Source organism: Fibrobacter sp. UWB3 (assembly GCF_002210405.1).
GTDB lineage: Bacteria > Fibrobacterota > Fibrobacteria > Fibrobacterales > Fibrobacteraceae > Fibrobacter.
On the sequence record NZ_MWQJ01000003.1, the window covers coordinates 288,357 to 332,480 of the forward strand.

The 44,124-nt window shown below is 50.1% G+C and carries 32 protein-coding genes and 2 tRNA genes (1 of these 34 cut by a window edge); 13 read left to right on the forward strand and 21 right to left on the reverse strand.

The annotated features are described in order from the left end of the window. Positions 1–391, forward strand: the final stretch of a protein-coding gene (locus tag B7991_RS05510) for an FISUMP domain-containing protein (RefSeq protein ID WP_088629955.1). The gene continues 1,409 nt to the left of window position 1, outside the view; 391 of the gene's 1,800 nt are visible here — the last part of the coding sequence; its start codon lies off the left edge, out of view; it ends in the stop codon at positions 389–391. A gap of 35 nt (positions 392–426) precedes the next feature. Then, positions 427–2,250: a fibrobacter succinogenes major paralogous domain-containing protein gene (locus tag B7991_RS05515; RefSeq protein ID WP_088629956.1), complete on the forward strand. Its 1,824-nt coding sequence runs from the start codon at positions 427–429 to the stop codon at positions 2,248–2,250. A 110-nt stretch (positions 2,251–2,360) separates the two neighbouring features. Here the strand turns inward: B7991_RS05515 and B7991_RS05520 are convergent, their stop codons facing one another. The 12 genes from B7991_RS05520 to B7991_RS05575 are packed head-to-tail and all read right to left on the reverse strand — an operon-like array spanning position 2,361 to position 15,291. Next, entirely contained in the window at positions 2,361–3,803 is a 1,443-nt protein-coding gene (locus B7991_RS05520; protein WP_088629957.1) for an NADH-quinone oxidoreductase subunit N, read from the reverse strand. 11 nt (positions 3,804–3,814) lie between these two features. After that, positions 3,815–5,329 carry a NuoM family protein gene (locus B7991_RS05525; RefSeq protein ID WP_014546969.1) on the reverse strand — a complete coding sequence of 505 codons (1,515 nt, stop codon included), beginning with the start codon at positions 5,327–5,329 and terminating at the stop codon, positions 3,815–3,817. 9 nt (positions 5,330–5,338) lie between these two features. After that, the gene (gene nuoL / locus B7991_RS05530) at positions 5,339–7,294 is read right to left on the reverse strand and encodes an NADH-quinone oxidoreductase subunit L (RefSeq protein WP_088629958.1); all 1,956 of its coding nucleotides are present in this window, start codon (positions 7,292–7,294) and stop codon (positions 5,339–5,341) included. Next, positions 7,287–7,592: an NADH-quinone oxidoreductase subunit NuoK gene (nuoK, locus tag B7991_RS05535; protein ID WP_014546971.1), complete on the reverse strand. Its 306-nt coding sequence runs from the start codon at positions 7,590–7,592 to the stop codon at positions 7,287–7,289. Before nuoK ends, nuoL begins: the two co-directional genes overlap by 8 nt. Further along, positions 7,589–8,161: an NADH-quinone oxidoreductase subunit J gene (locus B7991_RS05540; RefSeq protein WP_088629959.1), complete on the reverse strand. Its 573-nt coding sequence runs from the start codon at positions 8,159–8,161 to the stop codon at positions 7,589–7,591. The genes nuoK and B7991_RS05540 overlap by 4 nt, the downstream gene beginning before the upstream one ends. Then, the gene (locus B7991_RS05545) at positions 8,161–8,634 is read right to left on the reverse strand and encodes an NADH-quinone oxidoreductase subunit I (protein WP_088629960.1); all 474 of its coding nucleotides are present in this window, start codon (positions 8,632–8,634) and stop codon (positions 8,161–8,163) included. Before B7991_RS05545 ends, B7991_RS05540 begins: the two co-directional genes overlap by 1 nt. Position 8,635: 1 nt before the next feature. After that, on the reverse strand, positions 8,636–9,757 hold the full coding sequence (locus B7991_RS05550; RefSeq protein ID WP_014546974.1) for a complex I subunit 1 family protein: 1,122 nt from the start codon (positions 9,755–9,757) through the stop codon (positions 8,636–8,638). Between the two features lie 3 nt (positions 9,758–9,760). Beyond that, positions 9,761–10,900, reverse strand: a complete 1,140-nt coding sequence (locus B7991_RS05555) for an NADH-quinone oxidoreductase subunit D (RefSeq protein ID WP_088629961.1) — start codon at positions 10,898–10,900, stop codon at positions 9,761–9,763. Beyond that, positions 10,897–12,156 (reverse strand): NADH-quinone oxidoreductase subunit NuoB, encoded by a 1,260-nt coding sequence (gene nuoB, locus B7991_RS05560; protein ID WP_088629962.1) that lies wholly within the window; start codon positions 12,154–12,156, stop codon positions 10,897–10,899. Before nuoB ends, B7991_RS05555 begins: the two co-directional genes overlap by 4 nt. Then, positions 12,147–12,527, reverse strand: coding sequence for an NADH-quinone oxidoreductase subunit A (locus B7991_RS05565; protein ID WP_014546976.1), 381 nt, complete (start codon positions 12,525–12,527; stop codon positions 12,147–12,149). The genes nuoB and B7991_RS05565 overlap by 10 nt, the downstream gene beginning before the upstream one ends. A gap of 26 nt (positions 12,528–12,553) precedes the next feature. Further along, positions 12,554–13,147 (reverse strand): hypothetical protein, encoded by a 594-nt coding sequence (locus tag B7991_RS05570; protein WP_088629963.1) that lies wholly within the window; start codon positions 13,145–13,147, stop codon positions 12,554–12,556. Continuing rightward, the gene (locus B7991_RS05575; RefSeq protein ID WP_088629964.1) at positions 13,144–15,291 is read right to left on the reverse strand and encodes a bifunctional (p)ppGpp synthetase/guanosine-3',5'-bis(diphosphate) 3'-pyrophosphohydrolase; all 2,148 of its coding nucleotides are present in this window, start codon (positions 15,289–15,291) and stop codon (positions 13,144–13,146) included. The genes B7991_RS05570 and B7991_RS05575 overlap by 4 nt, the downstream gene beginning before the upstream one ends. A 280-nt stretch (positions 15,292–15,571) precedes the next feature. Between B7991_RS05575 and B7991_RS05580 the strand changes: the two genes are divergently transcribed. Continuing rightward, complete coding sequence (locus B7991_RS05580) at positions 15,572–17,161, forward strand: hypothetical protein (protein ID WP_254917858.1); 1,590 nt, start codon at positions 15,572–15,574, stop codon at positions 17,159–17,161. 70 nt (positions 17,162–17,231) lie between these two features. On the opposite strand, the gene thrH is transcribed toward B7991_RS05580, so the two are convergent. After that, on the reverse strand, positions 17,232–17,849 hold the full coding sequence (thrH, locus tag B7991_RS05585; protein WP_088629966.1) for a bifunctional phosphoserine phosphatase/homoserine phosphotransferase ThrH: 618 nt from the start codon (positions 17,847–17,849) through the stop codon (positions 17,232–17,234). Between the two features lie 146 nt (positions 17,850–17,995). Next, positions 17,996–18,883: an Hsp33 family molecular chaperone HslO gene (locus B7991_RS05590; protein WP_088629967.1), complete on the reverse strand. Its 888-nt coding sequence runs from the start codon at positions 18,881–18,883 to the stop codon at positions 17,996–17,998. An 85-nt stretch (positions 18,884–18,968) separates the two neighbouring features. On the opposite strand from B7991_RS05590, the gene B7991_RS05595 reads away from it, so the two are divergent. Beyond that, positions 18,969–19,514: a DJ-1 family glyoxalase III gene (locus B7991_RS05595; protein WP_088629968.1), complete on the forward strand. Its 546-nt coding sequence runs from the start codon at positions 18,969–18,971 to the stop codon at positions 19,512–19,514. A gap of 339 nt (positions 19,515–19,853) precedes the next feature. On the opposite strand, the gene sufB is transcribed toward B7991_RS05595, so the two are convergent. Continuing rightward, entirely contained in the window at positions 19,854–21,269 is a 1,416-nt protein-coding gene (gene sufB, locus B7991_RS05600) for a Fe-S cluster assembly protein SufB (protein WP_088629969.1), read from the reverse strand. Between the two features lie 354 nt (positions 21,270–21,623). Between sufB and B7991_RS05605 the strand changes: the two genes are divergently transcribed. Further along, on the forward strand, positions 21,624–22,163 hold the full coding sequence (locus tag B7991_RS05605; RefSeq protein WP_254917859.1) for a hypothetical protein: 540 nt from the start codon (positions 21,624–21,626) through the stop codon (positions 22,161–22,163). A 174-nt stretch (positions 22,164–22,337) separates the two neighbouring features. Continuing rightward, a complete protein-coding gene (locus B7991_RS05610; RefSeq protein ID WP_088629971.1) occupies positions 22,338–24,917 on the forward strand; it encodes an InlB B-repeat-containing protein in 2,580 nt (859 codons plus the stop codon). 39 nt (positions 24,918–24,956) lie between these two features. Here B7991_RS05610 and B7991_RS05615 read toward each other — a convergent pair whose 3' ends face one another. Then, positions 24,957–28,250: a type IA DNA topoisomerase gene (locus B7991_RS05615; protein ID WP_088629972.1), complete on the reverse strand. Its 3,294-nt coding sequence runs from the start codon at positions 28,248–28,250 to the stop codon at positions 24,957–24,959. A gap of 70 nt (positions 28,251–28,320) precedes the next feature. Next, positions 28,321–28,494 (reverse strand): hypothetical protein, encoded by a 174-nt coding sequence (locus B7991_RS14815; RefSeq protein ID WP_173475433.1) that lies wholly within the window; start codon positions 28,492–28,494, stop codon positions 28,321–28,323. A 390-nt stretch (positions 28,495–28,884) separates the two neighbouring features. Here B7991_RS14815 and leuA2 point away from each other — a divergent pair, with 390 nt between their 5' ends. The 4 genes from leuA2 (at position 28,885) to B7991_RS05640 (ending at position 33,097) form a co-directional block, all read left to right on the forward strand. After that, a complete protein-coding gene (gene leuA2 / locus B7991_RS05625) occupies positions 28,885–30,441 on the forward strand; it encodes a 2-isopropylmalate synthase LeuA2 (RefSeq protein WP_088629974.1) in 1,557 nt (518 codons plus the stop codon). Positions 30,442–30,517: 76 nt separating this feature from the next. Then, positions 30,518–30,868 carry a hypothetical protein gene (locus tag B7991_RS05630; protein ID WP_088629975.1) on the forward strand — a complete coding sequence of 117 codons (351 nt, stop codon included), beginning with the start codon at positions 30,518–30,520 and terminating at the stop codon, positions 30,866–30,868. Positions 30,869–30,899: 31 nt separating this feature from the next. Beyond that, positions 30,900–31,709, forward strand: a complete 810-nt coding sequence (locus B7991_RS05635; protein ID WP_141099842.1) for a fibrobacter succinogenes major paralogous domain-containing protein — start codon at positions 30,900–30,902, stop codon at positions 31,707–31,709. 86 nt (positions 31,710–31,795) lie between these two features. Further along, a complete protein-coding gene (locus B7991_RS05640; protein WP_088629977.1) occupies positions 31,796–33,097 on the forward strand; it encodes a pyridoxal phosphate-dependent aminotransferase in 1,302 nt (433 codons plus the stop codon). Between the two features lie 57 nt (positions 33,098–33,154). On the opposite strand, the gene B7991_RS05645 is transcribed toward B7991_RS05640, so the two are convergent. Further along, positions 33,155–34,975, reverse strand: coding sequence for a glycoside hydrolase family 9 protein (locus B7991_RS05645; RefSeq protein WP_176421762.1), 1,821 nt, complete (start codon positions 34,973–34,975; stop codon positions 33,155–33,157). Between the two features lie 226 nt (positions 34,976–35,201). Here B7991_RS05645 and B7991_RS05650 point away from each other — a divergent pair, with 226 nt between their 5' ends. Beyond that, entirely contained in the window at positions 35,202–37,271 is a 2,070-nt protein-coding gene (locus B7991_RS05650; RefSeq protein WP_088629979.1) for a pectate lyase, read from the forward strand. A 200-nt stretch (positions 37,272–37,471) separates the two neighbouring features. After that, entirely contained in the window at positions 37,472–40,198 is a 2,727-nt protein-coding gene (locus tag B7991_RS05655; RefSeq protein WP_254917860.1) for a cellulase family glycosylhydrolase, read from the forward strand. Positions 40,199–40,355: 157 nt separating this feature from the next. Here B7991_RS05655 and tgt read toward each other — a convergent pair whose 3' ends face one another. Then, positions 40,356–41,495 (reverse strand): tRNA guanosine(34) transglycosylase Tgt, encoded by a 1,140-nt coding sequence (tgt, locus tag B7991_RS05660; protein WP_014546993.1) that lies wholly within the window; start codon positions 41,493–41,495, stop codon positions 40,356–40,358. An 84-nt stretch (positions 41,496–41,579) separates the two neighbouring features. Then, positions 41,580–41,663: transfer RNA gene (locus tag B7991_RS05665), tRNA-Leu, on the reverse strand. A 274-nt stretch (positions 41,664–41,937) separates the two neighbouring features. On the opposite strand from B7991_RS05665, the gene B7991_RS05670 reads away from it, so the two are divergent. Then, positions 41,938–43,896: a glycoside hydrolase family 5 protein gene (locus B7991_RS05670; protein ID WP_176421763.1), complete on the forward strand. Its 1,959-nt coding sequence runs from the start codon at positions 41,938–41,940 to the stop codon at positions 43,894–43,896. Between the two features lie 126 nt (positions 43,897–44,022). On the opposite strand, the gene B7991_RS05675 is transcribed toward B7991_RS05670, so the two are convergent. Next, a tRNA-Leu gene (locus B7991_RS05675) sits at positions 44,023–44,106 on the reverse strand. Between the last annotated feature and the right edge of the window lie 18 nt (positions 44,107–44,124).

Here is a 44,124-nt window from a genome sequence, read left to right on the forward strand (position 1 = left end):
TGATGAATCTTGCGACTTGGGTTCGGGCTACGTGCAGGGTGCATGCCCCGATGGCTGGCATCTGCCGGATGCGGATGAGTTTAAGACTCTTGCTTCTAGCGTGGATCCGACTTTTACAGATTGGAGGGAAGATAACGAAGTCTGTAAGAATCTTAAGTCAAGCGAAGGCGGGGTGACTTATTTGTTCTCGGCTTTGCCTGCTGGCGCAAGAACCGACTTGGGGCGTTATGTAAACGAAGATGACGGCGCATACTTTTGGAGTACTTTAGAGTCCGGTTTTGGCAGCTATGTGCACTTTTTCAGTTTGTTCTCTGGATCTGACAAGGGTTCACTTGATGAATTGATCAAGAGTTATGCTATTTCGGTTCGCTGCTTGAAGGATGAACCGTAGGTTTTTACCGCAATCTCTCATAAAGGAATGATATTATGAATACGAAAACTAAAAAGTTGTTCATCTCGCTTGCAGGTACATTATCTGCAACGGCTCTTTTGACCGCTTGCGGTGAAGAACTTGACCAACTTACAAATGCCGATTTAAATACGGTTGCATCGTTTAAAGACCTGGGCGATTGCAATTCCAAGAACAAAGGCCGCATGGTTTATGTCGATAGTTCCGATGCTATTTACTTCTGTGCCGACAGCGTCTGGAAAGAGGTGAATCTCTCTGAAGTCAAAGGTTCTGACGGTAAGGATGGAGCCAATGGCAAGGATGGCAAAAATGGTGCTGATGGCAAAGACGGTAAGGATGGAACATCCTGTACTGTAGAGGCGCTGAAAGACGGTTCCGGGTATGACGTGCTATGCGGTGGCAAAAAGGTCGGGACTCTCTTGAATGGTAAGGACGGTGCTAAAGGAGCCGATGGTAAAAACGGAACCAATGGCTCGAATGGCTCAAACGGCAAGTCTGCTTACGAAATTGCAAAGGAAAACGGTTTCAAGGGAACTGAAGCCGAGTGGCTTGCTTCGCTGGCGGGCGCACAGGGTTCAAGTTGCTCCATCAAAGTCAATGAACAAAAGAACGGCTACGACTTGACTTGCGGTGATAAAACCGTTACGATTACGAATGGAAAAGACGGCGAAAGCGTTACCGGCCCTGCGGGCGAAAGCTGCTCGACCAAGTCGGTCGAAGGCGGCGTTGAAATAACCTGTGGCAAATCCGAACCGGTCGTCATCAAGGACGGCTCAAATGGAAAAGATGCCAGTGACGATGCTTGCAGGGTTGTTGGCGACAAGGCTGGTGTCGTTACGCTTGAGTGCGGCAAGGGTGAGAATGTCCAGATTGAAAAGTTCTACAAGGCAACGTGCAACAACGAGCCTTTTGATCCGGAAACCCACTTCTGCAATTTCAATGAAAAAGAAGGAGTCTTTGCTGTTCTTGAACTGTGTGGCGGAAAGGCCTATAATCCGAGCGAAGTCATCTGTAAGGACGGAAAACGACTGAAGTCGTGCCCTTCGGAATGCAATTCTGAAGATTGCGAAGATAGTCTCTATGACATGGATGCTCAGTTCTGTTATGCTAAGGTTGTGTATGACCTGTGCAATGGCAAGGATTACAATCCGATGAAGTTTGAATGCGTAGAAAACGAATTACAGAAATTTACTTGCGGTGAAAGTGAATATGACCGTGGAACGCAGTTCTGTGCAAAGCGAGGCGATGTTGTGGAACGAGTCTACAAGAAGGTGAAAATCGGCGAACAGATTTGGATGGCTGAAAACCTGAACTATGAAATTGAAGACAGCTGGTGCGGTGGCAATCGCAAAAGTGGTGATTTTGATGGAGGCGACTGCGACACCTACGGTCGCTTGTACACCTGGGCCACTGCCATGGGCAAGCCTGAGAACGAGTGCGGTAGCAATCATGACTGCGACCTTGGCACGGGCTACGTTCAGGGCATTTGCCCGGACGGCTGGCATGTGCCGAGCGATGTGGAATGGGATACCCTGATCGACGCTGTGGGCGGGATTTCCACGGCGGGTCAGAAACTCAAGGCCCAGACTCTTTGGAAAGCGGTTGATGGCATCGAGAACGAGGATGCGTACGGTTTCTCGGCGCTCCCTGCAGGCTTTAAGTATGTCAATTTTGCCTTCACCACTGATGGCAACCACGCAGGCTTCTGGGGTGCCAAACAGTGGGATGAAAATAGGAGTTACGGCTACACCAGGACTATGAAATCCAGCAGCAACAGCGTGAACAATGGTGGCTACTTCCAAAAGGACTATGCCTACTCTATACGTTGCTTGCAGGACTAAGCCTAAAATTCTAGTAACAATAAACTAAAAATAAAAAACGCCTCCGACTTAGTCGGAGGCGAAATTGTAATGTCATTCTCCGTTAGGAGAATCAAGGCGTTTCCCCTTGTTTAATTCATAAACCCGGCAAAGATGTTGTTGCTCAGGAAAGGAACAAAGCCGAGGAGGATTACCGCGATGCTCAGCAAAATGATGACTTCGCGCTGGCGCTTGGTGAGGCGGAGCGGGTTCAAATGTCCGTCAGGTTCATCGACCCAGGCGGCCTTGATGAGCTGCAAGTAGTAGAAGAGCGCAATGACGTTGTTCAAAACGGCGAATGCCACGAGCGCGTAATGGCCTGTTGAAGCTCCGCTGAAGAACAGGTGGAACTTGCCAAAGAAACCGGCGAGAGGCGGAATGCCTGCCAAGCTGAACATCGAAATCGCAAGGGCGATGGCGAGGCTCGGGTTCTGTTTTGAAAGCCCGCGGAGCGACTGGAAAGTCTCTTCGCGGTGATGCCCGATGATGCCGAATACGAAGAAGGCGAGGTAGTTCGAAACGGCATAGACAAAGAGGTAATAGATGATAGCAGTCTTTGCTGTTGTTGCAGGGCCAAGCAATGCGATCATGATGTAGCCTGCCTGAGCGATAGAGCTGTAAGCCATGAAACGGCGGAGGCGGCTTTGCTTGAGTGCGCCGAGGTTTCCGACAAAGAGCGTGACGCCTGCGAGGAGCGCAATGAGCGGTGCCATCTTGTCTTGAATCGGGGAGAGTGGGCCATAGACGAGCACGACGAGGAACGCGATTGCTGTTGCCTTCGAGGTGACAGAAAGCACTGCTGTCACAGGCGTCGGTGCGCCTTCGTAAACGTCCGGAGCCCAGGTGTAGAACGGGAACAGCGTGAGCTTGAATCCGATTCCGCAGAAGAGGAACAGCACGGCAATCCACAAGAGCGGGCTAGAACCGCTTGCGACGGCGGCCTGGATCTCGTTGAAGTGGAGGCTTCCGGAGAAACCATAGAGGTAGCTGAAGCCGAACAGTTCAAATGCCGTTGCAACGGAGCCCATCAAGATGTACTTGGTAGCGGCTTCAGAGCCGTATTGGTCGCGCTTGTTCCAGGCGGCGAGTGCATACATCGGGATGGTCGCAATTTCGAGGCCGAGGAAGAACGTGAGCAAGTCGCAAGCGCTCACGACCGTGAATCCACCGAACGTTGCAAATGCGATGGCGCCAATAAATTCGGCAATCTGGTGCATGGGCGGTTTCTTGTCGGCGCCGTGTTCGAAGTAATCTTTGGAAAGCCACATGCCAAGCAGAGCGCTCACCATGAGCACTTCGCGCATGAGCACGCCGAAGTCGTCCACTTTCCAGTTGCAGATAAAGAACTTGCCGTTGCCGCTCGCGAGCGGGATGAAGTTCAGCAAGAAGAAGATGGCGATAAAGCCGATGTTTGCCATACGCCAAGGGACTTTGGATTGTGTAGTCACGAAAAGGCGTATCCCAATCACGACGAATGGGAAAATCAGCAGCAAAACGTCAGGTAGAATGAAGTTTGGAATTGCAAAATTTGTCATAATTAAACCTACTATAAACCTGCCGATGAAATCTTTTCAAAGATAGGTGCTATGCTCTGGTCCAGAAGTTCCGAAATCCAGCCGGGGCAAACACCGATGAACAACAAGCAGGCAACGAGAACGACAATGACCAACTTTTCGCGGAAGCATCCATCCGTGAGACTTTCGTACTTCTGCGGGAGCGGACCATGAAGCATGCGGTTCGCAGTTTGCAGAATGTAGACGGCTGTCGTCGTGATGGAGAGAATGGCGAGAATCGTCACGATGCGTGTGAGCGTGGAATCTTGCTGGAATGCGCCAATGAAGATGGTGCTTTCGGCAATGAATCCGCTAAAGCCCGGGAGGCCAAGCCCTGCAAAACCGGCAAGCACAAAGCCAACGCCGAGGAAGGGCATTTTGCGCATGATGCCGCCCATTTCCGTGATGTCACGGGTGTGGGTGCGTTCGTAAATCATGCCGATGGTCGCGAAGAAGAGTCCGGTCAAGAATCCGTGAGAAATCATCTGGAGGCTGGCGCCACGAAGTCCTATCGGCGTGAGGGCTGCAAGTCCGAGGAAGATGAGGCCCAAGTGGCTGATGGAGCTGTAAGCGGTGATGTACTTGAGGTCTTTGTGGCGAATGGCAATGAACGGGCCAAGTACCACATTGAAAATCAAGAGCGCAACAACATACGGGAGCCAAATCTTGGCGGCTTCGGGCATGAGGAACATGGCAACGCGGAGGCATCCGTAGGCACCCATTTTCATCATCACACCGGCGGCGAGCATCGAAACGGCGGTCGGTGCGGCGGAGTGACCGTCCGGGCTCCAGAAGTGGAACGGGAAGAGCGAACTCGAAACGGCGAATCCCATGAACATGAGCGGGAAAGCCCACATCTGGAAATCCATCGGGAGCGTCGTCTTTGCAATTTCAATGAGGTTCCAGCTTGTAGCGCCACTTTCGAAGTAAAGTCCGAAGAGCGTTGCTAGAATCATCGAAGAACCGAACGCGAGCGTCAACGTGAGCTTTTTACCACCGTAGTCGCGTTTGCCACTGCCGTAGCAGGCAATCATGAGGTACATGCAGAGCGCTTCCATTTCGTAGAACACGAAGAAAAGCACCAAGTCAAAGCTCATGTACACGCCGTAAACGCTTGTTGCCAAGAGCTGAATAAGCGCAAAGAAAATCTTCTGATTCCCTTTGATCTTGAGGCTTACAAGTACGCCTGCCCAGACGATAAACGCCGTGAGTGCAAGCAACAGCATGTTGAGACCGTCCGCGCCGACAATGTAGTGGGCATTGAACATCGAAAGCCACGGGATGTCCGTGAAGAATCGGAGCGCAAGCGGTGCAGCTGCCGGATCTGTCGGAGTTCCCGAGAGGGCGTAGATGGCGTAAGTCAAGTAGCAGACAATTGCAAGGACAATTGTTGCCGACGTGACGTGGATGGTTCGGAGCGTCTTTTCGTACGTGGCGGGAATCAGTACGCAGGCGAGAACCGTTAAGAGGGGGAGGACCCAAATGGAGTTAAAAAGTATTGTATTCATGGGTGCGCCTTACAGGGGAAGCTGGCCGAAGAATCGCCAAAGGAGAACGCCAACAATCAAAGTACCCAAGTAGAACGGCAGGTAGCCGGCCTGGGCAAAACGGACCAAGTCACCGAGCTTGTGGACAAACCAAACCGTAAAGGCGAGGAGTCCTTCAATCACGTAATCGTTGAATGCGCGAGCGACACGTGCGATACCGCCAAAGATAAACTGGCGGACGACGGCGTAGTACATTTCATCGAAGTAGAACTTGTGATAAATGACTTTGTAAATGCCGCTGCGGTTGGATTCGTCGAGGGCACGCTGGACTTTTGCCCACGGGCTTGCGTAAAGCACCCAGGCAATCACGAGAGCGACAACGGCAATGCCAACGGCGACAAACGGGAGCCATTCAGCATGTTCGAGCTTGACGAGCTGCGGAACATTCAACTGGCCCGGAACAAAGAACTTTTCAAAAATGCCCTTGCCGAGGATACCGCTCAAAAGTGCGGGAATTGCAAGGATGGCTATTGGGAGTGTCATCGCGAAATCTTCGTGCACATGGCCCGCCTTGACGCCTTCGTGACGCGGAGCGCCATGGAAAGCAAGGAAGAACAGACGGAACATGTAGAATGTCGTAAGTCCGCTCGTGAGGAGTGCAAGCCCAAAGACGACGTAATGATGTCCCTGGAATGCGGCGAGAATGATTTCGTCCTTGGAGAAGAATCCGGAGAACGGCGGAATGCCCGAAATGGCGAGTATCGAAATGAGCGTGCAAGCGTAAGTGAGCTTCATCTTCTTGCCGAGACCGCCCATCGCATCGAGATCGTTCGTGCCGACCTGATGGATTAAGCTACCGGCGATGAGGAACAAGCTGCACTTGAAGAAAGCGTGCGTGAAGATGTGGAATGTCGAAGCGGTCCAACCGGTAACGGCGACGACTTGACCTATTTTGCAAGCGCCAAGCGCAAACATCATGTAACCGAGCTGCGAAAGCGTGGAGTAGGCGAGAATGCGCTTGATGTCCTTTTGCGTGCAGGCGATGACGGCTGCAAAGACCATCGTGAATGCGCCGACCCACATGATGAGCGTGAGGGCGTTATCGCAAATGGCAAAGAACGGGAAGAGTCGAGCGACAAGGTAAACGCCTGCAACGACCATTGTTGCACTGTGAATGATAGAGCTGACCGGTGTAGGACCTTCCATCGCGTTCGGGAGCCAGATATGCATCGGGAACATGGCGGACTTGCCCCAGCCACCGGTGAAAATCAAGATGGAACCGAGAACGAGTGCTTCGGACTTCGGAACAGTCACAAGGCCGAGGTTGATGAACTGCTTCTGGAAATCGACCAGGCTAAGCGAATTGAGCGTCGAAAAGTCGAAACTGCCGACGACGTAGCTCACGAGCACAATGCCGAGCAAGAAGAAGCTATCGGCAAAGCGGGTGAGGATGAACGCCTGCTTGGATGCGCTCACAGCGCTTGGCTTGTGGTACCAGAAACCGATGAGCAAGTAACTCGATACGCCGACGAGTTCCCAGAAGATGAACATTTGGAAAAGGTTTGTCGCAATGACGAGGCCAAGCATGCTAAAGCTGAACAACGAGAGGAGTGCAAAGAAACGCCCGGCGGCGCGGTCTTCGCGCATGTAGCCGATGCTGTAGATGTTCACCATGAAGCTGATAAACGTGACGACCACGAGCATCATCACGGAGAGCGGGTCTACGAGCATACCTATTCTTGCGACCAGGTCCCCGATGAACGGGATAAACGTATGGTCGAACAGAATTGCCTTTTGCGGTGCAAAGTCCGAGCTGAAGTAGTGGAATGCGAGTGTGCCAGCAGCGGCAAAGGCAAGGCCGTTGCAAATGACAGCGAAAATCGCTGCGGCTTTTGCGCACTTGTTTCCGAGGAAAAGCCCGTTCACGACGAACGTGATGAGCGGGAATAATAGAATCAAATAGCCGAGAGTGATATCATCAATCATGGAGGTCCCTCAACTGGTCAACGTCAAGACTCTTATGGCGGCGGTACATGGTCACGATAATCGCAAGGGCGATGGCCATTTCGCAAGCCGTCACGGCAATGACAAAGATACTGAACAGAGCGCCTGCAGTCGCATCGTGTGCGGTGAAGTAGGCGAAACTGATAAAGTTGATGTTTGCTGCATTCAGCATGAGCTCAATGGAAATGAGCATACCGATGAGATGGCGGCGGCGCATCAGGCCCCAGACGCCAATCCCGAACAGCAAAAATGCGAGAATCAAGCAATTCAGAAGGTTCATTTGCTAGCCTCCTCTTCGGCATCTTCCTTGGTGCGGCGGGCGACCGTGATAGCGCAAATAAGCGTCATCAAGAGGAGCACGCTCACGATTTCAAACGGGATGATGAATCCGTTCGGATCGTTACCGAGCAAGCGCAAGGCGAAGTTTTGGAGTGAAGAATAATCGGCAGGGGAGTTCACGATGCCACTTGCCAGGTCCGGAGTCGGCAGCACGCATTTGACCATCACGAACACAAATGCGATGGATAGCGCAAACGCGGTGAAAATTCGCGGCATCTTTGTCGTGAAAGCGTCTTCTCCCAAATGGCTTGTGAGAAGAATCGTAAACACCACGAAAATCACGACACCGCCCACGTAAACCATCACCTGGGCAAGCGCAATGAATTCTGCGTGCATGAGCATGTAGAGGATGGCGGTCGTGACAAAGCTAAAGATGAGGAACACGGCGCTTTGCAGGATGTTTTTCACGGCAACGCAACAAACCGCCGTCATTAAAATCACGAATGCGACGACATAGAACGCAATGTCCATGCCTCCCATCGGGAATGATAAAGGCAAATCCGGGAACATTAACCTTGTCCCTCCTTCTTATTTAAAATCATTTCGAGATCGTTCGGGTCGGTTGTCGCGACTTCGAATGCGGGACTCATGCGGATGGCTCCAAACGGGCAGGCTTCTACGCAGAGGCCACACTGGGTGCAACTGGCGAAGTGGTACACGTAACGTCCGAGAACCTTCTTGCCTGCAATGTTCTTTGTGGCAAGCACGTTGATGGAGGCGTTCGGGCAGGCGCGTTCGCACATGCCGCAAGCGGTGCAGCGGTTGTTGCCGTCTGCATCTTCGATCATCTCAAGGCGGCCGCGGTAGCGGTCGTGCATTTTGAGCGTCTTGCGATTTTCGGGGTACTGTTCCGTAACGATGCGCTTAGGATTGAAAAAATACTTGAGCGTTACGGACAATCCGCAAATAAGGCTCCACGGACCCGTAATGCAACGCTTCAGGTAGCGTTTAATGTATTGAAGAGTTGAAATATTTTCGTTCATACTAACCACCAATTGCGATAAAGGCTGCGCCAGCGACGAGCAACACTAGGTTTACCGGCAAAAGGAATTTCCATTCAAAGTCCATGAGCTGGTCGACACGCGGGCGCACAAACGTCCAGCGGACCATCATGTAGCACCAGACCATAAAGTAAATCTTCGCGAAGAACCATACGACGCCAGGTACCATGTTCAAAACGTTGTCCACAGCAGCAATGCCGATGCACGGCGGGAAGAATCCACCGAGGAAGCATGTGGTCGCAAGTGCGGAGTTCGTGATGAGGGCGATGTATTCGGCAAGGTAGAACATGGCAAACGGGGTGCCATTGTATTCCGTGTGGTAACCGCCCGTAAGTTCTTGTTCTGCTTCGGCAATGTCGAAGGGAGCGCGGTTCATTTCGGCGGTACTAGAAATAAAGAAGAGGATGAACGCGATGAAACCGAGGACTGGAATCTTGAAAATCCACCAGTCAAAAATGGTTCCTTCCTGGCCCATCGTAATGCTCATGAGGTTCGTAGAACCCGAAATCATGACGACGAACAGGAGAATCATTGCAAACGAGATTTCGTAGCTGATCATCTGGGCGCCACTGCGGAGCGCACCGAGCAAGGAATACTTGTTGTTACTGCTCCAGCCGCCAAGCAAAATGCCGAGCACGCCAAAGCCGTTTACCGCGATGATGAGCGGGATGCCCATCGAGACATCGGCGACCACGAGATTCTTGTCGAACGGAATCAAGGCGCAGACGATGAACGGTGCAATCAAGACGATTAGCGGAGCCAAGTAGAACATGAGCTTGTCAGCGCCACTCGGAGCGTACACTTCCTTGAAGAGCATTTTGATCACGTCCGCGATGGTCTGGAGCGTTCCGTGCCAGCCAAGGCGCATCGGTCCCAAACGGCATTGCACGTGAGCGCAAACCTTGCGTTCCATGTAAATGAGAATCGGGGCAGAGCCGATGTTCACCACGCAGACGGCGATAATGCAAATCACAGCGTTGATGAGGAAGGCGACGACGCTGTTGAGGTCTTCGGACTGGATGTTTGCGGGCAGATATTCTGCCAAGCGCGGAACCCATTCACGGACAAAGTCGCCAATAGGATGTGTTACTGAAGGTACAAACATATATTACCTGTCAATTTCTGGAATCACGGGGTCAAGGGTTGCCATGATGGTCACGAGGTCCGAAATCTTGTGACCTTGAGCCATCTTGTTAATCGCTCCAATATGCGGGAAGCTTGGACCGCGTGTGTGGATGCGGTACGGCTTTTCACCGGTCGTTGCTGCGACAACGTATGTTGCGTAAAGACCCTTTGCGGTTTCAATTTCGCTGTAGTAGCGGCCCACGGGGAGTCGCACTGGCTTTTCCTTGCTGCGCCACGGACCTTCGGTAGGAAACTTTTCGACGCACTGGCGCAGAATCTTGAGCGATTGATGAATTTCTGCAATGCGGATTTTGTAGCGGTCGTAGCAGTCGCCGTTATGGAACACGGGCACGTCAAAGTCGAGCTGGTCGTAAATGCTATACGGGTTTGCACGGCGCACGTCAAAGTTCACACCGCTAGCGCGGAGCACAGGGCCTGAGCAACCGTAAGCGATCGCGTCTTCTTTGCTCAAAACTCCAATGCCGATGCTGCGTTCCAACACGATGATGTTTTTCGAAAGGAATCTTTCGTAGTCCTTCATCGTATCTTCCATGTGGTCGAGGAATGCTTTTACGCGCGGGATAAACGTATCCGGCACGTCATAGCGGCTGCCGCCTGGTCTAAAGAAGTTTGTCGTGAGGCGGGAGCCTGTGACTTCTTCGAGGATGTCGTGAATCATTTCACGTTCCTTGAAACCGAACAAGAGGCAGGTCTGTCCGCCAAGGTCACCGCCAAAGCAACCGTAGAACACCAAGTGCGAGGCAATGCGGCCAAGTTCTTGGAGCATCACGCGGATGTATTCGCCACGGAGCGGAACGCCCACGTTCATGCCCTTTTCAAGAGCAATCACGACGCCCAAGTTATTCTGGATGGCGGTCAAATAGTCCTGACGGTCCGACATCGCGATGTACTGCAAGTAGCTCATCGATTCCGCTTGCTTTTCCATACCGCGGTGGATATAGCCAAAGTGCGGGACAACTTCTACAATGGTCTCACCGTCCATGCGGAGCGTGAGTCGCAAAGCACCGTGAGTACTCGGGTGCTGCGGACCCATGTTGATAAAAAATTCTTCAGTATTCGATTTGCGTTCGAGGCGAAATCCCGGAGGTAACTGATGACTCATATAGGCCTCCTAATCATTTCCGGGTGAGTAAAGTCTTTACGGAGCGGGTAACCCACGAAGTCCTTGTCCAAGAAGATGCGGCGAAGGTCGGGGTGGTTTTCAAACTTGATGCCGAACATGTCGTAAACTTCGCGTTCCTTGATTTCTGCACCGGGGTAGAGGTGCGAGATTGTTGGGACGCTAGCGAGGAGCGATGTTGGGCGTTTTTCTTCGTCAATCGAGAAGTCTTTCTTGAGTTGCACGCAAAGGAAAATCTTGTGGCCGATTTCAAGGCTTCTGAGCATTGTCACCATGTCGAAGTGGTCGTCGTAGTCAATGGCGGTCACGTCAATTAGGTAATCCATCTTGAATTCAGGATCGTTCTTGACAAATTCAACGACGTTCAGGTAGTCTTCCTTTTCGAGCATGACTTCGAGCGGGCAGTCCGCAGGCATCTTGGCGACGACATCTTCTGGAGTGTCTTCACCACGTGTATGCACTGTCACGTTCGGGAATTTGGCGCGGAGCTTTGCAAAAAGTTCTTGCTGCGTAAGGCCCAAGCGCTTGAACGGCACACGTTCCACTTCCGGGAAATCCGGCTTCTTGACGCGAATCGGCTTGAAGGCGCTCTTGTAGTCCGGATTTTCTTCCTTGAACTTCGCGCGGGCTTCTGCCATTTGCTCGTCTTTCATTTCTTCGAGAGCGGCCCAGGTTTTTGCGGCTTCGCGATAGCGATCCATCGTCGAAACGTCTTTCGGTTCGCCTTCGTGCCATGGGTTGCGGCAAGTTTCCTTGAGGATCTTCTCGCGGAGCGTCAAAAGTCCGTGGAAGAGTGCTTCGGGGCGCGGCGGACAGCCAGGAACGAACACGTCAACCGGAATCAAGTTCTGTGCGCCACGAACAACGGAATAGTTGTCGTAGATGAACGGGCCGCCGCTAATCGTGCAGGCGCCCATGGCGATTACGTACTTGGGTCCTGGAATTTGTTCCCAAAGCATCTGGATGGCGGGGGCCATGCGACGGGTAATCGTTCCTGCCAAAATAAACAAGTCCGCTTGTCGCGGGGACGAGCGGAACACTTCAGAGCCAAAACGGGCAATGTCATAACGAGCCATAGAACTCGACATCATTTCGATGGCGCAGCAGCTAGTACCGTATGTCAGTGGCCAAATGGAGTTTGCACGGGCCCAGTTCACAACATAGTCGATGGCGTTTACAACGTACTTTCCACCGGGAATCGGGTCAAGAATCTTCGGAGCTAAATTAATTATTCCCATTTGAGAATTCCTTTCTTCCAGGCATAGGCGAGACCTGAAACGAGAATCGCAATGAAGATGATAAGGTCGATAACGACGACTGATGGCGGGAGCGCCGTGTGGCCTGCCATGATTTCCTTGAAGTTCATCATGACGGGGAAGAGAAACAGCGCTTCGATATCAAACACGAGGAAGAGCAAGGCGAACAAGTAGTAGCCCACCTTGAACTGAATTCTTGCGTTGCCGATGGTTTCCATACCGCATTCGTACGGTGCCATCTTGTTCTTTGTATTCTTGGTGCGGTAGCCTAGCAATAGGCCTGTGACGGTTGCCGCCGCCGCGATAAACGCGCCCAAGAAAAGGAAGATTGATAGAATGATATATTCTGACATAGTCGTTAGTTTTTAGTCAATGGTCATTAGTAGAAATTCTGCAAATCCTGAACGGTTCCGAATAGCGTATTGCCAATCTGGAAACGGTCCAGAACGTGTTTCAACAAGTCCTTAAATTCATCGATGGTGCCTGCGTTCATGGTATTCAATTTGCCTTGAATATCACTCACGAAACCGTAAACGACAGGGCTTGATTTCATGCCCTGCATTTCCCCACTCCATTGCTGCAACACTTTATCCGTATCAATTCTTGCGATAACGTATCGCGTCGTCGAAAGAAGCTCCTGCAAAAAGTGCACGAGGAAAATTTCTTCTTGCAAAATACCCCAGCGCTTGTCCTTGGAGTAAAGCGAAGAATTTTCGGCCTTGCCGTAAAAGATGGCTGCCTGCGCATATTCGAGGCATGTCATCAAGAGACGTTCGTAACGCTTGATGTCCTTGCTCAAATGCTGGTACCAGGCGTTGTTCTCTTCGGGTGTAGATTCCTTGGCTTCGGCGATTTCGTTCGGGAACAGCGCACGGAATGCGTAATACACTTCTTCGTAATAGCGGTTCCTCATGCGGCAGTTGAACGCACGGTTTTTTTGTGTGTAGTCGCAATGGTGTAGGGATGTTATCATGCTTTTTCAACCCCTCTGACGCCCTCGACTTGCCTTATCTTGGTCACAATGGCATCGACCTGGTCCTTGCGGAACGCCTTGAATTCCATACGGATGCGTCCCGTGTACTGGGCACTGGCGATACTCATTCTATCCAACGACAAGTTCTCGTCTTTCAGAACCATCAGGATGCTTAAAGGCAAGTTCCTGCGGTTGTCTGTTTCAATTGTGAGGTGCGTTGTAAATGGCTTCGAAACATCGGCGCTCCAATCGACGGGGAGGCGCTGGTCGTTCGGCAAGTCCTTGAGACAAGGGCAGTCGCTCTTGTGGACTTCGATACCGATTTGCGGGCGCATCACGCCGACAATCTTATCGCCCGGGACAGGGCCGCAGCAGCTCGCGAAATGGATGAGGAGACTGGTTTCGTGACCAATCATCAATGGCATTTCATCGGTGAGCGTGTTGTCCATGTCCTTGCCGAATTTTGGGTAGAAGCGGATGGCTGCGGTTTCCTTGGATATATCGTTTCCGCCGTTCAAGAAACGGTGGATGTCCTGGAGCGGCAGTTCGCCCTGACCAATCTTTTCGAAAAATTCGTTGAGGCTCGTCATGCCGAAGTTTTTGAGGATGTCCTCTTCCTTCGGGCGTTTGTCCTTTTCAATTTTCAGGAGGCGCAGTTCGCGAGTCCAGATTTCTTTACCGAGGCTGCGGGACTGGATGATGATGCTTGTCTTCATCCACTTGCGGAGTTCCTGCTTTGCCTTGATGGTCTTGACCATTTCAAGCCATTCCGGGCTCGGTTCCTGGTTCGGGCTCTTTAAAATCTGGATGGTGGCACCGTGCGGTACCGGTTCATCGAGACTCACAACCTTGTCGTTAATGCGTGCGCCGATGCAGTGCAGGCCAAGCTCCGTGTGTACTGCAAATGCAAAGTCCAAAACGATGGCGCCTTCGGGGAGTTCAACGGATGCTCCCTTCGGGGTGAACACCGTCATGCCTTCGGGCTTCAAGTCCACCTTCAAGAAGTCGAGGTATTCCTTGGAGTCAGAGATTTCGGATTGCAGCTTGACCATGTGATCGAGCCAGGCGAGTTCTTCACCTTCGTGCTGCGTTTCCATCTTGTAGGCCCAGTGGGCGGCAAATCCCTTTTCGGCGGTTAAGTCCATGTCCTTTGTGCGGATCTGGACTTCGACCATCTTGTTTTCGGGACCGATGACGGTTGTATGGATACTCTGGTAAAGGTTAGGCTTCGGGGTCGCGATGTAGTCCTTGAAGCGGCTTTGAAGCGGCGTCCAAAGGTTGTGAACGTAACCCAGAGCGAGGTAGCATTCCGGAATCGTCTCGACGATAATGCGGATGGCGAAAATGTCGAAGATGTCTTCGAACCCGCAACCGCGGGCAATCATCTTGTTATAGATGCTGTATATGTTCTTGGTGCGCCCCTGGATGGTGCAGTCGAAGTCTTCGAGCGCCATCTTGATCTGGAGCGGGCCAATCACGGATTGCACGTAGTTTTCGCGCTTTTCCTTATTTTCGATAAGGGCGTCGACGAGCTTTTGGTATTCGTCCGGGTTTACGTACTTGAAGCTCAAGTCTTCGAGTTCGGTTTTCAGTTTGTATAGACCGAATCTATGGGTGAGCGGTACGTAAATGTCGAGCGTTTCCTGGGCGATAATCTTACGCTTTTCGGGCTTCATGTATCGCATGGTGCGCATGTTGTGGATGCGGTCTGCGATTTTAATCATGATGACGCGCGGGTCCTTGGCCATGGCCGTAATGAGCTTACGGTAGGTACTTGCCTTTTGCGCCGTCTTGCTTGCTTCCTGGACTGCGGTAATCTTTGTCACCGCATCGACCATGAACGCCGTGTCTTCGCCAAAAAGTTCAGAAATTTCACTGAGGGTATGCGGGGTGTCTTCCACCACGTCGTGCAATAAGCCTGCGAGTACCGTTGCCTGGTCTTGCTTGAGGTCTGCAAGAATCTTGGCCACTTCGTAAGGGTGTTCTGTGTAGGGCATGCCGCTCTTGCGGTATTGACCATCGTGGGCATCGGCAATAAAGGCTATAGCTTTTCTAAGAATCCCTTCGTCAAGTTTGGGATTCTTCTTAAGGAGCACACTTACAATGTGCTCTTGGTTCGTTGTAAATTTAGCCTGATCCATCATTCTCAATTTATCTAATAATTTGATACTTATGCGGCTTTTTTTCGAAAATATGCCAAAAATAAGACGAAAAAAGCATCGACTTGACTAGAAAAAAGGAAAAATGGAAAATTTCCAGTTTGCGGGTAGATGCATCTGAATGAGTGCGTTGTAACTGTTACAACAAAAAAGTTATTACACCTCGCCCAAAATTTTTAGAATAGATTAATTTAAAGGACAACAATTCCGCCGAATTCACGGCTGTTGTTGGGGTTGGTATACAATGAATAAGTGGATGAAAGTAATGCCAGTGGCAGTTGCTGCCTTTGGCTTATGGGCGTGCGGCGATGAAGCTATGACTTCTGCCGCGCAATGTACAACAAAAGAATGCTTGGAACAGGTGGGGCAATCCGCTGGAATTATTTCTGGTGGAGAATCTAGCTCCAGTTCGTACGCCGAAAATAGCGTAGAATCAAGTTCTGATGACGGTTCTGGCAGTCAGGGACCTGATTCTTCTGCAGATGCACAATCTCCGACGAGTAGTTCTGATGTCGCTATTTCTAGCGGTGCATCTAGTAGTAGTGTCCTTGGACCTCAACTTTCGTCGAGTAGCGATGCTTTGCCTGGAAGCAGCAGCGATGCTGTCTCTAGTTCTAGCCGTGGACATCAACATTCTAGTTCGTCTGCAACAAAGCCGGAAGTCTCTAGCTCTAGCGAATCAACGCCTCCGTCTCCGGTAAATGAATTTGTCGAAGACCATCGCAGTGAATGCCAGATTGGCAATATTCCTTCAAGCGTGAACAACGCAAAACTTCCGGATCCGTTCAAAAAGCTCGATGGCACGCGCATTTCTTCGAAGGCAGATTGGAAATGCCGTCGTGAAGAAATTGGTGCCATGTACGAAAAGCTCATGTTCGGTACAAAGCCGCGCAATCCTGAAAAAGTCGAAGGCTCGTATTCTGGCGGAAAGCTCACCATTAAGGTCACAGACAAGGGCAAATCCGGTTCGTTCTCCGTGAAAATCAGCAACGCCGGTACCAAGGACAAGCCGAAGCCTGCGATGATCGGTTTTGGCGGTGGCATGATGGGCGGTTGCGGAAGCCTCGGCAACGCAACGAACGGTCTTGACATCGCTCAGATTACGTTTAACCCGGATGACGTCGCTCCAGAAAGCGGTGGCGGTATGTTCTTCCAGCTTTATAACCAGGGACAGGGCACCATCATTGCATGGGCTTGGGGCGTAAGCCGCATTATCGACGCTCTCGAAAAGACTCCTGAAGCGGGTATCGATGTGAAGCACCTCGCTATGACGGGTTGCTCTCGCTGGGGTAAGGGTACTCTTGCCGTGGGTGCATTCGATGAACGTATTGCCCTCACGATTCCGCAGGAATCCGGTTCCGGTGGCGCATCGCTTTGGCGTGTGGGCGCTCAGGTCAACAAGCAGAAGGGTAAGCAGTTCGTTCAGGGCTTGAGCAGTGCCGGTACCGAAGGCAAGTGGATGATTTCTAGTTTCAAGAACTACGATGGCAAGGAAAATACGCTCCCGTTTGACCAGCACATGTTGGTGGCTATGGTGGCTCCGCGTGCGCTCCTCATTCTCGACAATGCAGGTCAGGAATGGTTGGGCGAAGTTCCGTCGAACTATTGCGGACAAGCTTCTAAGGAAGTTTATGACGCTCTCGGTGCAACGGAAAATTACACCTACAGCCAGGAAGGCGGTCATGGTCACTGCCAGCTTCCGAACGGGCAGTTTGACGAAGTCAAGGACTTTATGAACAAGTTCTTGCTCGGCAAGGATGCCAAGACGGGTAAGATTGACTACACCAAGAATACTCAAACCATCAACTTCAAAAAGTCTGAATGGATTGATTGGGAAACGCCTAGCTTGAAATAATGCTGCGGTAGACTCGTTAATCGAGAATCGCGGAACTTAAAAAAGGCCTCGCAATCGCGAGGCTCTTTTCTTATAAAGAATCCTGGAACTTGTGGAATTTGTCCAAAAGTTCTGCGTAGGTCTTTGTGGTTTCGAGCTGCGGGAACTGTGTCACGATGGAATCCGGAGCACAGAAGAAACAGCCCTTGTCGGCCTGCTTGAGCATGCCCGTGTCGTTGAAGGAATCGCCCGAGGCGAACACCTTAAAGTTGAGTTCCTGCAAGTGCTTTACGACCTTCGTCTTCTGGTCGCTCATGCGCAAGTGATAACCCTTGATCATGTCGTTTTCAACCACGAGATTGTGGCAGAAAATTGTCGGGAATCCGAGATTCTTCATGATGGGGTAGGCGAATTCCTGGAATGTGTCCGAGAGAATGATCACCTGGGCTTCGTCGCGGAGCGTGTCCATGAAGTCGCGGGCGCCGTCGAGGAGTCCGAGGTTTGCGATAACGTTCTGGATGTCAGAGAGCTTGATGTTTTCGCGTTCGAGAATCTTGATGCGGCCCTTCATGAGCACATCGTAGTCGGGAATGTCGCGAGTGGTGAGGCGGAGGTCCTTGATGCCCGTCTTTTCGGCGACGGCAATCCAGATTTCTGGTGCAAGAACGCCTTCCAGGTCAAGAGTGACAACACATTGCTTAGTAAACATGATTTTAGGTGTTAGGTTGTAGGTTTTAGGTGGTTGTGGCTTAAGGGTCTTTAGCTATTAGTCATTAGTTGTTAGTAGATAATTGTGCTTACGGCACCAAACTTTAAAAAACTAAAGACCATTGACTAATGACTATTGACCTAGCACTATATTTTCTTATTTCTCTCGTCTATAATTTCTTGCATGTCGGCAGGTGTAATCGTGTAGTTCGTGCGGCAGAAGTCGCAGACAACGTTTAGGTCCTTGTTTTCGCTGCTGAGTTCTTGCAGGTCCTTGAGCGGGAGCGTTGCAAGTGTAGCTAGCATGCGGTCCTTGCTGCACGGGCAGAACGGCTTCGGGTCGATTTCGCGCACCACTTCGATGTCGTACGGGCCGCGGAGCTGGTCCAAAAGTTCGTCAAGGTCAAATCCCTTGTCTGCCTTGTACATGTCACAGAACTTCGGGAGATTTTGCACGATGACTTCGATCAGGTTAATGTCCTTGTCCTCGAGGTCAGGGAATGCTTCGATGTAGAAGCCTGCGGCATAATCAAGAACGCTCGGGTCCTGTGCATTGAACCTGGCTTCGATACCCACGGCAGAACGAATCTGTTCGGACTGCAGGAGGTACATGGCGAGGTTTTGGCCCATTGAAACGGAAGGAGCCTCGATAATGCTTTCGTGGACTCGCTTGCCCTGTTCGTTCAGCTTGACGACGCTGACGTGCTGCGGCACGAGGGCCGGTTCGTTGGCTCCGATGGCCTGGAGTTCTGCCTGCGGAATCATGGCGCGGACAAGACCCATAGGAGTGGAGTCGGTTTGAATCTTCGTGATCTCGCCACCGTATGTAGTGGTGTAAGAAACTGTTCCTGCGAACTTGAGGCCTGCACTAAGGAATATGCTTGCAATGGAGTTCTCGGCAAGCAACTTGAGGGCAAAACCCTTGGCGTTGTGGTGACGGCCGATTTCGTTCATGGTCTCTGTCAAATCGACCACGATAAGGCGGAAGGGCGTTTTTTTGCCCGTCGCGCGGATGATTCTATCTTTGAAATTCATACCTTAAATATAGAATTTAGTGGATTTATTGACCCTAGATAGATTGAAAAAAGCTATAATAACTAAGTACATAAATGGAGGTATTATGCAAATTCTCGTCCTGTTGGCAGATGGATTTGAAGAAATTGAATTCGTGGTTCCTGTAGATTTGTGGCGCCGTGCCGGATTCAAGGTAACGGTAGCTTCTGTTTCGGGAACCGACATAGTTGAAGGCCTTCGTGGGCTTAAAATTCAGTCCGATGTGGCGTTGAGCAAACTGGAACCGACCGATTTCGATGCTGTTTTCTTGCCGGGTGGCGGTGTTGGCGTGCAGAATCTCAAGGCCAGCGCTGCGGTTGAAAATACTATTTGCAGCCTCAATGATGACAATAAGTGGGTGCTTGCCATTTGTGCTGCTCCGACAGTCCTCAGCAAGGCTAGAATCCTCGTAGATCGTAAGGCAACTTGCTACCCTGGATGCGAAACGGATCTTGTATGCCGTGAATTTTCCGAAGATCGCGTTGTTGTTGACGGTAATATCATTACAAGCCGTGGCCCGGGTACGGCTGAGGAATTTGCTCTAAAGTGCATTGCTGAAATGAACAGCGCTGAACTTTCTGAACAAATCCAAAAACAAATCGTTGCGCGCTAGCTTATTTGTATTATGGACGTATCATGGCTGATTTGCTCATGATTTCCCATAAATAAAGGCTTTTTAAGCAAAATGTAATTGTGATTTCCCTGCAATTTTGTAGGGGAATTTTTTTATAGACGGTTTATAATTTGTTTATTCATTCTTAAGTTGTTAGTCAATAAGTACAATGTTTGTACGATAAAATATTTTTTTATTAAAAATTGAATTTAGGTGACACATTATATTGTAAAAAATGCTATATATAAAGTACTCCATATACACCAATAAGGGTCGGAAACTAAAATTTCCGGCCCTTTCCTTTTTGAATTAAAAGTCCACAGTTGTGTATTTGGGGTGTTAACCGACGCTGTGCTCGAGCTTGAGGGTGAGGAGCTGGCGTGCTTCGGTGGCAAATTCGCCCGGGAGTTCCTTGAAAACGTCCTTGCAGAATCCGCCCACCATCGCTTGTATAGCGTCTTCGCGCTTGATGCCGCGGCTTTCGAAGTAGAATAGCTGGTCTTCGCTGATACGGCTGGTCGTAGCTTCGTGCTCGGTCTGGGCGCTTGCGTTTGCTACGGTGATGTAGGGGAACGTGTGGGCGGCGCTCTTGGTGCCGACGAGCATGCTATCGCACTGGGTGTAGTTGCGGGCGCCTGTAGCGGACTTGCGGATGCTCACTTCGCCACGGTAGGCGTTGCTGGAGTAGTCGGCGCTGATGCCCTTCGAAATGATCGTGCTCTTGGTATTTTTGCCGATGTGGATCATCTTCGTGCCGGTGTCTGCTTGCATGTGGCCGTTCGTGAGGGCCACGCTGTAGAATTCGCCAACGGAATTGTCGCCCTGCAAGATGCAGCTCGGGTACTTCCACGTGATGGCGGAACCCGTTTCGACCTGCGTCCAGCTGATGCGGCTGTTCTTGCCTGCGCACTTGCCACGCTTCGTGACGAAGTTGTACACGCCGCCTGCGCCCGTTTCGCGGTCGCCTGCGTACCAGTTCTGCACGGTAGAATACTTGATGCTTGCGTTTTCCTTGGCCACGAGTTCCACGATAGCGCTGTGCAACTGCTTGCTTGAAAATTCCGGCGCGGTGCAGCCTTCGAGGTAGCTCACGCTCGCGTCGTCATCGGCGATGATCAATGTGCGTTCGAACTGGCCTGCTTCCTTGTTGTTGATGCGGAAGTAGGTGGAAAGGTCCATTGGGCACTTGACTCCAGGCGGAATATAGACGAAGCTTCCGTCGCCAAAGACTGCACTGTTGAGGGCCGCAAAGTAGTTGTCGCCAGCGGGGACCACGCTCCCGAGATATTCCTCGATAAGTTCGGGGTATTCCTTGATGGCGTCGCTGATAGAGCAGAAGATGATGCCCATTTCCATGAGCTTCTTCTTGTGGCTTGTGTAAATGCTGACGGAATCGAACACGGCATCGACGGCGACGTTCGCGAGTCGCTTCTGTTCGTCGAGCGGGATGCCGAGCTTTTCAAAAGTCGCCAAGAGTTCCGGATCTACATCTTCGATTTTTTCGTGGCTCTTCTTGGTTTTCGGTGCGGAATAGTAAACGATGTCCTGCAAATCGACAGGATTGAAGTGGAGCTCGCCCCAGTTGGGCTGTTCCATCGTCTTGAGCTTTTCGTAGGCTCTCAAGCGAAAATCGAGCATGAACTGTGGTTCGCCGCGAAGCGCTGACGCCCTGCGGATGATATCCTCGTTAAGGCCTTTTTCGAAGGCTTCGTTTTCAATATCAGTGACAAATCCATATTTGTAATTTTCGCTCATCTTTAACCCGCTTTAAACGAGTGCAAAGATAGTAAAATGTGGGAGCGATTCCAAAGGAAATGTCCCCAATTCTGGTTTAACCTATAGATGTGGTAGGTTTTCCTTGCACGTCATTCTGAGTGGCGAATAGCCACGAAGAATCCAGTGCTTTGTTTTTTGAGTGCTTGTCACCCCGGACTTGTTCCGGGGTCGCCATCCTTGCGCGTCATCCTGAACGCGAAGCGTGAAGGATCCAGTGACAGAACTTATTGCCTTTGTCACCCCGGCCTTGTGCCGGGATCGCCTTTCTTGTCATGCCCGACATCAGTCTTTTTTGATGGAAAATTTTATATTTTGTCTAAAGTGGTATTGCTGATGAAAATGATAAAATTGCTTAGTTCTGTTTGTGTATTGCTTTTGACGAGTTGCTCTTTTTTTAGGTCTGCTGATTGGTCTGATTCGTCTGATTGGCCGGCTGATAAGGGAATCACTTTTGTTGAAATTTCTTTAGAGGGACGTGATTCTGCAACGGTTAATATAATGAATAGTGCAAATTCTTTTATGTCTAAATTGTCTCTAAAAAAAGGTTCTCACCTTTATTCGCTGGCTTTGGATGAGGGTGAATGCGTATTTCGCGGCTTGGACTATAATTATGAGTCATCTTTGTCAAGTTCTTATTATAAAAGTCGTCCTTTAATTTCTGAAGAATCTAAGGATAGAGGTGGCTTTGAATACTGCGTTCCTTGGAAAACTGAAAAAGGTATTGTGACAATTTATGGGAAAATGTTATTTAATGTTGTCGAAAATGATGATTTTTATTTGAGATGTGATTTGACCGATTCGATACACCGAGCTGTTTGGGAAAAGGCCAAGGCTCTCTATCCTCAAACGTTTGAAGCTTTGAAGAAAAAATAAATATGCATACGATTGTTTGCTTGTGAGCTTTGTTGCTTTTGGGGCTTATATGCAACGCATGCAACAAAATCGTCATCCGCTTGTTTTGAAATGAGCGTACAGTGATTCTATTGTTCTCTTTAATTTGTACATTATTAGTGCTCGATAAAACTTTTTAATGATTATATTAAAGATATGAAGTGTTTGTATTCAATATTATTGCTGTTGTCTTTGGGGAGCTACTGCTTTGCTGCAGTAGGTGACACGCGGACTATCACTTACCACCTAAACGGAGGTGTAAACAACCCTGCGAACCCGGATAGCTACGTTGTCGTAAAGGACACGAGTAGCGACTTTTACTCATCCGTAATATCTGACACATGCAAGATTACACTCCTCGAGCCGACTCGCGAAGGTTCTCGGTTTCTGGGGTGGTTTGAGGAATCTTCTTATGGTTTTTACTCCACACCTAAAAAAACTATATCCCGTTGCAGTGGAAGCAAATACACGTTGGTTGCGCTTTGGGCTCCCGAAATCAAGAAGCCTCAGTTAAATGATGACAGCTGTTACCAGATCACCACCAAGGAGGAACTTTATGCCGTTCCCGATCTTTCCGCCTTTGCTTGTATAGAACTCCAGAATGATATCGTGGTCAATGAAAATCTGCTGGATGCGGACGGGAATCCGGACTCCACCCGCAAAGACATCATGTTCTGGCAGCCATTTGAATTTGGCGGGATATTTGAGGGCAACGGTCACACCATTTCGGGACTTTATTCCAAAACAGCTGGAGAAGCAGGCTTTTTTTCTAAGCTCTATATAGTAGCCGGCAAGCCCCCTGTTGTAAGGAACTTGGGCATTAAAGATTCCTATTTTGAGGGAAGTTCTTATGCGGGAGGTATTGCCGCACATATAGACCAGTCGGCACTTTTGGTCGATGTTTTTAGCAAAGCAACGGTTGTTTCCGGTAGCAGCGCCGGAGGCATTGTCGGTACAATCGTAAGCCACAAAGACTGGTCATGCCTTAGTGCTCCGCCTGCTCTGACAAAGCGTGCACCGGCATTGTCCGAATGGCCAACAATGGCCCCGAATAACGTGGCAAAAATTATCAATGCGTACAATGCTGGCCGCATTACAGGAGCTTCTAACGATTGGGCCGGAACCGGAGGTATTGTCGGGGAAGCGCAGGATTTTATCCTCGAGAACGCTTTCAACGTCGGAACTGTTTCTGGCGATGCCATTTTTGGCTACCATGATCTTGATTGGTGTTTCTACGACAGTTCCCGCCACCATGTTGAAATCAAGAACGCCTACTATGCCGGCGATGCGACTGCCAAATACGGTGGATCAAAAGCGACAGCGAACGAATTCAAGGACGGGACCGTTCTAGGCAAATTACAGGAGGGTTCCTATGGTGCCGCATGGGAACAAAACATAGGCACGAATTCGCACCCGGTTTTAACTTCCAAAGTGAAGTATTATCTTGACTATAAACTGAACGGTGGCAAAAACAGCGATCAAAATCCCAAGTACTACACAAGCGATACCACCATTATTTTGGCAAGCCCCACAAAGGCAGGCGACACCTTTGAAGGGTGGTTTACCGATAGCCTTTATAAAGAAAGAATCGATACCATCAAGGTCGGGACAAAAAAATACTACACTCTTTACGCCAAGTGGGAAAGCGAATATTTTGTGACCTATGTTGCCTATGGCGGCACAGATTCCGAAACCAATCCTTCGCGCTGGTCCTCGGATTCCGCCGCCTATACGCTTAAGGGATTAGAAAAAGTAGGCTACACTTTTGACGGCTGGTACGCCGATTCTACGTTTAAAACGCCTGTGAAAGAACTTACTAAGGATCGTCATGACGACATTACATTATATGCAAAGTGGATAACGAACAACTATAAAATTACCTACCACTTGAACGGCGGTGTGAACAATCCCGGAAATCCGGCGACATTTAATTTCGACACCACTGTCACCTTAAAAGAACCAACTCGTGAAGGCTTTGTTTTTGTAGGCTGGTTTGATAAACTCACCTATGCTAATGAAATAAAAGATTTCCCGCAAACGGACTACTTCAGCCGCGATTTCGACCTTTATGCACATTGGTACCCCGAACCTAAGAAACCTGCCACAAACGAAAATGGTTGCTACATCATCTCAGATCGCAATGAATTGTACTGGTTTGCTTTGTACACGAGCGACAAACTCGATGGCATCAAGGTCATGGAAAACCACCCCTGCGCCTGGCAGAAAAACGACATTGTCGTCAATGAAGCCCTTGTAGATGCCAACGGCAATTGGGTGGACGGAATTGTACTGTGGCAGCCCATTGGTGTGCTGAGCAGAGGCGAAACGACTCCTGTTTACTATGCCAACAACCATAGTATTTCGGGACTGTTTATCAACGATTATTACAGCCAATCCGTATGGGAAGAATTTTTCTGGCATCCGGATGATGCCGGCTCCTTCCCAAATTTTGTGAATAGTTGCGTAAACACAAATAATGGTACCATCTGGTCGAATGCGAAGATATCGCTTCGCGCGATTCCCAAGATGCCTTCGTTTGGTGTCAAAGCCGCGGGTCGTATGCTGCAAGTCTATGGGGCCCAAGTGGGGGCAAAGGTAAGTGTGTTCGACATGCAGGGCCGAGTAATTGCCAGTGGATTGGTAAATGATGCCGGAAACGTTGCACTTGAAATGAGCCTTGCCGGCAGTTATCTAGTTCAGGTGGGGCGCCAAGTGCACAGAATCGATGTAAAATAGGGATTTTCTTGTCATGCCCGACTCCGATCGGGCATCTCCCTACTTTTTAGAAATCACTTCCACAGTCAACTTATTAAACGCTATCTTGCCGCCTTCGCGCAGTTCTAGCGCAGCCCTGAATGTCGTATCGTTCTTTTTGAATGGTTCAAGGATAGGCGTGGATTTGTTCTTGAGGAGCGTTTCGACTTCTTCGTCGGAAAATTCACGCTTGAAGAATGTTTTGGGAATCCCGTAATTGCAGGCGGGGTTCATGCACACGTATGCCGCGAGCGTTTGCACTTCTCCGTTTGGCGTTTGCGTGGTCGTGCCGCTACGGAATCGCAGTTGGTCGCCGCAGCAAGGGCAGGGAAGGTCTCTATGGACGAATTCAAAGCTTGTGCGGCCGTCTTCACCGAGCTTTAGATAAGCGTCGAATTCCGTCCCTTTCTTGCTTTTGAATCCGGTCAACAGTTCTGTCTTGCCGCCGGTGAGGAGCGCCTTGATGTCAGCAACGCGGAGCTTTTTGCCAGCAACAGATTTGAACAAGGTAAAGTTGCAAGCCGGACAGAAAATGGCGTTCTTGTTTTCTTCGAGTTTCTTTTTGCAGAGCGGGCAGTTGAACTTGGTTTCGGTGCCGTGGAAATGACCGTCGTTCTCGAAGGCGAATGTCGCCTTGAAATCCTTGTCCCAGACGACTTTGGCGTTGAAAGTTGTGCCTTTCTTGGTCAAGAATCCGCTGATGATTTCTGTCGTGCCGTTGTTGAAAAGTTCCGCAATTTCCGTGTCGCTCATGACATGCCCGGCAATTGTCTTGTAGAAAACGAAGTCGCAAGTCGGGGCTGTGTCCGGTGTGAGTGTGGGGTCGCCATTTTCGTTGTTCGAAGTGGTGACGTCGTTCCCTTCGCAGATGAGGCGGTTGCCGGAATCCAAAAGCGTCTTGCCGCACTTGGGGCATTTATAATTGGTTGGCGTTTTGGCGCGAGCGTCATCAGAAAATTCAAAGCCGATGTTGCCGTCATCGCCTAATGTGAGCGTGGCGCTGAATGTCGTTCCTTTTTTGCTCTTGAAACCGCTGAGCAAATCGGACTTGCCGGTTTTCAGGAGTGTCGCCATTTCGGCGTGGCTCAGTGTGCGGCCTGCAATGGTGTGGCCAGCCTTAAAGCCGCATTCCTCATTTTTGCAAACGTAGCCCCACGGCGCAATTTCGAGCGGGCTAGAACATTTCGGGCATGGAATCGCGTCGGTGACAGTTTCGCGTTCGAACTGGCTGCCGTATTTTTGACGCAGATGTTCGAAGAGTTCCTTGACGTAATTCACGATGCCGTCGCGGAATTCAATCGGCGTGAGCTTGCCTTTCTCGACTTGCGAAAGCTTGAATTCCCATTCGCCGGTCATTTCGGGCGATTTGACTTTTTCGTCCATGAGCGCGATGACTTCGCGTCCGCGCTGGGTGCTAACAAGATAATTCTTTTGCGCTTCGATGAATCCGCGCTTTTTGAGCGTCTCGATGATGCCTGCTTGCGTGGCTGGAGTTCCGAGACCGCGTTCTTTCATGGCTTCGGCAAGTTCTTCATTTTCGATTTGCTTGCCTGCTGTTTTCATCGCGGCAAGGAGCGTCGCTTCGGTGAAGTACTTGGGCTTGCTCTTCTTTTTCTTTTGCTGTTCCAGGCTGTCGAAAGGCGCGTGGTCGCCGACATTCCATTCCGGGAACGTCTCGACGATATTCGTGATATCATCGCCATCGCCTTTGCCTTCGGCATCTGCACCCTTCGCATCACTTGTCATGCCGGACTCTGTTCCGGCATCGCCTTTTTTCTTTTTCGACGGTTTCTTCTTTTCTTCCTTGGCGAGCGCCCGGAATCCCAAATCCTCATTCCGCTTGAGCTTTAGGCGGAACAGTTCTGGCGCGACTCTCGCCTCAGCTGTCATTCCCGCCTCTGAGCGGGAATCTCCATTTTCGTTGCCTGCCTCTAGCAGAACTTCCATTTCGCTCCAGACATACGGCTTGAGCCATGCTTGCACAAAGCGTTCCTTGGCAAGCTTGTAGATGTTCTCTTCCATCTCTGGGAGATTTTGTGGTTCTTCTCCCGTGGGGATAATGGCAAAGTGGTCTGTGACTTTGCTAGAGTTGATGAAGACAAAGTTTTCATTGCCATCGCGCATGACGGATTTTTCTTGCGCTGTGGCAAGTCTTTGTGCAAGCGCGTATGCTTCTTGCTGCATCGTATCCGGCAGGTATTGCGAGTCCGTACGTGGGTAGGTGAGCAACTTCTTTTCGTACAAGTTTTGGGCGCAGTCGAGAACTTGCTGGGCGCTGTATTTAAAACGCTTGTTGCCCTCTTTTTGCAGCTCCGTCAAGTCGAACGGTTTTTGTGGGAACTGCTTTTTTTGCTGGATGTCAATCTTTGCAATTGTCGCTTCTTCCGGCGGCGAACATTTGTCTATAACAGCTTGCGCCGGCTCTTCTTTCTCGAAAATCGCAACTTTTAAATTGCTTTGTTTGTCCGCCGCGACCTTCGCTTCCGCGGCTGTTTCTGCCTCACTTGTCATTCCGGCCTCCGTGCCGGAATCTCCTTGACTGTCACTGGATCCTTCACGTTGTTCAGGATGACGTTGTCCCCTTTCGTCTTTCGTCTCTCGTCTATCGTCTAATAACTGCGCCTGGAACCCTTTCCATGTTCCCACAACGCTGTAATAAAACAGTTCCTTGAACTGCTCGACAATCGCATCGCGTTCCACGACCAGGTTCAGCGTTGGCGTCTGCACACGCCCCACCGAAATCATCTTTCCGCGCCCGGCAGTGAGCGTGTAAGCTCGTGTTGCATTCAGCCCGACCATCCAGTCGGCACGCTGGCGGAGCCTTGCCGCATAGCTCAAGTTCAAACGCTCTGTCGCATCTTCCAGATTCTTCCAAGCCTTGTCCAAATCCTTCGCCACATAGCTGTTCACCCACAAACGCTTGATCTGCTTTTTGCGAAAGTCCGGCGTGTAGTCGAGAATCAAGTCGAAAATCAAATTACCTTCACGGCCCGCGTCCGCGCCGTTCACAAGAACATCCGCCCTTGCCATCATGTCGCGCACAACCGCGAGCTGCTTTCGCGTGCTCTCGATTTCCATCAACTTGAATTTTTCGGGCAAAAGTGGTAGGTTCGAAAGTCGCCAACCGCCCTCGAAACCGGGGTAGGCGTCCAACGGTGCAAGCGTAATCAAGTGACCCACGCACCACGTGATACAATGGTTCTTGCCGATTAGGCATCCGTCGCCTTGTGTAAACTTTTCACCCTCAATACGCTCCAGCATCGGCTTGTAATGTTGATTGGCGACAGAAGGTTTTTCGGCGACGAGTAAAATCATAATTGCCGAAAAATATAATTTAATTCTTGAGAGGCTTGTAGGAGTATTAAACTCTTATTGTAAAATCGCCTTAGTGAATTGCTAGAGCTGCTTTTTTTAGTTCATCGAAAAATTGCTTTGTTGCCTTGGCGTTTGCTTTGCGAGCGTCCTCGGCGGCTTCACTCATTATTTGAGCAAGCATTTCATCGGAAGGTTCGTCTAGATCTGTCAATCTGTACGAATTGATGTCTTTTTTTGTTGTCATGGACGCCTCTGAATGCTGAAATACTTTTCAGCAATATATGTTTTTCTGAAATTATTAGTCAATAAGATAGAGTCAGTGATGTTTAAAAGCTGGTGTGCGATAAAAAAAATGAAAATTCGGAAATACCGCCGCCCCCCTCCTCCCCCCTTGCCATTCCTCTCGAAACTTTGTATATTCATGCACATGAGAAAAACCTTGAACCTTCTACTTCTACTTAGCATCGCTACCGAAGCGAGGTTTTAGGGATTTTTCAAAGATTTTCAAACGAATTTTAACCTAAAAGCGCCCGCTTCGAGAACGAAGCGGGTTCTTTTTTATGGCGAAATTCTATTTTTGGAATTGAAAAATTAAAGGAACTTTGCGGTCTTGAAGCCGGCAAGGAGATAAAAAATGACTGAAACGAGAAAACCATTCTTCTATGACGTAACACTGCGTGATGGTAACCAGGCTCTTCCGAAGCCTTGGAACAATGCCCAGAAAAAAGATGTTTATCTGTTGCTCTTGAAGCTCGGTGTGCAAGGTGCCGAAGTCGGTTTCCCGGCCTCTAGCGAAATGGATTTTGAATCGGTCATGGAACTTGCAAAGCTCACCGCTCAGATGGCGGCAGAAGGCGACGAAACTGCAAAGAACGTCGTGGTTTCTGGCCTCGCTCGCTGCATCGAAAGCGATATCCAGCGCTGCTGGGAAGCGGTCCAGTACGCACCGCACCCGCGCATCCATACGTTCCTCGCTACAAGCCCCCTCTCCATGGAAAACGTGCTGCACATGACGCCTGAACAGGTCAAGGAAAAGGCTGTGAAGTGCGTGAAGTTTGCAAAGTCGCTCGTTGGCGACAAGGGCGATGTGGAATTCAGCGCCGAACATTTTGGTGACTGCCTCGAAAACATGGACTTTGTGATTGACGTTTTGAAGGCTGTTGTCGAAGCCGGTGCAACAACGATCAACCTGCCGAACACGGTGGAACGTTACCGTCCGAAGCTCTATGTCGATCAGGTCAAGCAGGTTTACGAAGCTCTGCCCAAGAACATCACGATTTCTGTGCACTGCCATAACGACCTCGGCATGGCGACTGCAGCAACCGTCGAAAGTTTCTTTGTCGGTGCAACTCAGCTGGAAGTCGCTTTGAACGGCCTCGGCGAACGTTGCGGCAACACGAACTTCTACGAAGTGGCTATTGGCCTGCATAACTCCGGCGTCGATACGGGGCTGCATCTGGAACGCATTTACGAAACGGCAATTCTCGTGAGCCACTGGAGCGGCGTGCCTATATACATCCGCGCTCCGTTGATCGGTACTGAAGCTATCGTCCATCGCAGCGGCATCCATCAGGATGGCGCTTCCAAGACGAAGGACATGAAGAAGGGCGCTTACCGTCCGATTGATTACTCGATCATTGGTCGTCACCAGAACGATACGCTCAGCTTCACGAGCCAGAGCGGTCGCACAGCCGTGTACGAAATCATCACGAAGTTCGGCTACAAGATGACCTTGCAGGAAGCCTCCAGGTTGCAGCCGGTGCTGAAGCGCTTGAGCGAAGCCGAAGGTGAACTCAGTGCCGAACGCGTGCTCGACGTGTTCCGCGAACAGTTCGTCAATGTGAACGGTCGCCTGGTGTTCAACAACATCGAAGTTATCCCGGACGAAAACCGCTTCATTTTCCACTTCAAGAAGGATGGCGAAGCGCTTGTGAAGTCCGTGACGGCCGAAGGCCCGATTGAAGCTGCCCTCATGCTCATGCGTGAAATCGGCATGCCGGTTGAACTCGTGAAGTATCGCCAGCTTGTTGTTCCTGAAAAGGACAAGTTGTGGGCAGGTCGTGGCTTAAGCCGCATTGTCTTGAAGGCTAACGGCGAAGAAGTCGAAGGTCGCGGAGTCTCGAGCGATACGCTCAAGGCGAACATGCGCGCCCTCTTCGGCGGCGTGAACCTGATTTACAAGAAAGCATAACGTTACGCGCAATTGAAATGTCATGGCGGACTTGATCCGCCATCGCCTTCTTGTTGAGGGAATAAAGGAGAAAATTATGTTAGAACAACTGAAACGCCCTTTCAAAAAAGTCTATGGCAAGGTGCGCTCCTATGTCAGCCGTTTTGTCGGACCCGTCAAGGATTCGGCGTCTAAGTTGTTCGCACTGGTTCCCGGATTCAAATCTTTCGCGGGCTCCGAGGATTTGGCAGACGGTTCGCTTACAGAAGATGAAGCCGCCGCAAAAGCAAAACCGGGCATTCGTGCAAAGCTCAAAAACTTCAAGCAATCGCTCAAAGGCTTGAGCGATGCTCAAAAACTTATTCTCTTGACTATTGCCGTTGTACTCCCGGCGGGAATCTTGATTGCCGTCGGGCTTGCAAACTTTATCAAAAAACGAAAAAAATAACTTCGTTAAGCTCATTGAGAAGGTGGATCTTATGCATAAGCATATTTCGTTTGCTTTCCTTTTTTTGGCGTTCTTCTTCGGCGCTTGCGGTGACAGCGAGACATCTGCTGGCATAGAACAGGGACTAAGCGAACCCGTTGAAGTGACTGGCAGCAGTTCTATTGTGAAATTTAGCAGCAGTTCTTTCGCGAAATCCAGTAGCAGCTCGAAAGTTTCGTCGAACTCCCGGACGGTGTTGTCACAGAATCCGACCGAATGCGAATTTGGAACTTTGCTTGACGAGCGTGACGGACAGACCTACAAGACAATAAAAATCGGTGACCAGGTATGGATGGCCGAAAATCTGAACTATGAGATGGATTCCAGTTTCTGTTACATGAACAGTTTGGATAGCTGTGAAAAATACGGACGGCTCTATACCTACTATACAGCTGACGAAGCGTGCCCTGCTGGATACCATCTGCCTACCAGGGAAGAATTTGCCATTCTCATGAGGCCCTTGTCCGAAAGGATAAACGAAAAAAGCGAAGATTGGTCTTACTACATGGCTCCATTTGCGTTAAAGGCCACCGAAGGCTGGGAACCTTATACCAAGCCTTTTCACGGAGATGTCTATTTGCCGGCTTCGACCAATGCGACCTGTTTTACGGCATTGCCTGCGGGCTATCGTATGTCGGGTCCAGGATTTAAGAATGCGGGCCGTGAAACTTATTTCTGGTGTCGCGACGATCATAGCGAAGGGCTGCGCATCGCGATTGATATGTCTTATGATACTTTTTTCGTAACTTCATATTGGTGGGATGACAACGAAGCGTTCTCAGTCCGTTGCATAAAGGACTAGTGCTTGTACACTACATGGTGAATCGATTTTGTTTCTAAATTTCTACTAACTCCAATAGCCTCACTCCTAACCACTAGCCGCTCACCATGCTATCATCTCGACTTCCTAAAGATCTTTCTCCGTCGCCGTTCTTTGCTGAACTGGAACGCGCCAAGGCCGATGTTCTTGCAGAGTGCGCTGGAATAAACGCACTTCCGTTTATCGACATGACTGTGAGCAGCCCCGTGAAGGCTGGCTTGCCGGTGGATTTGGATGATGCGGTCGATGAAGGTCGTAAAGCTTTTGGCAATTGGAATCCCGATGCTTCGGGTTGGAAATCAGCTCGCGAGGCGGTGGTGGAGTATTACCGTGAACGCGGTGGTAATTTTACGGCAGGACAGATTATCCTTACCGCAAGTACGAGTGAAGCTTATTCCGTGCTATTCAAGACTTTCTGCGATCCGGGCGATGTGATTCTAACGCCAATGCCGGGCTATCCGTTACTTGATACGCTTGCGCAGCTCGAACATTTGGAATGCGCTCCGTACTTTTTGAAGTTGAAACGTGAGCGGTTCGACAAGCTCACCGACCTTAAAAAGGTCACTGAGCAGCGCTCTGCGCCAGCCGAAGTGAACGCGTTCCGCTTTGTCCTGGATTCCGACAGCTTGCTTGCCGCGCCGGAACATGCGAAAATCTTGTTGCTCGTCTCGCCGCATAACCCGACAGGTCATTGCGTCTCGCATGAAGAATGGAACGAGGCAGTTCGCTTCTGCGAAGAGAACAACATGATTCTCGTCGTCGATGAAGTCTTTGGCGATTACGCATTCACGGATAAAGTCTCGCGCACTTGGCAGTACGTTTTAGACGAGGGGCATCCGAATCTCTGGGATGCGGGTGGAGGCGACTTTATCAACCTTCCCGAAAACGGTCCGAAGTGCCCAATCTTTTGGCTGAATGGTCTCAGCAAAGCTGTGGGTTCGCCGCAGCTAAAGCTCGGCTGGATGGCGTTCTACGCTCCGCGCGAAAATTTCGAAGAAATTCGCGCGGCTCTTGAATTCGTTGAAGACGCATACTTGAGCGTCTCGGCACCTGCGCAGGCTCTCGGCGCATCCCTGCTCAAACATTCCGAAGTTTACGAATCTAAAGTTCTTGACCGCTTGCAACAGAATTGGCAGACGCTTCGCGAAGCGTTCCCGTCCAAGTATTGCCCCGAAGTTCTCGGCGGCTGGTACGCCGTTGTGCGTCTTGGTGAAGACGATGAAGAACTCACGCTTCGCTTGCTTCGCGAAAAGCATGTTCTTGTGCAGCCGGGCTTCTTCTTTGATTTTGACGAAGACGGCTGGGTGGTCATGAGCTTGTTGCAAGACCCCGCGATTTTCAAAGAAGCGATTGAACGCATTATAAAGTAAAAGCCGAATTAGTTCAAAAAAGGAGATGCCCGCTCAAGGCGGGCATGACATTTTCTACTAGTAATTATTCACCTTGAATGTCTTGGTGGCGCTCTTGGAGCTAACCTTGATAATCTGCATGCCCTTATTCTTGAGGCTTACATTCAGGTTTGCACCCTTGCTTGTGAATTCCTGTTCAAGTTTGCCGTTGAGGCCGAATACCTGAACCTTGAACGGAGCGGAATTTGCACTATTAATTGTGATCGAAGAGGAGCCTTGGACGATGCTGAAGGTGTTTGTATTCAAAACGCGTCCAGCAATGATGCCTTCTTGTTTCTTTTTCTCTTCTTCTTCGAGGCGCTTCTTTTCTTCTTCCTCTTCTCTCTTCTTCTTGTCTTCTTCAGATTCAACGTCGCTTCCGACGGATTCGACTGGAGCCTTCTTGCTTAAGATGTAGCCGAGAGCGCCAACGAGCGGAGCGTTCATGTCAACGCACACTTCGTTCACTTGCCAGTCGGCGGTTGAGCCGTTGTGATTGCTGTTGTTAAAGTCGCCTGCAATCATGCCACCCAGAAGCTTGTTCTTTTCAGGAGGATTGCCTGCACCGTTGACGTCACGACCTGCGTCTTCGTTGCCGTAGTAACCACGATGGTGCGGTCTTGTCGGAGCTTTTGCTCCATTGCGGTCAAAGCCTACCACGTAAGACTTCTTGTAGCTGTTGTCACCGAGAAGGAATGCGATATTCTTTTCGATGGCTTCATCGTATGAATTGTCCTTGAAATATTTTGCATAAAGAGCGTAAAGGAATGCGCCGCCTGACGGAGTACGGACATGGAAATGTTCTTTGGATGATGTTTCCTTGTTGTAAATTCCGTTTTTGTCGGCCTGATCCATGTACATTCTGTCGAGGTAGCCTACAGATCCAGAAAAGTCGCCCTGCGGATGGAAATTGAAAACGTATTCACCCATGATGTTTGAGAGCGGACTTGCGTCAGAATAGCTAAAGCGAGAATAGCTGTTTTTGTCAAAGTCAATGTCGTCGTAATATTTTTTAGCGTCGCTCTTGTAGGATTCGTCCTTAGTCGTGCGGTAGAGTTCCGTTGCGGCGAGGAACGGACCGTCTTGCCAAACGCCTCCCCACCAACCACTGTCGTAGAAACCTTCAGAGTGTGTGACTCCCTTGTGCTTTTTAGCGTAGGCGAACGCGGTCTTTGCTGCCTTCAGGTATTTTTCGCGAGCGCTTTCGTCTGGTTCGACGCGGGCCATCACAGCAAGCATTGCAGCGGCCATACCCGGAGTGTAAGCGTCGTTTGCATTACCTGTAATGGAGCGCGGTTCGCCACCGTCACCTGAGCCGAGCTTACTCATGGCTCCAGCTGTAACCCACTTCATGTGGTCTTGGTTGCCGTTGCCCTTCACGGTCACGAAGTTGTTTTCGTCAATGGCAGCCTTGACCCAGAAATCGGCTTCGTAGCGGAGTTCTTCAAGGAGGTCGCGCACGTCGTTTGGCTTGCCGCCCTTGCGGGAGTAATCCTTGCTTGCCTTGTAGTCGGTATAATCCCCGGTGTAGAGGTCGTAAAAACCCTTTGTGAATTCGGCATATGCAAGAGCCAAAACGTAAGAGGCGTAGCCCTGAGACTGACCGTACATCACGTGGTCGCCGCAGTCGAACCAACCACCGCTCACGTCTTTGCCGTTGTAGCTATCCTTTGTAAAGCTGGTCGGATTATTCGTGCCGTCCAAGATCCAGTTCGGGCCCTGGCCAGAACGCTGGGCGCCAAAGAATCGTGTGGTCATCCAAGCCGCTTCGATAAAATCGTCTGTGCTTAAAGCGGCGAAGCTATTGGTGAATGCAAATCCGCAAACGGCAAGGCTTGCCAAAAAAGTCTTTTTCAACATTGTCATCCTCTAAGGTTTCCCATCCACACTCTAGCGTCCACAATATAAAATTTTATCGAAATTTTTCACGCAAAATAAAATTCACCTTTGGAAAATACGTCAAAAAGCGCCTTTTATGTAACTTTTTCAGTGCAATGAAAAAATATGTTGCGAAAAATTGACAATCACTGTATATTAGTTACTGGTGTGGGGCTAATTTTAGCCCGTTTTTGTGGTGGGATGTTTTATGAAACACGTAGTTTCTGTTTTTGCGTGTGCAGGCCTTTTTGTTGTGGCCAACGCACAAGTTTCTCTTCAGACAGCCTCTGGTGCTTTAGAATCGGCCTATGCCGAATGGGCATCTGATGGTTCCGATAGCTACAACGTCTATTATTCGGGCGCTGGTGCAAACGATGTTAAAGTGGATGCCCAGCTCATCCGTAAATACGGTTCCAAGTACCGTGTGGACGTGGTTGGCCTCAAGGCCGGTAGCTACACGCTCAAGGTCGCGTCTGTAAAAGGTGGCAAGGAAACCGCTTCGACAACCTCGAAATCTTTGACGGTCAAGGCGCATGACCGAGCTGGTTTTGCGTTTAGCAACGGACATGTTCCGGGTGCCTACAAGACTGATGGTACGCTCAAGGATGGCGCGGTTGTTCTTTACGTCTCGGAATCGACGAAGAACACGGTCAAGCTGGATGTCGTCACGAGCAACAAGGGCGCCGTTACGGAAAGTGTGGGCCTCCAAAATATCTTAACTTCGTTCAAGAAGGGCTATGATAAGCGCCCGCTGGTGATTCGTCTCCTGGGAAATGTGACGGACCCCGAAGTGACCGACAAGGGCGACATCACCATCGATATGGGCAAAAAAGAGGGCCTTTCGATGACTGTTGAAGGCATCGGTAATGATGCGACTGCAAATGGCTGGGGTTTCCGCGTCAAAGGAACCCAGGATTTGGAAATCCGAAACATCGGCATTATGAATGTTGATTCCGACGAAGGCGACAACATCACGCTCCAGCAGGATAACCAGTATATCTGGGTCCACAACAATGACTTTTTCTATGGCCATGCGGGTAGCGACAAGGACCAGGTCAAGGGCGATGGCGCCTTGGATTGCAAGCTATCGACTTATGTGACCTTTAGCTACAACCATTTCTGGGATAATGGCAAGTCAAATTTGCTCGGCCTTAAGGAAGGTGCCGATGGGGGCTATTACATCACGTATCACCATAACTGGTACGATCATTCCGATAGCCGTCATCCGCGTGTGCGTTACTACAGCGCCCACGTGTACAACAACTACTATGATGGCAATGCCAAGTACGGCGCGGGCTCTACGCTTGGCTCGTCCGTGTTTATGGAAGCAAACTATTTTCGTAATTGCAAATATCCGATGATGACCTCGTTGCAGGGAACCGACGTCTATGCGAGCGGCACTAAGCGCGATCCGACGAACAACGGCACTTTCAGCAAGGAAGCGGGCGGTACAATCAAGGCTTACAACAACCACATGGAAGGCTCTTACACGTTCATTCCGTATGGCGCAAGCAAGTATGTTCTCAAGGGTGCGGAAACTGCAATTGGCGATATTGATTCTAAGGTCGATTTTGACGCTTATGTGGTTAGCAGTCGCGATACTCAGGTGCCATCTAGCGTAAAGTCCTATTCGGGCGAAAATACCTATAATAATTTTGATACGGACAAGTCTATCATGTACAGCTACACGGCCGATTCTCCGGAACAGGCTGTGGCTAATGTGCTTGCCTATGCAGGCCGTTTGCAGGGTGGCGATTTCAAGTGGACCTTTGACAATTCTGTCGATGACGCTTCTTCTGATGTGAACCAGAAACTCAAAGACGCTCTTATGGCTTATAAGGGAAGTAACGGCGAAGTGATGGAATATCCATCCTCTAGCAGTATCGCCCAGAGCTCATCCTCTTCCAGTGTCAACCAGAGCTCTTCTTCTTCCAACGTCATTCTGAGCTCATCGAGCGAAGAATCCAGTAACAGTTCTAGCAGCGAAAAGGTTGAATCCTCGAGCTCTTCGGAAGGGACTATCGGTCTCGCAAATGTGATGCCTGCGATGTCTCGCGAAATTTTCTATGACGCCCGATCTGCAAGCCTTGTCATTGGAACTTCCGACGTTACTCGTCTGGATGTTGTCGGTATCGATGGCCGCAGAGTCCAAATTGCAGGCCTCAAGAGTGTAGGCGACACCCGAGTTGTTGACATGAGCTCGCTCCGTGCAGGCGTCTACATTGTACGCTTCAGGACACCTCTTGGCTTGCGGACCATGAAGTTCGTGAAAAACTAAGTTTTACACGGTCTCCCCGGCCTGTCATGCCCGCCTCTGTGCGGGCATCTTCCATTTTGGTAAACATTTTTAATCAAAATGCCGTTTTTTGAGCGTTTTCGAATGTTTCCAAATTAATTACAACTATAGTAACCCCATATTATATATCTTTCGCTTGGGATTTGTGATTGCGGAGATTGGGTGAACCCAAAAGGATGTTTATGAAAAAAGTCTTCGCATTTCTGATGTGCGCTGCCGTAACGTCTGCTATGGCAGTTAGTGCTAGCCGTGTTGGCCCCGTAAGCACGTACGGTGAACTTAAGGCTAATGGTGGCAAGCTTTCTGGTTCTTGCCCGGATTACTCTCAAAAGGCTGTTCAGGTCAAGGGTATGAGCCTCTTCTGGAGCTCGGGCAACACCTATTCTACCGACTTCTACTCTGAAAAGGGCATCAACCGCTTGGTTGACGACATGGGTATCGAAGTTGTGCGTTTTGCTCTCGGTGCCGCTGACGAAAAGTTCAACAGCTCGGGCCGTTCTTACACGACGGGTGGCGAAGGCTTCCAGAAGGCTTTGCTCAAGTCTGTGGTGAATGCAGCCATTGACAAAGACATTTACGTGATTATCGACTGGCACATTGAAAGCTCTGACGGTTTTACGTCTGACGCTGTCAAGTTCTTTGAATACGCAGCTCAGGAATATGGCCAGTATAACAACGTGATTTTCGAAATTTGGAACGAACCGACCGGAAGCATGGAAGCCGTGAAGCAGCATGCCGATCAGGTTATTCCGGTAATTCGTAAGTATTCTGATAACCTCATCCTCGTGGGTAGCCCGGGATGGTCCAGCCAGCCGAATGCTTGCGCTTCCGCAGGCATCAACGACAAGAACTATGGCTGCACGCTCCACTTCTATGCCGCAACTCACTATATGGGCGATGGCGGTTACAACAAGGCTGCAGAAACGGCTATGGCTGCAGGCGTGCCTGTGTTTGCTACCGAATGGGGTACCGTCAATGCTAACGGTGATGGCCAGCCGGATGAAGGCTCCAGCAACAAGTGGGTAGAATGGATGGCTCAGAAGGGCGTGTCCTGGACGAACTGGAACGCTTCTGCCATGAACGAAACTTCTGCTGCATTTGCTAACGCCGTGTTCGAAAACGGTTTCACTTACACCAACTCTGGTAAGTATGTGAAGGGCAAGCTCGGTGGTGCAACTTATAAGGATTGCGGCCTCCAGAATGGTTCTGCTTCTGAAGAAAGTGGCTTCTCTGCTGGCGTTGCCAATGGCGCTTCTACTTCCATTCTCGATGACATGGAAGATGGCGACCGTTACGGTTACCTCGGTGGTGCATGGGCTGCTGTTGAAGACCAGGAAAATGGTGGCGCAAGCTCTATTTCTAACGAAAAGATCGAAGATGACTTTGGCAACACGACCTATAAGGTTGTCTACCCGGTCAGCGGCGACACCAAGAATACGTCTAAGTATGTTGCAGCCCTTAAGGATGTTAAGATCGGTAAGGGTTCCCTTACTTACGGTCCGTACATTAAGATGTTCCTCACGCTCTTGAAGGAACCGGCAAAGGATTCCCCGAAGGCTTATGCAGACTTCTCCAAGTGCAAGACCATCAAGTACAAGTACAAGGGTGCAAGCCATAACTTCGCCATCGAAACGACCGATGTTACCGACTACAACTATCATCGCGTGAACAAGGACGCTTCTGAAGGCTGGAAGGAAGTCGAAATTACGACGGACATGTTGAAGCAGGAAACTTGGGGTGATGATTCTCGCTCTAAGCCGATCAAGATGGAAAACGCAACTCGTCTTTCTTGGGAAATCAAGGGCCTCGAAAAGGTTCCGGATGATATGAACCAGCCCAAGTATCCGTACCTCTATGTGGATGACGTGAAGTGCGACGGTCTTTCCTTCACTGCTGTTAGCGGTGGTGCTAGCGAAACTCCGAAGTCTTCTTCTAGTGCTGCAGTGGGTCAGAGCTCTTCTTCTGTTGTTGCTGGTTCTTCTAGCAGCGCTATTGCTCCGATTTCTTCTAGTGCAATCGTTCCGGGTTCTTCTGCTACGGTAACCTACAAGACTGTTGTCGATATCGACGACGTCGAAGATCTTGATGAAGTTCTCAAGACGACTGGTACCTGGTATGCTTACACGGATAAGGAACCGGGTGGAAAGTCCACTATTTCTAACGTCTATGACCAGAAGCTTGGTGGCTATGTGGTTGCATTCCCGGGTACTGAAGATCCGACGAATGGCACGAAGGGCTTTGTTGGCTTGAAGGATGTCAATTGGGATCAGGGAACCTATACCGAAGCTCCGTTTGTGGCACTCGGCCTCAATACGAATGCCGATACCTCCAAGGGTATTGACTTGAGCAAGTGCGGTGCTATCAGCTATCGTTACAAGGGCTCCGCTCATACCTTCAAGGTTCAGGATGGCTCTGTGACGGACTATGCTTACCACGAATATGTGTTGGATGATTCCCAGGTTTGGAAGACCATGGTCATCAGTCTCGATGACATTGCTCAGCCGAACTGGACCAATGACCCGAAGGACCTTAACTGGGCTGCTATCAAGAAGATGGCCTGGGAAGTGGTTGGCTACAAGGGCATTGTTTACCAGCCGAAGATCAACTACCTCTATGTTGATGATCTCAAGTGCGTCGAAAATCCGAAGGTCGGCATCAAGACTGTCGCTCGCGTAGCTAGCGGCATCAAGGTTGGCTTCAAGGGTGACATGCTCAATGTGAACTTCGCAAAGGCCGGTACAGCACGTATCCAGGTATTCGACATGATGGGTCACGTTGTTGAAAGCCGCATTGCTAGCGTTTCTGCCGGTGCAAACCAGTTCTCTCTCAAGAACGTTGCTAACGGCAACTACGTTGTGCGTGTGATGATGAACGGTGCAGCAAAGACTGCTCGTATCTCCATCAAGTAAAGACTGACGCGCTCCCTCGCGGAGCGCTTAAGTAACCATCAAAAACGCCCCGGACTAACAGTCCGAGGCGTTTTTTGTTTCGTCATCCTGACGCCGAAGGCGGAAGGGCACAGGCTGTCACCCCGGATTTATTCCGGGGTCGCCTTTTTAACACCTTTTATTCAAGGTTGCGCTGCAGCACTTCGCACTTGGCCTTAGCCCATTCTTCAAATGTGTCGTCGGCGAGGTGATCCTTCGCTTCTTGCATCAAGTGCAGGTAGAAGTGCAAATTGTGGATGCTGGCGAGCGTGTAGCCGAGAGATTCTCCGGCGTGGTGCAGGTGGCGCAAGTAGGCGCGGCTGAAGTTGCGGCAGCAGTAGCAGTCGCAATTCGGGTCGACCGGCTTGTCGTATTCTTCGGCGTGGCGGGCGGCCTTGTAGCGGAGCACGCCTTCGCTTGTAAAGAGCATGCCGTTACGGGCGTTACGCGTGGGCATCACGCAGTCGAACATGTCGACACCGCGACCGATCAATTCCAGCAGATTCCACGGCGTTCCGACACCCATCACATAGCGCGGGTGGTCTGTCGGCAGGTAGTCCGTGCAGAAGTCGGCGATTTCGTACATTGTTTCGGTCGGTTCACCGACGGAAAGACCGCCCATGGCGTAGCCATCAGGGCCGAGTTCTGCGATGCGTTCGATGGCCTGCTTGCGCAAGTGCGTGTGCATGCCGCCCTGGATAATGCCAAAGAACTGCTGATCGTAGCCGTGAATTGGCGGGTGTTCCTTGAGCCATTCCATCGCTTCGGCGGTCCAGCGGAGCGTGTAGTTTAAGCTGTGTTCCGCTTCCTTGACCGTGCTCGGGTACGGCGTGCATTCGTCGAGCGCCATAATGATGTCCGCGCCGATTTCGCGCTGGGCGTTCATCACGCTTGCCGGGCTAAAAAAGTGCTTGGAACCGTCCAGAATGCTTCTGAATTCAACACCTTCGGGCTTGATTTTGCGAAGTTCCTTCAAGCTCCATACTTGGAATCCACCGCTGTCCGTGAGCACCGGGCCGTTCCAGCTCATGAACTTATGGATGCCGCCCGCGGCCGCAATCTTCGGAGTTGTGGGGCGCAAGTACAGGTGGTACGTGTTGGCGAGGATAATCTGTGCCTTGATGTCTTCTTTGAGTTGTGCGGGCGTTACGGCCTTTACGGTCGCTTCGGTACCTACCGGCATAAAAATCGGCGTTTGGATGTCGCCGTGGTCGGTATGCAAAACTCCCAGACGGGCCTTGGATTTCTTCGACGTCTTTTTCAGTTCAAAACGGTTCATGATTGCAAATGTAGAATTTTATGGGGTAGTGTGGAAGGGCGCCACAGCAAATAAAAAAGACTCGATTTTCATCGAGTCTTTTTCTGCGGTCGGACAGACTTGAACTGTCATGAGATTGCTCCCACTAGCACCTCAAGCTAGCGTGTCTACCAATTCCACCACGACCGCGTGGTCCTTAGCGGAACGAACACAAAGATAGTATAATTTTTTGATTTTGGAAACTCAAATTCAAAAATAATTGAAATTTTTTTCCGAGGGAGTCACCTCGGTCTTTTATTTTCGTCTTGCCCTGTCTTTGAAAAAATTAAAAGTGTCTTAAATCTTGATGGATAAATTGTCAATATGGCAAATTAATTAATTATAGCTAAATTTTTCAAAAAAAGTATATTTGTTTTTGATATACGCAAATAAGCGTATTGATTGTATCAAAATGGAGTATCGGATGAATATAAGAAGTTTTCTTCTTCCCCTTTTTTTTCTAGGCGTATCCGCTTTTGCGGAACTTCCCACCGCCAAGGACCTTGCCGCCAAAATGGGCTTTGGCATCAATATCGGAAACACCATGGAGGCCATCTCCGGCAACACGGATACAGGTGTTATCACATCGGCCGGTCCTGAAGCGTGGGGTGGCAAGTACCCGAACAAGGAATTTATCACGGCCATCAAAAATGCTGGCTATTCCACAGTCCGCATTCCAGTTTCTTGGTATGCCCATGCCGACACTGTGAACAACGTTATTCACCAAAGTTGGATGGATTCCGTGAAAACGGTTGTGGATCTTTGCGTCAATGCTGGACTCTATACCATCATCAACATTCACTGGGATTTTGGCTGGCTCGAAAAGCATATCGATAAAGTGGATGCCGCCACCAAGGATCGCGTGAACGCCCGTCAGAAAGCCTTTTGGACGCAAATCGCGACAGCCTTTAAGGAATACGACGAGCATCTCCTTTTTGCAAGCGCGAACGAACCTGACGTAAACGATCAGGCGGGCGACGAAGCCCATCAGACTCTTCTTCTTTACCATCAGACATTTGTGGATGCCGTTCGCGAGACGGGCGGAAACAACGCTAGTCGTTCCTTGATTATCCAGGCGGCGAGTACATCCTTTGATCTCGCGTACAGCAAGATGGTGATGCCGACCGATAAAATTTCGGACCGCTTGATGGCTGAAGTCCATTTCTATCCTTACACTTTTACTTTGATGGATGGGGATGCTGATTGGGGCAAGGCGAGCTACTATTGGGGTGACTACCTTTCCACGACAGATCCGGAACGCAATGCTACGTGGTGCGGCAAGGAATTCGTAGATGAAAACTTCGACAAGATGAAGGAAAAGTTCACCTCCAAGGGTATCCCTGTGGTTATCGGTGAATTTGGGGCGATGAGCCGTTCTAATATTCTCTCCGGGGCCGATTTGGAACTGCACATCAAGGGGCGCGCCCAGTTCTACGGATATGTAGCGAAGGCCGCCAAAGATCGCGGAATGATTCCCATCACCTGGGAAACCGGTGGAACGGGACCGGGTACCATGACGACGATTTCTACGGCGGACTATACGGTCTTTGATTACCCAGTGATGAACGCCATCCGCACCGCTTATGGCCTTCCGGAGCTTACCAAGGGCGCCGAGACCAATAAAATGCTTGTGGCTACTTACGACTACTTTGCGACCGAGGCTGCCAAGGGGGACTCTTCTACGTACGGACAAATCAGTTTTGATGTCGTCAAGTCCGATATTACTCCATACACATCCATTACCATTAAGGCGAACATTTCGGGGACAACGTCTAGCGATGGCAAGTACGGCTACACCGGATTCAATGTCGTTACGATGTCCTCCGATGAAAAGGCGGAATGGCAGTGGCGAGAATTCTCTATCCTGGGGGGCAAGGACCCTGTTTGGGGCAAATGGCATGAATATAAAGTTCCGTTATCCCAAAACATCGCGGATTCGGCAACGGCGCTTATTAGTTACAATCCCAAGAAGATTGTCTTCATTGGTATTCAGTCTTACCTTCAGTATTTCAAGGGCTCTGTCGCCATAGACTATATTGCGTTCAACAAGGCAGACGGTACTGCGGATACCCTTTATTCCTTTAATTCCGGCCTTGCCAATAAAGATGGGGCGGTGACCAAGCTAGAACTCTTGCCTTATAGTGAAACGCCTTCGGGCTTGATTCCTGCTCGCAGGGCTAATTTCTCCCGTGGATTCGTCATCCGGGATGAAGGTTTCGGCAATTTCACGGTGGTCTCCGATCGGAATTGCGTGCGCAAGTTTGTCGTGACTGACGCGCTTGGCAAGGTTCTTACTTCAAAGACGGTGCGTTTGTCTAAAGGCGAAAATAGAATTCGCTTAGGCGAAGGCGCTTTCGAGAAGGGTTTTGTTGTCGTTAAGTAATCGGCATTTCGTAAATCATACCAAGGAACCTCGGGAAATTATCGGGGTTCCTTTTTTATAGAGTGGATTTTATGCTCGATTCCATGCGAGAAATAAAAAAGACTCGATTTTCATCGAGTCTTTTTCTGCGGTCGGACAGACTTGAACTGTCATGAGATTGCTCCCACTAGCACCTCAAGCTAGCGTGTCTACCAATTCCACCACGACCGCGTGGTCCTTAGCGGAACG

What these genes read in the sequence shown, in the direction of transcription:
- B7991_RS05515 (WP_088629956.1), top strand. Translation starts at nt 427, where the DNA reads ATGAATACGAAAACTAAAAAGTTGTTCATCTCGCTTGCAGGTACATTA.
- B7991_RS05520 (WP_088629957.1), bottom strand. Translation starts at nt 3,803, where the DNA reads ATGACAAATTTTGCAATTCCAAACTTCATTCTACCTGACGTTTTGCTG.
- B7991_RS05525 (WP_014546969.1), bottom strand. Translation starts at nt 5,329, where the DNA reads ATGAATACAATACTTTTTAACTCCATTTGGGTCCTCCCCCTCTTAACG.
- nuoL (WP_088629958.1), bottom strand. Translation starts at nt 7,294, where the DNA reads ATGATTGATGATATCACTCTCGGCTATTTGATTCTATTATTCCCGCTC.
- nuoK (WP_014546971.1), bottom strand. Translation starts at nt 7,592, where the DNA reads ATGAACCTTCTGAATTGCTTGATTCTCGCATTTTTGCTGTTCGGGATT.
- B7991_RS05540 (WP_088629959.1), bottom strand. Translation starts at nt 8,161, where the DNA reads ATGTTCCCGGATTTGCCTTTATCATTCCCGATGGGAGGCATGGACATT.
- B7991_RS05545 (WP_088629960.1), bottom strand. Translation starts at nt 8,634, where the DNA reads ATGAACGAAAATATTTCAACTCTTCAATACATTAAACGCTACCTGAAG.
- B7991_RS05550 (WP_014546974.1), bottom strand. Translation starts at nt 9,757, where the DNA reads ATGTTTGTACCTTCAGTAACACATCCTATTGGCGACTTTGTCCGTGAA.
- B7991_RS05555 (WP_088629961.1), bottom strand. Translation starts at nt 10,900, where the DNA reads ATGAGTCATCAGTTACCTCCGGGATTTCGCCTCGAACGCAAATCGAAT.
- nuoB (WP_088629962.1), bottom strand. Translation starts at nt 12,156, where the DNA reads ATGGGAATAATTAATTTAGCTCCGAAGATTCTTGACCCGATTCCCGGT.
- B7991_RS05565 (WP_014546976.1), bottom strand. Translation starts at nt 12,527, where the DNA reads ATGTCAGAATATATCATTCTATCAATCTTCCTTTTCTTGGGCGCGTTT.
- B7991_RS05570 (WP_088629963.1), bottom strand. Translation starts at nt 13,147, where the DNA reads ATGATAACATCCCTACACCATTGCGACTACACACAAAAAAACCGTGCG.
- B7991_RS05575 (WP_088629964.1), bottom strand. Translation starts at nt 15,291, where the DNA reads ATGATGGATCAGGCTAAATTTACAACGAACCAAGAGCACATTGTAAGT.
- B7991_RS05580 (WP_254917858.1), top strand. Translation starts at nt 15,572, where the DNA reads ATGCCAGTGGCAGTTGCTGCCTTTGGCTTATGGGCGTGCGGCGATGAA.
- thrH (WP_088629966.1), bottom strand. Translation starts at nt 17,849, where the DNA reads ATGTTTACTAAGCAATGTGTTGTCACTCTTGACCTGGAAGGCGTTCTT.
- B7991_RS05590 (WP_088629967.1), bottom strand. Translation starts at nt 18,883, where the DNA reads ATGAATTTCAAAGATAGAATCATCCGCGCGACGGGCAAAAAAACGCCC.
- B7991_RS05595 (WP_088629968.1), top strand. Translation starts at nt 18,969, where the DNA reads ATGCAAATTCTCGTCCTGTTGGCAGATGGATTTGAAGAAATTGAATTC.
- sufB (WP_088629969.1), bottom strand. Translation starts at nt 21,269, where the DNA reads ATGAGCGAAAATTACAAATATGGATTTGTCACTGATATTGAAAACGAA.
- B7991_RS05605 (WP_254917859.1), top strand. Translation starts at nt 21,624, where the DNA reads ATGAAAATGATAAAATTGCTTAGTTCTGTTTGTGTATTGCTTTTGACG.
- B7991_RS05610 (WP_088629971.1), top strand. Translation starts at nt 22,338, where the DNA reads ATGAAGTGTTTGTATTCAATATTATTGCTGTTGTCTTTGGGGAGCTAC.
- B7991_RS05615 (WP_088629972.1), bottom strand. Translation starts at nt 28,250, where the DNA reads ATGATTTTACTCGTCGCCGAAAAACCTTCTGTCGCCAATCAACATTAC.
- B7991_RS14815 (WP_173475433.1), bottom strand. Translation starts at nt 28,494, where the DNA reads ATGACAACAAAAAAAGACATCAATTCGTACAGATTGACAGATCTAGAC.
- leuA2 (WP_088629974.1), top strand. Translation starts at nt 28,885, where the DNA reads ATGACTGAAACGAGAAAACCATTCTTCTATGACGTAACACTGCGTGAT.
- B7991_RS05630 (WP_088629975.1), top strand. Translation starts at nt 30,518, where the DNA reads ATGTTAGAACAACTGAAACGCCCTTTCAAAAAAGTCTATGGCAAGGTG.
- B7991_RS05635 (WP_141099842.1), top strand. Translation starts at nt 30,900, where the DNA reads ATGCATAAGCATATTTCGTTTGCTTTCCTTTTTTTGGCGTTCTTCTTC.
- B7991_RS05640 (WP_088629977.1), top strand. Translation starts at nt 31,796, where the DNA reads ATGCTATCATCTCGACTTCCTAAAGATCTTTCTCCGTCGCCGTTCTTT.
- B7991_RS05645 (WP_176421762.1), bottom strand. Translation starts at nt 34,975, where the DNA reads ATGTTGAAAAAGACTTTTTTGGCAAGCCTTGCCGTTTGCGGATTTGCA.
- B7991_RS05650 (WP_088629979.1), top strand. Translation starts at nt 35,202, where the DNA reads ATGAAACACGTAGTTTCTGTTTTTGCGTGTGCAGGCCTTTTTGTTGTG.
- B7991_RS05655 (WP_254917860.1), top strand. Translation starts at nt 37,472, where the DNA reads ATGAAAAAAGTCTTCGCATTTCTGATGTGCGCTGCCGTAACGTCTGCT.
- tgt (WP_014546993.1), bottom strand. Translation starts at nt 41,495, where the DNA reads ATGAACCGTTTTGAACTGAAAAAGACGTCGAAGAAATCCAAGGCCCGT.
- B7991_RS05670 (WP_176421763.1), top strand. Translation starts at nt 41,938, where the DNA reads ATGAATATAAGAAGTTTTCTTCTTCCCCTTTTTTTTCTAGGCGTATCC.